Below are 55,922 nucleotides of genomic sequence, written 5' to 3' on the forward strand. Positions count from 1 at the left end.
GCTCCTCAACTCATTGGTCCAGGGATCGGCCGCCGACATCAACAAACTCGCGCTCATTCGCATGGGGCACTTGTGCCGGCAAAACAGAGAATGGTTGCGCCTGAGCCTCACAGTGCACGATGAGCTGGTGGTCCACTGTCGAGAGGACAAAACCGAAGAAGGGGCCGCGCTGCTCCAGCAGGCAATGATCGGAACGGAAATTCAGAAGCTGATCAAAGTGCCCCTCACCGCGGACGTCAAGGTGTGCGACCGATGGTCGGAGGCAAAGTGATGACTAACTATCAGGAGACTCAAGATGAGTAATTTCTGGGCACGAGCCGTAGGAGCACCCACACCGCCGGCACAGGCAACCCCATCGAGCGCACCGCAGCCCGCACCTCCCTCAGCGGCTCCGACAAAGGCACAGTCGGCCGCGTCCGTATCCCGCTGTCCCAACTGTGCGAGCGGCAATTACATGGCTCCGCCGACCGCCCCCGCGGCGCTCCGCTGTTACGACTGTGGCTACCCGAAGCTCCACTCCACCTCCGGCATGGTCGCCTCATCCTCCGACGGCGATCCCAAGCCCGCCCGGGGACAGGTGGCAGGAAGCGCTTCCCTTAGCAGCATCGTCGGCCGCGTCGGATAACCAAGGACCCCCACATGACTCTCATAGACAGCAGCGGCGACCTCGCCGACCCCTACCAGGCATACATCGCCAAGAGCCGCTACGCCCGCTGGCGGGACGACGTAGGCCGGCGCGAGACCTGGACCGAGACCGTCGACCGCTACTTCGCCTTCATGACCGACCACCTCAAGACCAAGCACGGCTACATCCCGGACAAAGCGCTCGCCTACTCGCTGCGCCAGGCCGTACTCAACCACGAGGTGCTGCCGTCGATGCGCGCCATGATGACGGCCGGAGGAGCACTCGACCTGTCCGCCATCGCGGGATACAACTGCGCGTACACACCGCTGGACGACCTCCGAGCCTTCTCCGAAGTCCTCTTCATCCTGCTCAATGGCACCGGCGTGGGCTTCTCCGTCGAACGCCGCTACGTCGACCAGCTCCCGCCCGTCGCCCACCCCCAGCTCGACCTCGGCACAGTGCTGTGGGTGGGCGACAGCAAGCTCGGCTGGGCTGAGGCTTTTGCCGCCCTGCTGGACATGGTGTGGATTCAGGGCCGCGTCCCCACGGTCAACTACGACCGCATCCGACCCGCCGGCTCCAGGCTGAAGACGTTCGGCGGCCGTGCGTCAGGGCCGGAGCCGCTGAAGGATCTGTTCGAGTTCACCGTGGAGCTGCTGCGTGTCGCCCAGGGCCGGAAGTTGCGGCCGATCGAAGCTCATGATCTGGCGTGCAAGGTGGCGTCGGTGGTGGTGGTTGGTGGTGTGCGCCGGTCGGCGATGATCAGCCTCTCCGACCTGGACGACCAGGAGATGGCCCAGGCAAAAGCGGGGGAGTGGTGGATCGCCCACCCCTACCGGGCCCTTGCCAACAACTCCGCCGTCTACCACGACACCGTCACTCGGGAGCAGTTCGACGCCGAGTGGCAGACGCTGCGGGAATCGGGCAGCGGTGAGCGCGGGATCTTCCACCGAGACGCGGCCCGCAGGATCGCCGCGCGCTGGGGCCGGCGGGACGCCGACACCGAGTACGGCACCAACCCGTGCAGCGAGATCATCCTGCGCCCTCGGTCCTTCTGCAACCTGTCCACCGTCGTCGTACGCCCGCAGGACGACCTGCTCGACCTGAAGCGCAAGATCAGCCTGGCGGCGATCCTCGGCACCTGGCAGGCAACTCTGACCGACTTCCCCTTCCTGCGTGAGGAATGGTCACGCAACGCGGAAGAGGAGCGCCTCCTGGGCGCCTCTATGACCGGGATTTTCGGAAACCCGCTCCTGGTGGACGGCCACGGTCGCCAGCTGAAGAACGACGTGCTGGAACAACTGCGCCACGAAGCCCGCGTCGCCAACGAGCTGGAGGCGGAGCTGCTTGGCATTCCGGCCTCGGCTGCCATCACCGCGGTCAAGCCTGAGGGCACGACGTCTCAAATGACCGGTGTGTCGTCCGGCCTGCATCCGCCGCACAGCCCCTACTGGGTGCGGACCGTGCGCAGCGATGTGAAGGACCCCATCTCGGACTTCCTCATCGACTCCGGCGTTCCCTACGAGAAGGACGTACTCAACGATACGAATTGGGTCTTCTCGTTCCCCCAGCGGGCCGCTGCCGGCGCTCTGACGCGAGACGACCTGAGCGCTGTTGAGCACCTGGAACTGTGGCTCGACTACCAGCGCCATTACTGCGAGCACAAGCCGTCCGTGACGGTGTCCGTCCGAGAAACGGAGTGGGACGGGGTACGAGAATGGGTGTGGCAGCACATCGACGAGATGTCAGGAGTATCGTTTCTTCCCTTCTCTAACCATACGTATCAGCAGGCGCCTTACCAGGAGTGCCAGGAAGACGCTTACCGTGAGCTGAAGAGCAAGATGCCGCGTTTGTTCTGGTCGGAGCTGGTGCATTACGAGACCTCGGACCAGACCATCGGGTCGCAGGAATTGGCCTGCGCAGCAGACGGATGTGATCTGAAGTAGGAGGAACTTATGGCAAGCGAAGCCGAAGCGGCGGTAGCCGCAGCCCTGAAGAGCGTGTCCTCGGGACTGGAAGACCGGATGGAACACTTCTCTGCTGACTACGACCCGGAAGGCGACGAGGCAAACTACCCCTGGGCGCTGGGCGAGCTGGCAGATGAGCTGCGCCTCGCAGCGGACGACATCACCGCTTAGCAACTCCAGTTGGTAAGTAAGCCCCCGAACCTGGCTCGGGGGCTTCTCCATGCCACAGCTCTTTACCTTTTCGTGACGGAGGGTACCAACATTAGCTTGAGACATTAAGCGGCAGTCGCGCATAGTCTCCTCGCATCGAAATCGCAGGTAAACCCACTTGCCTGGCAATGATGAGGGGAGGACATTCATGGCCCTGACCGATGAAGCGGTCGCTCTCATGGCCAAGATAAACAAGCAGTACGGAGCAGGAAGCCTCGTTGTAGCCAGCTCCCTTAAGAACTCCGGGCAGCTCCCTACAGGAATTCTGTCCCTTGACCTGATCCTCGGCGGCGGGTTCCCTCGCAATCAGTGGAGCGAGGTCATCGGGATGGAAGGCAGTGGAAAGACAACTGTCTGCCACAAGCTCATATCCCACAATCAGGCGGCTAACCCGGACTTCACTGCGCTGTGGATCGCGGCCGAGGCGTACGACAGAGACCAGGCCGCCATGATCGGAGCCAACCCCGACCAGGTCATCGTCCACGCCACCAACCGGATGGAAGAGGCTTTCCAGGTCGCCATCGATGCGGCCGAGGCCCGTGCCGTCGACCTCATCGTCCTGGACTCCTACCCCGCCCTGGTGCCAGACGGCGAAGCCGAAAAGGACATGGACGAGGCATCCATGACGCTCGGCGCCCGGCTCATGGGAAAGTTCTTCCGGAAGGTCGGCAAGGAAACCGGCCGCGCCACAACGGACGACACTCGCCCCGTCACCGGAATCATCATCAATCAGTGGCGCGAGAAGATCGGCGGCTTCTCCCCGCAGGGCACCCCCAAGACCACACCCGGCGGTCTCGCGAAGAACTTCGCCTACTACTCACGCGTCGAAGTCTCACGAGCTGACTGGATAGACGAAGCGCGCCCCGGAAAGGGAAAGGCCCGCATCGGCCAGGTCATGCGCTTCCGCACCATCAAGAACAAACAGATCGCCGGGCAGAAGGTCTCGGAGACCGACTACTACTTCGAAGACGCCAAGACCACCGCGCTCCGCGCCGGCGACTTCGACATCGGCAAAGACCTCTATCTGTGGGCGCTCTTCTACGACATCCTCACCCGCCGCGGCAGCTACTTCGATTTCGGTTCCCACACCTGGAAGGGCAAGGACCCGGTCCTCGCCGCCATCCGAGAAGACCTCGACCTCCAGGAAGAACTCAAACAAGCTGTACTCACGGCCGCAGACCCACGTACCCACCAAGCCCTGGAGGCAGCATGATCCTGACCATCCTGTGGTTTCTCGACGCCCTGCTCGCCATCAACGCCATCGCGTGTTTCGTCTCAGCCTGGATGGCCCGGAGCGACTGCCGGCACATGCAGGAGATTTTCGACGAGCTGGTGAAGCGTCGAGACAGCCCGGAGAAGCCATGACCGTCAGCGGCACCAAGCGCAGCCAGCGCCAGGAGCAGCGACTAGCTACCCGGTACGACGGCCGGTGCAACCCCGGCTCGGGCAACGGCTGGATCTTCAAGAACGACGTTCGCTCCGATCGGTTCTCTTTCGAAGCAAAAACCACGACGAAGAAGTCCTACCCCCTGAAGCTTGACGAGCTGCTGGCCGCGGAGAAGCACGCACTGATCTCCGGTCGGGAGATGGTCTTCGTCACCGAAATCGGCGGACGCAACTGGATGACAGTCAGCCAGGACACTTTCGACTTCCTTGTGGAAGAGAGCGGCGATAGCTAGTGGCTCTCTTCTCCCGCAAGGCAGCGCCTGACTGGAGCGCGGGAGACGATCCAGAAGCAGAAGCGAAGTGCCGGAAGTTCCCTACGCCTCATACCAACAAGAACGATCCGTGGTTCCACGATATGAACCACGCGCGCGACATCTGCAACGGCACTAATGACGGTGTCGTCTGCCCGATGCGTTCCTTGTGCCTGACGCAAGCCATGGTCAACTGCGAACGCAACGGCGTCTGGGGCGGCCTCGGACAGCACGAACTCGGATTCATGCGCAAGAAGTACCGACACCACCCCGAGAAGTGGCAACGCGTCCACAGCCTCCTCCTCGCCATCGCTGATGCAAAGGAGAAAGCCCGTGACTGATGCTCAAGAAGCCTTCTGGTCACGGGTCCACAAGACCGACACCTGCTGGAAATGGACCGGAGGTACTCGCGGTAATGGCTACGGCACCTACTGGGTGGACGGGAAGCGCTACTACGCCCACCGCTACAGTTACTACCTCACCTATGGGGTCATGCCAGCCGGAGTCATTTTGCACCACTGCGACAACCCCATATGCATCCGCCCCGACCATCTCTCCGACGGCACTCAGGCGGACAACGTACTCGACATGTGGGCCAAGGGCCGCGGCAGCGCACCACCACTCCACGTCGGAGAGGCCCATCACCAGACCCGACTGACCGCAGCCGACATCCTCCGCATCCGTACGCGATACACCGCCGGCGCATCCCAGCAAGCTCTGGCCGACCAGTACGGACTCGCGCGCTCCACCGTCGGAAAGATCGTACGAGGTCAGTCCTGGCGGCACGTACATGCACAGACAAAGGCAGCAGCATGAAGGCCCCACGCCCTCGCCGGACGGTCAAGAAGCCTCCCCCTAGCCTCGATGACCTGTTCGCATCTCGCCGCAGCGAAGAATCGTTTCTCGCCGCAGCAAAGACGCACGTCGTCAATAAGAATGCAGCCGACACTAGTCGGCGTCAGGACATCATCCATCCATCCGAGGTCGCCAAGGCCGACTGGTGCCCCCGTGCCACGTATTTGCGAATCTCCACTGGCATCTACCACAAGGAGAAGTTCGGCTTCCAATCGCTCAACATCTTTGACCACGGCCACGAAGTCCACCGCAAGTGGCAGAACCGAGCCTGGGAGATGGACTGGCTCGAAGGTAATTTCAAGTGTCTGAACTGCGGAGAAGTGCGTTGGGCGAAGAGCCCCGACATCTGCGACGTCTGTAGGTCGAGCGCTCTGGAGTACGCCGAAGTCCCGCTCCGCGCCACCACCACCCACCAGATATCCGGCCACGCCGACGGCCTTCTAGCCCCCATCAGCAAGATCCTCGAAGTCAAGACAGTGGGGGAGGGGACCTACCGCTTCGAGCACCCAAAGCTCCTGACGGCGCACAGCCGCAAGGACGCCGACGGTGCCCCCTACGTAGACGTCAAGAAACTGTGGGCCAACACCACGGTCCCGTTCCCCTCACACCTGCGTCAGGTCCAGATCTACATCTGGCTCGCCAATCAGATCCCCGGCGTAGAGGTCGACGGCGCGGAGTTCATCTACGAGTCCAAGATGCACCAGGCCGTCAAAAGCTTCACGGTCAAGACGAACTTCGACCTCGTCGCTGATCGCATACACACCTGCCGCGAAATCAAGCTCCGGCTCGTAAAGAAGGACCGCCCGCCGGCCTGCCCCAAGGGCGGCTGCAAGGACTGCACGGCCTACGAGGAGAGAGATGGCGCAGCCACCCGACGACGCGGCGCCGACGCTGGCACGGCAGACCGCACGGCGCCTGCGTCTGAAAGGTCTGAGACTTCCGCAACGCCCCGGCGAGGAAACCCCGGAGCTGCCGGCGGACCTGACCGACCTGAGCGACGACGAGCTGATGACCCTCTTCGTGCAGATGACGACCTGGGCCGAGTTCGCCGGAACACGGCTCGCTCAGGCGGCAGTCGACGAAAAGCAGGCTGAGACCGACCTCGACCGCCTGCGAGCCATCGCCGCGGTGAAGGCCCGCACCGAGAAGTCCGTCACCGCACAGAAGGCCGCCGCGGCTGCCGACCCCGACGTCCTGGCCGCGGTCGACACCTACAACGCGACCTACGCGAGCCGGAAGTTGCTCGACGCCCTCTATACCGGCCTGACAGCGAAAGCCGCGGTCGTCTCCCGCGAACTGACGCGCCGCGTCGGCCGCCACGACAGAGAGAGCCGGGCCCAACGCTGGAATACCTGAGAGGAAAACATGCGCACCGAACAGATGTGGCTCCACAAGAGCCTCACCAAGCTCGCGGTACTTACCAATGTCCACACCGGTATCTACCAGGCGACCGTTTACAACCTGACGACTGGTCGGCGTACCTCTGTGCACATCCGTCCGGCGAGCCTGCTCAAAAATTACCGACCCATATCGAACTGAGAGGTACACCATGACGATTCGCTTTCGGCTGAGCAGCCACACCAAGGTGCACCATCTCATGGTCGACACACAGCGCACAGGAGAGCTGAAGTCCGGAGGCGTCGGATTTTCTCTCATGCTGGACGCAACCGACCTGGCAGCCCTGCGCAAGGCTGTAGGTCCGGCCGATACCGTCATCGAGCTACAGCGTCAGCTCGACAACGCGCTGGGCGTCAAGGCGGAGCTGACGAAGGAGGTCGAGAGTCTGACCGGTGAGATGGCTAAGCTCAAGCAGAAGCTGGCGGATGAGACTGAAGCGCACAAGGTTTGCGATGCCATGGCGGACCAGGCGAATCGAGATGCGAGCAAAGAACATGTTCGCCAGTCCAAGGAAGTCGCCGAACTCAAGGAAAAGGTCAACAGTCTTCAGCAGGCCAAGAACATTCTCGACGATCGTTGTAAGCGGCTGTCCGAGCAGAACCGGCGCCTGTCCACTCCCGCGCCTATCCCTTTTGGCCTGCTGACCAACCGGACGGCCTCCTGCGGCTCCACGATCCTTCATCGGAAGTATGAGAAGACGCTCGCGGAGTTGAAGATTGCACGTGCTGATGCGGAGAGCAGTAAGACTGCCTATCAGGAGCTGCTGACCAAGTGGCTGGCGGGGAACAAGTGATGACCCAGAGCGCCACCGTCTGCGCCTGCGGCTACGAAATCGGCGAAGACGAAGAGCGTGAATACATCGACGACGAAGTCCTGTGCTCAGTATGCCGAATTGAGCCCTTCGCTGCTTAGGAGACCCGTGAGCAAGCTGACCAAGCAGATGATTGTCCCTGGCCAGGTCTGGGCCGACAAGGACAGGCGCCGGCAGGGACGCACCGTCCTTGTTGACAAGGTCGACGACTACTACGTACACGTCACTACGCTGACCAATAGCCTCCGAACCCAGTCCCAGGTGGACGCAGGCCGCCACCAGTTGGACAAGCGCAACTTGACGTCCAAGGTCTTGCGCAGCCGCTTTGGCTCCGACTGCTACCGCCTGCTGAGCCAGGACAAGGTCGCGGTGCTCCAGTTCCCGTATGCCTGCGCTAACGGCCAGCCGCATAAGTGGCTGCCTGTGCAGACGTTCCTCTCCAGCCTGCCGCACGCTGAGGTCGTCCTGGTCTGCCAGCGGCTCGACTGCCTGGCACATACCATCCGACGCAGCCGCTACGTCACGGACGCGGTCCTCCCCGGCGAGCTGGCCGCATGAGGCAGGTCGACGAGGACGCGGCTGAGGTCTTTCGAGTGGTCCGCATCGTCACGTACAGGAACGGCGGTCGACGCCGATTCTGCTACGGCCCCTACCCCACCATGCCCTCCGCGAAGGGAGCCCGGTCCGTGCTGCAACGAGATCGTCCCCGCTCCTGGGAGGGCGCGGCCTCCTACGACTACGAGATACAGCGTGCGACCACTCAGTGGGAGACCGTGTGACGTATGCGTTCGTCGGGATCGACCAGTCCTACAGCGGTTTCGGCTTCGCGGTCTACTGCCATCCGAGCGAGATATATCAGACCAAGACCGGCAAGTGGGAAGCCGCGAAATTCGCGTCCCAGAGTGATCGGCTCACCAAGATCTTCCGCGACGTTCAGATGATGCTTTCCAGCGTCCATTGCGCTTTCGGAGGAATAGAAGCCGTGGCGATGGAAGGCTACTCCCACGGATCGAAGTTCCAGCGCGAAACCCTCGGAGAACTCGGGGGAGCAGTCAAGCTAGCCATCACCGAGATAGCCGGCGTCTACTCCTGGCGCCACCCCATCATCGTCCCTCCGCCCACCCTCAAGAAGTACGTCACCGGAAAGGGCACGGCCACCAAGCAGGAGATGCTCGACACCGTAGCCCGCCGCTACGGAGCCACCTTCTACGACGACAACTTGGCCGACGCCTACGCTCTGGCCCGCGTCGCCTGCTCCGTGTACACCGGCAAGGGAAGCAAGGATGAGCTAGCCGCCCTGGAGAAACTCAAGAGCCCGACCAGGCTCAAAACAGTGGCATGAACAGAAGGCCCTCGCGCCAGCGGGGGCCTTCGCTATTACCACAATGAGAAAACGCCTACCTACCCTCGATAGCGAATAACAAGCGGCTGCCGAGGGCGCAGGAGGCCACCTTGAGCGAGCACATCATTTCGTCCGGCCAGTTCCCCACCATGGGCAAGTCGATGGCTCTGGCGAGCACCTACGTCCAGCCACAGGGCGGCACGCCCGTCAAGAAGAAGGGCAACGCCAAGGGGGGCAGTGCCTATCCCGAGCACGCCACCGGCATTAAGGCCCGCAAGCTCGACCGCGTCGGCATCGGCGCCATTCGTGCCGACCGCCACGTCTCCAATGTGCCCATCGCTAGCGCTACCGGTCGCAACGTCAAGATCATGCCGACCAAGTTCTGCACGGATGGTAAGTAATGCTCCCCGCCATTCTCGGCGCCGCCCGCGCTGTGCTGCCCACCCTCGCCCGGTCCGCAGCGCCAGCAGCCGCAGGTGCCAACACATCACGCGTGCTGAGCGCTGCCCAATTCGGCGCCGCGGCGGCCAGCTCGTCCTCCGACGAGACGCAGCCCGCGCCGCAGGAGGAATCCAACCCCGTCTACAACCGCTAGGAGCACCCAATGTCGCAGATTGCCTTCGGCTCCGGCGTCCTCAACGGCAGTCAGTTCGGAAAGGTGAGCCGGGAGGTTGCCGGAATGCAGTCCGGCACTCAGCCCATGGAACGCACTTCCGCCGTCGGCAACATCGTCGGCGGCCTGACCGGCGCCGACAGCACCTACGCCTCCGGCGTCCTCGCCCGCATCGCCGACATCCAGACCGAGGCCCGCACCCGCGGCATGACCCCCGAGCAGGTCGTCCAGCGACGCCAGCGCGACCAGACCGGCTCCAACACCGTCACCCGCTACGCCGGGTCCAACCCCGTCCGCAACACACAGGTGGGCTGATGAGCGACATCCTCTACTCCACGCCCTACCAGCTCCCCGGCGCCGGCAGCTCCGTCGTCGGCGGAGGCGGCAGCACCACCATCACTGGCGCCCGCGACATCTCGATTGCCCGCGGCCGACTCTCCGCGCCACGCCTGGGCGAGGCCGAATACCCCGACGGCCTTCTCGGTACCGTCACGTCCCGCCGCTCCGACCGGCTCGCCAACAACAGCACGCGCACCGCCGAACGCAACAATGCCCGCCCCTACACCCGAGGCGTCCACAAAGGCTCTCGTCTCGCCCCTGACGATTACCACTGGCCCTCCGGTTTCGGGCCGATGACCGGCATTGAGCACCAGATGCGCGGACAGCGATGGACCGCCCAGGGAAGCCCGGAAGGCAACCACCTGGCCCACGAAGGCAAGTACTCCGCCACCCCCGACCCTGAGCAGACCGCCGAGCGCCTCCAGGCCCTGCGCGCCCTGCTCCCCACCTGGAGGTAGCCGTGGAGTACGCACCCCGCCCCTGGTCCACCGCCCGCGAGCAACAGGTCGACGACATGCTCGCCGCGATGTGCGAACCCGTTCCCGAAGGCCCCTGGCGAGCCCCGCAGCCCCAATTCGGCATCCACGGTCAGCGCAAGATCAGCCCCACCCTCGACGATGCCCTGGCCGTCGATTCCGTCTACCCACCGCCCCGCAAGGACCCCCATGCCGGATAAGGACGCCCAGAAGCAACCGCTCAGCCTCTTCGACCGCCGGCGCTCCGGCCGAGGCGACAACGTCAAGTTCACCGTCGACAGCGACAGATTGCTCGCCCAGTCGCGGCTCGCCAACGTCTTCAACGACCGCTCGCTGCTGGGCTCGAAGAAACGTCTCACCCCACCGATACCGCGCACCAAGAAGCCGGAGGCCCCCTGATGGCATACGTCCCCCGCGGCCCGCTCACCGATGAACTCGCGTACGGCCTGAGCGACGCCACGGTCCGAAAGGCCAACCCCAACCGCGGCGGCCATGTAGAGCGCCTCACCGAAGACAGCCGCGACCGCACCCTCGAACCCCGGCTTTTCGGAGGCCAGGGACTCAGCGACGCCGGCGCCGCAGCACACCTCACCCCCTACCCGGAGCGCTCCCACCGCTACGCCTGACACCACGAAAGAGAGACCTATGGGCACACGCTGGATACCCGGCGCCGAGCGCCTCGGAGACGGCAGCATCGGCGGAGACATGGACACCCCCGGACTGCCGCCCCGCGTCGTCTGGCACAGCACCGAAAGCGGCTCCGGCGACGACGCCTTCCGTAACGTCGGCGACTACCTCATCAACATCGGTGCCGAGCCTCACATCCTCTACGACCCCGTCACCGATCGCATCGGCCAGTACGGACCACTCGACGAATCCGCGCGAGCCCTACGCAACGACGGCTCCAGTCGCACCAACCGAACCGGGCGCGTCTGTATCCAGATTGAGGTACTGGCCAGGGCAGCCAATCCCTTTACCAGTTACTGGCGACCGGGACCGAACTTCCGCGCCCTCATGGCAGCCATCCGGAGCTGGGGCGTCCCCGACACCTTCCCCATGGGTGCTCCGCCGGCCTACCCCGGAGGCTCCCGACGTACGCGCTCCGTCTGGCTCTACGAAGGCGGCCATTACTGCCACGCAAATGTTCCCGGTAACGATCACGGCGACCCTGGCTGCATTTCTGCGGCCCGACTCTTTGCTGCGGCCGGCGGGGGAGGGAGCAAGCCCACCGGCCGGACGTGGATTGTGCGCGCTGGGCAGACCATGGCAGGCATCGCCGCGGCCGTCGGCATCTCCCTGGCCTCGCTGATCGGCGCCAACCCTCAGGTTCATAACCCCAACGTGATCAAGCCCGGCCAGGAGCTGCACCTGCCAGATGGTGCCAAGCCGCAGCCAGACCCGCCCACCACACCCAGTAAGCCGCCGGGCGGCGGAGGCGGGGGAGGAGGCATCGGCCATTACCGGGTCGTCATCGGCGGGTACAGCTACGGGCCCGGCGCCTACGGCAGCCACGTTACCCGCGTCGGCCAGGCCCTCGTCCGCCGCGGTTTCGGCAGCTATTACTCCGTTGGACCTGGCCCTCGCTGGACCGATGCCGATACCCGCGCGTACGCCGCTTTCCAGCGCTCCCTTGGGCACACCGGTGTCGCTGCCGACGGCATTCCCGGTCCGGCCACGTTGCGCGTCCTCCTTGGCTCCGGCAGCAGCTCCAGCTCGTATCCGGGCCGCGCAGCAGTCCGCTACGGAGCCAGTGGCCCCCAGGTGCTGGCCGTCGACAAGGCTCTGCTCCGCAAGGGCTATGGACGCTACCTCTCTTACGGCCCTTCGAGCTTTTATGGAAAGACAACCCGAGCCGGGGTCAAGGCATTTCAGAAGAACCAGGGATGGTACGGCACCGACGCTGACGGAAACGTCGGGCCGATCACATGGCGGAGGCTAATGCAGTGAACGATTACATCAAGAAGAATCCGATCCTCACCCGAACTCTGGTGGTGGGCCTCCTGACTGCCCTGGTGCACTTTGTGCCGGGCCTGGCAGGCGTAGAGGCGAACGAGGCTGTCATCGGCGGTCTCAATACGCTGCTCGTCCTCATCGTCGGCCTGGAATCCCGCACCAAGGTCACGGCCAACCAGCACGTGGTCGTCGATGCACGCGACAGCCAGCAGTAACACTCACGATTACGGCTACGGAACAATGCAGGCAGCAAGCGTATTGTTCCGTAGCCGGTTCGCGAAGGGAAAAACATGACCCACACTGAGCACAACTTCACCGCACTGGAGATATGCGCCGGAGCCGGAGGGCAGGCACTCGGACTGCACCAGGCAGGCTTCCGCCACCACGCACTGATCGAGATCGACAAGCACGCGTGCGAGGCGCAGCGCTAACGCCTGCCCCTGCGCACGCGTGCTTACCACGCGTGCGAGACACTGAAGCTCAACGTCACGGAGAAGAATGGCTGGGACGACTGCCGGATCATCACAGCTGACCTGACGAAGCTCGACCCAGCAGAGCTGGCCCTGGAACCCGGCACGCTCGACCTGCTGGCCGGTGGAGTGCCGTGCCCGCCCTTCTCAGCCGCGGGCAAGCAGCTGGGCCCGGATGACGAGCGCGATCTCTTCCCCACAATGCTCGACCTGGTGAGCTACCTGAAGCCCAAGGCCGTCATGATCGAGAATGTACGCGGCCTGCTCGAACCGCCGCGGAAGTTCCAGCGCTACCGCGACGATGTGATCAAGACCCGCCTCCTTGCCGAGGGCTACGTCATCTGCGATTGGCGAGTCGTCAAGGCGTGCGATTACGGAGTACCTCAGCTCAGGCCGCGCTCGATCCTCATAGCCATGCAGCCGCAGTTCGCTGCCCATTTCACCTGGCCGACGCCCGAGCGGGGCGAGCAGGTGACGGTGGCGAAGGCGCTCGCGCCAACGATGAGGAAGCGCTTCGGCGACTCATCGGCTGGCAAGAAGGCGTACGCGCGCTGGCACAAAGCCGCCAGCACAGGCATAGCCCCCACCCTCGTGGGCGGGTCCAAGAAGCATGGAGGCGCCGACCTCGGCCCCACCCGGGCACGGGCCGCCTGGCGCAAACTCGGAATCGACGCCCGCAGCGTCGCCGATGACCCCGAGGCCACGAAGAACTCGGCCCGTGACCTCTACAGCACGGACAAGGACGGCCAGCCGATCGGCCCGAGACTGACCGTCGCTCAAGCCGCGATCATCCAAGGCTTCCCCGCCCACTGGCGTTTCGCTGGCCGTAAGACAACGGCCTACCGACAGGTCGGTAACGCCTTCCCGCCGCCGGTCGCCCGAGCTGTCGGCAAGCACATCATCGCTGCTCTGGAGAAGGGGAACTAGTTCCGCTGTACTGAGCGGCTAACAGTGCCCCGGCTAACTCCAGGCCGGGGCACTTCCTTACCCTCAAATTAACTTCGGAGGGAGAGCCGAAGCGCCCTGTCCCCAACGAATGGGAACTGTATGCGCAAGCTCGCCCTCGCCCTGATCCCCGCCGTCCTCGTCACCGCTGCCACCACCGAGCAGGCCGCGGCACGAGGAACCAGCTCCACGCGATACCACATGGTCACGACGACGAAGACCACGCTGGCCGCCCGGACCTACACCATCCGCTCTGGCGACACCCTCAGCAGCATCGCCCAGGACCAGCTCGGTGACGCCTCCAAGTGGCAGGCTCTCTACCGCGACAACCGCGCCACCATCGGCCCCAACCCCAGCCTGATCTATCCAGGTCAGAAGCTGCGGCTCGCCGTCGGCACGGCTCCGAAGCCCAAGCCCACCCCGCACGAACGTGGCAATTCCACCACCACGTGGGACCGCCTCGCCCAGTGCGAATCCGGCGGCAATTGGCACATCAACACCAGCAACGGCTTCTACGGCGGCCTCCAGTTCACCCTCACGACCTGGCGGGCCTTCGGCGGCACGGGAATGCCGCACAACGCCAGCAAGGCCGAGCAGATCCGAATCGCCGAAAAGGCGCTTCACGGTCAGGGACCGGGCGCCTGGCCCGTCTGCTCCTACAAGGCAGGTATGCGTTAGTAGACTCACACCACTGACGGCCGTGGGCTTTCAGCAGAGAAGCCAGGTGACCTGGGGCAGACCGGGAGCCTGGCTTCTCGCATTCACGCTAACAGCCTTCTCGCGGCAGCACTTAATTTGGGGTCACCATAAAGAAAGACACCAGGAGACCCCGTGGCAGAAGAATTCATCCGGCTGCTGATGTGCAAGGACTGCAAGTCCATCGAGGAGCTACCTGACCACGAGGGAACTCCGCACGAGGACCACCTCCTGGGAAACCTGGTACGCCGCCACCGTTTCCCGGACGGCAACCCGCATACGGCCCACCCCCTGGTACGCATAGCCAAGAAGAACTGGGGTAACGCCGAACACCGGCAGGCCATCCTCACCAAGCTCAACGAGGCCGTCGCCAACGGCGGCTCCGACGGCCTGGGAGCCGAGTTCTACGGACTCAAGGACACCTTCCGCGAAGACGCCTTGTCCTGCTGGAAGAAGCACAACCGCACCCTCGACTGCGGGGACTTCCGAAGCAAGCGCGTCATGCTCACCCCCGGCACCGCCACCGAACGCAAGGCCGCCGGCCTCCCCAAGTACCGCTCCGCCAAGGACCGCTACCTCTGCGATTTCTGCCCGGTCATGAACCGCGTCCGTGCTGACCACTACGACAAGACCGCCGCCAAGGAGAGCTGATGCCGAAGCCCAGCATCGGACGCATAGTCCACTACCGGTCTTACGGAACTCCCGGTGGGGAGCACCGACCAGCATGTCGCTTCGCCATCATCACTGAGACCCACGACGACGAACGTGCCAGCCTTGTCGTCTTCAACCCCAACGGTCTCTACTTCGACCGCGGCTGCCCCTACGACGAGGCCGGCCAGCTCGGAGGCACCTGGCACTGGCCCGAGCGCATCAAGGAGAGCTGATGCCCACAGCGAAGAAGACCGCGGCCAAGAAGCCGAGCGCGGGGGAGACCGCAGCCAAGGGCGGTAAGTGGACCGGCGGCACGACCAAAAAGGGCTACGGCTCCGTACGCGATCCCAAGACCGGCAAGGTGACCTACGCCCACCGCCTGGCCGCGGAGAAGAAGCTGGGCCGCAAGCTGCGCTCGGACGAAACCGTTGACCACAAGAACGGCGACTACACCGACAACCGGCCCAGCAACCTGCGTGTCGTATCCCGAGCCGAAAACACCCGCCTCCGCCACCAGCGAGACAAGAAGAAGGGCAATAAGTGAGTGCCGCGGAACACATTTTAGGGTTCTGGGTTGGCATAGCCATCTACGAGACGTACCTGCTCATCAGCCCTCACTTCGGTGACACCTTCACAGAGCGTTGGGCAGCCTGGAAGGAGAGGCATAGCCGCACGGGAGTGATCATCTTCTACGCTGCGTGTCTCGGGCTTCCCACAGCCTTACTACTTCGTGCTTTGACCACTTGATCCCACGGCGCTACTAACAGTTCTTCTCGGGCCACTCATAGCTTCAGTCCTATGAGTGGCCCCAACGCTTTCTACGAACGACTCACTGAGTCCCTCGCCGACATCGCCGACCCGGAGCAGGGTGGCAGCGGGTACTTCTCCGAGCCATCTGACACGCTCGACCCGAACCTTTTTGACGGCACGCACATCAGGGCAGACGTACGCGACTGGATTCTCCGCACCCTGAGCGACTTCTTCATGGTCACCCCAGGATTCAACCAGTGGGCCGAAGTCTGGCTCGCCGGGTCCGGCATCACCTACCAATGGGCAGCCGACCGAGGCAACGGAGACCTTGACGTACTCATCGGTGTCGACTTCCCCCAGTTCGCTCACTACAACGACCAGTACGCCGGACTCACCTCCGAAGAGGTAGCCAAGCTCGTCAACGAGTCACTGCGCAGCGCGCTATGGCCCACCACGGCCACCGTCCAGATCGGGACAGGCACCTACGAGGTCACCTTCTACTGGAACTCGGCGCACGGCGTGAAGGACATCAAGGCCATCAACCCCTACGCGGCGTACTCCCTCACCCGCGACGAGTGGACCATCGAGCCGCCCAAGTTGCCCACCGATCCCCGCTCCAGTTACCCCGACGAGTACGCCGAAGCAGCAACACGCGACGAGCAGCAGGCCAAGCGCCTGCTCGACCGGTACCGCAACCTCTCCAGCAGCCTCTCCGCCCTCGCCAAGGGCAGCCCCGGCTGGATGAACGCCGCGGCCGAACTGCGCCAGGTCATCGCCGAGGCCACCACCCTCTACGACGGCATCCACCTCGGCCGGCGCCAGGCATTCAGCCCCCAAGGCAGCGGCTACGCCGATTTCAACAACTACCGGTGGCAGGCCGCCAAGGAACGAGGCACTGCCCAGACACTGCGCCAGCTCAAGGAAGTCGGGGTCACAGCGCAACAGTCCACCGATGTTGCCCTGTACGGACAGGTCATCGACGACGCCCAGACCGCCCTGCTCAAGGCCGCACTGTGGGGCCGGCGTTGAACATCGCGATCACCATCGACGGAGTCCTGCGCAACCGCGAGACCGGTGGCGCCATCAACGCCGGCAAGGCGCTCTACCAGGCTCTTGCCCTCGACCACGCGCTGTACCTCCTCACCGAGGACCGCGACCCGCCTGCCACTCAGCAGTGGCTCGCCTTCAACGGCTTCACAGCGCACATGCGGATCGTCAGCCCACCGCAGACCTCAAGAGCTGTAAAGCCGGCCGACGTGCGCCTGGAGTGCCTCGGACATCTCACCGGCACCGGCATGAAGGTGGACCTGGTCGTCGAGCCTGACCCTGCCGTCAGCGTCAAGCTGCTGGCCCGCGGCTACCCCGTAGCAACGCTCACGCTGCCGCACTTCGCCAAGCCGGAATGGCGCCCGGACTACCAACAGGGCCTGCGCCCCTGGTCCGAACTGGTCGCAGAGACCGAAGCCCAGGCCCACGCTCACGCCACTGATCCCCGCCGCACCGCCGAGCCTCTCTAGGACAGCCATGCACATCTACCAGGCGGGTACCGAATTCCCCGTCTACCGTCGCCTGCTCACCGCTGAAGGGTGGCTTGACCAGAGCCTGAGCTACTGGGGCCTACGCAAGCGGACCAAGTTCACCAAGCCCTTTCGTATCGACGAGCACTTCGACGCCGGCGCACACGTACTGCTTGACTCCGGCACCTACGCCCTCAACAACAGCCCAGGATCGGGGCCGGAGGACGAGGAACTGCCGGGCATCGCCGACCACTACTACGACCAGGTCGTAGACCCGAACCTGCACCGGATCGACTTCTTCGTGGAGTTCGACGCACTACGCCTCGACCCCACCTACCAGATGAAGCGCCTGCCCTGGCTTGAAGAACGGCGCCACAAAGCCGTCATCGTCTGGCACCCCGGACAGGATCTGGACGCCATCTGCGAAGCCTGGCCCAACGTCGCCGTCCCCAAGGACGCCATCGACGACCACCTCACGCAGCGCCTGGTGCGCCTTGCCAAGGCCGGCGTCCGACTCTTCGGCCTCGGTATCACCAAGCCCGAGCTGATGCAGAAGGTCCCCTTCCACGCCGTCACCAGTACGAGCTGGCTCTCCCCGTCCCAGTTCGGGGACACCATCTGGTACTCCGGCGGACAGCTACGCCGGTACCCGAAGAAGATGAAGGACCGTGCGCGGGCACGACATCGGCAGGAGTTCATCGACGCTGGGTACGACATCGCCCTCGTCGACCAGGACGACAGCACCGAGGTTCTCCGGCTGTCCCTCCACGCCTGGCGCGCCTTCATGCAGCAGCTCAACGGCAGGGGAGTAACTACTACCCCCGAAACGGCAACTGAGGAAAACCCGGATCGGGCCCCAGAGCCAGTTGATACCCGTGCTGTTGAGGAGCGGCACGACGGAGTTACTACGCTCGCCGCTTGGTACCAGCCGGCGCCTCCGGTCATCCGAACCAAAGAGCAGCTCGCCGACGCCGAAGCAACGGTTCTGGAGCTGCAACTCGGCCGCGTCTTCAAACGAGCCCGCGCTGAAGAGTCTTACGGCGACACCGAGCTGGACCCTGTCCTGTCTGAGGAAATCGACAGGTGGAGCAAGCTCGCGGCCAGCAAGCGCAAGACCGACGAGGCATCCGTCAGCATCTCCATCAAGGCCAGCCAGAAGGGCGCCGCGGAGACCGGACTCATCTCACGGCTCTTCGGAAGCAATGACGCCCAACCCCAGCGTGCTCTTCCCGCGCCCGCTGCCGAAGCCACTGACCAGACCATCGTCGACGCTGACGTAATTGAGGACTGAAATGACTACTAACTACTCAGGTGCTGGCGACCACTGGAACCACGGTCACGACGACGAGCTGATAGAGAAGCCCTGCCCGAGATGCCGCGGACGCTGGCCCCAGGTTGATGCCTGCGTCGAGTGTGAAGGCGACGGCACCGTCCTGGTATGAGAAATGAGGGGAGAGCCCAGAGGGCGGACTGGGCTCTCCCAGGGGCTACCGACGCTTCCGGTGCTTCCCTTCACCGAGGAACCGTTCGGCGAGCCAGACGGCTCCGAGGCCGACAATCGCCGTGGCGGCGCACACGAGTGCAACCCACACCTGAGACATGCTTCCTCCTGTTTTCGGGCATGAAAAAACCCGTCCCAGACTGGGACGGGTGGCCGGCCTTCTGCCGACGACCTACTTCGGGCACCCTTCGTGTTCCGCGGTGCAGGCGTGTACCCCGAGCGCGGTGACCCCTCCCGGCGTCCTGGCCAATACAGCCATGCCAGCGGCCAGCGCCGAAAGTACTCCTGTCGCGCGGGTCTTTCCCTTCGTCGGATACTGGAAAGCGTCGGCCTTGTACGCGATCACATACGCGGCCCTCTCCGCCATGGGAGCCAGCTCCGCGTCCGACTTTCCTTGCTGCTCGGTTATGAAAAGCGGGATCAGACCGAGCAACCCCAGCGCGACGTTCTCCCAGAAGTAGTCGCGTTCTACGTCCTCGTCGTAGACGCTCGTGGTGTAACCCACCGGCCCGTGATCTTTCGCCGCTGCTTCGGACACTGTCTCTCCTCCTGTTTTCGGGCGTGAAAAAGGGCCCCGCATCGGGGGCCCTAACTGTTTCTTTGTGCGCTCCATAGGCTCGCCTCAGATTCCGAAATCCGGGGCCGAGGAGGGCGAATGGAAGACCAGGGTATGCCAGAGGTAGTGTCGCTGTCTGCGGTGCGCGAGGGCATCTCGCCAGAAGAGCAAGAGTGCTGGGACGGGTTTTGGTCGGTGCTGGGCCGGGCGGCCTACCGCGTCTGGCAAGAAGCAGGCAACCCGGCCGTTGGAAATCAGGAGACTAGTTCGAACGGGTCCGCTTGAGCCTGCGCGTCCCACTTCGCGATTATCTCGATTCGGGCTCGATCGCCTCGGCCCGTCGCCTTATACACCTTGATGTGATCGATGACCGTCTTGAGTGCATTGCGCTTCTCGTGATTGGTTAGTTTGGGCCATAGGTCCCTCAGGTCGAGGAGAGCCGCGCTGTTCGGTATGCGGTTGCTGGAAATAGACTCGCGGAGAAGGTCGGCCCGGGACTCTAGGGTGTCTCTGTCGGCTTCGAACTCTTCTTTCTTGTCGGAGTAGGTTTCCGCGTCGATCAAACCTTCCAGCCAGCCGTCGGCGAGCTTACTCAGCTTCGTTTTTATCTTCGTAAGGTCCGTCTCTATAAGTGTCAGTTTCGATTCCGCGCTGTCTGCTGCTGTCATGCGTTGCAATGCCAATTCACCCATGTCGCTAGCCTTCACTCTCTCGTCTAACCACTCGTAAACGAGGCGCTCGACCCTGTCAAGTGAGACCGCGGCGCCTGTGCACGAGCGGTTCGGGACGTGAGGGCAGCGCATAATCTTTCGGTAGCCGCCCTTAGTGCGCATGAGGCTAGCGGCGACCATCTTGGAGTGACACGCGGTGTTGTCTATGCGTGTTCCCTGACAGCGAAGGAGTCCAGAAACTGCGTACTTAGGGGCGCGATCATGCCCGCCTTTAGCTTTGCGACGCTTCCTCTTATACGCCTCCCATACCTCTTCTTCGATGATGGCTTTGTGCTTACCCTTGATCCAGATGTCGAATGACTCTGGTTTGTTGTTCTTGGGCTTGGATTCTCGAAGTTCTTCGCTGCGGGCCCGGATGTACCCGGCGGCGAAACCGGTATCCATGACCTGAAGCAGCGTGGTTGCCGTGAGGTAGTTCCCTTCGGTGGAACGAATGCCTAGCTTCACGCTGTCTTTAACTATGGACGCGACAGACTCCTCGGAGTAGTGAAGGTTTAGTTTCTTGTCCTTCAATCCTAGGTAGCGGTAGTACGCCGCTCGGTAGAAAGGCTCGATGACTGAGTTGGGCTGAAGAATACCTTCGCACGTCTTGCATCGAACAAACGCTCTCGGGTTGTCCTCGCTTCGACGGCAATCAGGGCAGCGGTCGTATCCGAACCGCTCACGTCCGTTGTGTGGTCTACCACTCTTGCGACGGCGTTCGTGAGTCTCCTTCCAGCTATCCCCGATGAGGTTTGTTTGTAGCTCGGAGATGAGAAGCATTTGGTCGCGGCCGAATTTTCCGGTCGTCGTCTTGGTGTCGAAGTGTTCAGTGGCTGCGAGGAGTTCGCCACCAACTTCTTCGAGAATCCTGATGTGGCGTTTAGATAGCTCGATGTTGCGGCCAAAGCGAGACCACTTCCAAACGAGCACACACTCAGCTTCTCCAGCTTCTACTCGCTGGATGATGCGCATGATTTTGCGCTTGGCGAAGTCGCGGCCGGTCTTATCCAAGTCGTATACGACGTCAACGATGTCGATACCTTGTTGTGTAGCGAATGGCAGGCAAGAGGCTAGTTGCTGCTGTGGGCTGTAGCCTTCCTCCTTCTCCTGCGAGACGCGGATGTAGACGATCGCGCGCCGCCGGAGGCGGGGCAGTGACTTTCGGGACATGCGCTCTCCAATTCCTTCTGCTTTTCACGCTATGGCGAAAGCGGAGGATGTTGTTAAGGCATGTTCGTAGACACCGGGATGTGCAACGTCTGGGCGGCGCGCTACATCAGCCCCAACGGCCGCCGCCGCGTGATCGGTTCCTTCACCCACGGGTCGATGGCCAACGCCCTGCCGCAGGCGATCGGCGCGCAGTTCACCGACCGCCGCCGCCAGGTCGTCTCGATGTCCGGCGACGGCGGATTCACCATGCTGATGGGCGACTTCCTCACCCTCGTCCAGTACGACCTGCCGGTGAAGGTGGTCCTCTTCAACAACTCCTCGCTGGGCATGGTCGAGCTGGAGATGATGGTCGCCGGCCTGCCCGCGTACGGGACCGGCAACCACAACCCGGACTTCGCCGCCATCGCGCGGGCGGCCGGGGCGCACGGCGTACGCGTGGAGAAGCCCAAGGAACTGCGCGGCGCGCTGCGCGACGCCTTCAAGCACCAGGGCCCGGCCCTGGTCGACGTGGTCACCGACCCCAACGCGCTGTCCATGCCGCCGAAGATCAGCCGGGACATGGTCCAGGGCTTCGCGCTCTCCGCCGGAAAGATCGTGCTGGAGGGCGGGGTCGGCCGCATGGTCCAGATGGCCCGCTCCAACCTCCGTAACATCCCCCGCCCCTGACCGGGCATTACGGGCGCCGAGCCGCAGGCACATGCCTGCGGCCTGGCGTTCCGCCGTCTCGTGGGCCGAAGCATGGCACCGGGACCGGTGGGCATGCATGACCGTGAAGCTGTTCGAGGGAGAGGGACCTGAAGCGTACGGGGCGGGGAGGATGAAGCGTCAGTCAGTGCGGCGCGAGGACAGAGCCGGACCGGTGGCCGGACGCGTGGGCGTCCGCAACGGCACCCGGCTGCCGGGGAAGATGGAACGCACACTGCGGCATGCGGACCTGACGGCGGTGGCCGGGGTCCGTGCCGAGCTGCGCCAGTTGTTACGCCAGTGGGGAGAAGCCGCGGACAGCGACATAGCCGAACTGCTCATCAGCGAGCTGGTCACCAACGCCCTCGTCCACACGAACGGGGGCGCCGTCGTGACCGCGACGGTCACCGACCGGCTGCGCGTGGAAGTACGGGACTTCGTCGGGCGGCGGCCCAGGCTGCGCCCGCCGACGACGGACGGCACCTCGGGAAGGGGGCTGATGCTGGTGCACTCCCTCGCGGACGCGTGGGGAGTACGCGCCCACGGAGTGGGCAAATGCGTGTGGTTCGAACTGGGCGGCGGACCGGCCTGACGAAAGGCCGGGGGTGCGGGCTCGGTCCGCCGCGGGTCAGCCGAACTGCTTCTCGATCTGCGCCAGCTTCTGCTCCAGGGAGTCCAGCCGGGGCAGTGCCTGGGTGTCGTCCTCGGCGGTCAGGTCCACCGTCCGCGGATACGCGTCCGAGGCCTCGGTGCCGTGCACGGCCTTCAGCGCCGGACGGGAGCCGGCCGGGGAGACGGGATCGGCCCCCGCGGGCAGTGCCCCGGACGGCAGGGCCTCCGGGTCGCCGGCTATCGCAGGTTCCGCGCCGGCGGCCTGCTGCGCGGCGGCGGGGGAGCCGTGTGCCGTCGGCGCGCCCGCCGTCAGCGGCACCTGCCGGCCGCCGCGCCCGCGGTTCCAGTTCCGGTGCTGGCGGTTGATCGCCTTGATGCGGGCCCGGTCCAGCTTGTCCTGCTCGCGCCTGCGGTGACGGTTGCGTTCGTTCTGACGGCGGTCCTCGCGTACCTCCTCGACGGCCTCGTCCAGGGTCCGTACGCCCTCCAGCAGCATCAGCGACCAGGCGCCGAACGTCTCCCGGGGGGCCCGCAGCCACCGTACGACCCGGATCTGCGGCAACGGGCGCGGCACCAGGCCCTGTTCGCGCAGCGCGGCCCGCCGGGTCTGCTTCAGCGCCCGGTCGAAGAGGACCGCCGCCGACAGCGACATCCCGGCGAAGAACTGCGGCGCGCCGTCGTGGCCGAACCCGCGCGGCGCGTGCACCCAGTTGAACCAGGCGGCGGCGCCCGCGAACAGCCAGACCAGCAGGCGCGAACCGAGCGCCGCGTCACCGTGGCTGGCCTCGCGCACCGCGAGCACGGAGCAGAACATCGCCGCGCCGTCGAGCCCGAACGGCACCAGGTACTCCCAGCCTCCGGAGAGGTTGAGGTTCGAGACGCCGAAGCCGACCAGCCCGTGGAAGGAGAGCGCCGCCGCGACCGCGGCGCAGCAGAACAGCAGCACGTACGAGGCGGTGCCGTACACGGCCTCCTTCCGGCGCCGCCGTTCCTGGCTGCGCTCCCAGGAGTCCTCGCCCGGCGCCGCGTCGGCCGCGCGCCTGCCGCGCAGGACCACGACCACGGTCGCGGCGACCCCGACGAGCAGCAGGACCCCCGGAGCCAGCCAATCAAGCGATATATCGATCATTCTCATCCTGGGGCCCCTTGCCTCGGCGTACGCGCTTTCGCGCGACATCCTGACGGAATCCGTCCGTCCCGCCGGGGCTTTCGGGAAACGAGGACGCCAAGGGGGTGCAGGGGCGCGCGGAAGAGCGCGTTCGGATCGAACTGCCGCTGCCGCGGGCAGAGTTGCGTTCGATTCCGGCGACCCGATCGGGTGGTGTGGGGGTCAGGTGGTTGCGGTGAGGCGCTTGATGCGATCCGCGTCGCACGTACGGGGGCAGGTCACACAGGTGTCCTCGGGGCGCAGCGTGTAGAACATGCAGCAGCTCGCCCGGTCCCGGGTGGGCAGCGCCGCGCCGTCCGGGCCGGTCAGCTCGCGGAAGGCGGCGCCGCCGGGGTACGGGGCCGTGCCGCCCGGCAGCAGCCGCGCCGCCTCGGCCACCGCGCGCGGCTCCTCGCCCAGCAGGTGCCCCAGGTACCACAGGCCCTCGACGATCTCGTCCGAGGCCATGCCCCACAGGGCGCGCGGTCCGCGCCGCAGCCGGGGCCGGAAGCCGTCCAGGACGGGCCCGAGGTGCTCGGCGACCGCCTCCCGCACCTCGGCGCGCAGCGCCTCCTCGTCCGGCACGACCCGCGCGCCGGGCAGCTCCCCCACCGGGTCGCCGGGCAGACAGGCGAACGAGCGGACCCGTACGGCCATCCGGCCCTCCTCGCGGTGGTACGCCACGTCCTCGACGGGCAGCCGCGGCACCCGGCGGTGCAGGAACCAGGGGATGGTGATCAGCAGACAGGCGGGCCAGGCGTAGCGGTGCAGGGCGAACGCGGCGACGACGTCGGGGCGGGCCCGTTGCCCGTAGTCCCGTACGACCTGCGCGTCGTCCCAGGCCAGGAAGGCGTCCAGGGCCGCGGGGTCGGTGGCCAGCGCGGCGGCGTCCACCCAGCCCGCACCCTGCGGCGGCGCCGTCTCCCACTCGGTGACCCGCAGTCCGGGGAACACCTCGGTGAGCCGGGCATACGCCCCGGCCAGGGGCTCGATGCGCGGTCGGGCGGCGAGCAGAGGGCGCATGCGGGACACCACCGATATCACGTTCGTTGGCAGGTAAGCCTTACCTTACCCGATCTTCTGTGGTTTTGAGCCGGGTTTGAACTGTCACAGGGGGCGCCTATGGTGCTGGAGGACGTGAGGAGGAACCCGCATGGAGCAGGGCAGAGCGGAACCGGCGCCGCGGCTGCGCGCCCAGGTGCCCGCACAGGGCGGCTCGCAGCCCGTGCGGGGCGAGCACACCGGCCACGAAGCGCGCCCGGCCGGGCACGACGCGGCCCCGGACCGGGCCGGGCACGACCCGGCGCCGGACGCCGCGTACGAACACCGCTCGGGCGTCCCGGACCCCGCCACGGCCTACGTACCGGCGCCCGCCGGCCCCGCGCCCGTGCCCGCCCCCCGCAGGCAGCCCCAGCGGCACTCCGTACGGGGCCAGGTGCTGGCCGCGCTCCGCGAAGCCCTGACGGCCGGCGAACTGGTCCCCGGCGAGGTCTACTCGGCCCCCGCGCTCGCCGTCCGCTACGGCGTCTCCGCCACCCCCGTACGGGAAGCCATGCAGCTGCTCGCCTGCGAAGGCGCGGTCGAGGTCGCCCCCAACCGCGGCTTCCGCGTCGCCGAGCGCACCCACCGCGACCTCGCGGAACTGGCCGAAGTGCGCGCGATGCTCGAAATACCGGCGCTGCTGCGGCTGGCGCGGGCGCTGCCGGCCGAGCGCTGGGAGGAGCTGCGCCCGCTGGCCGCCGCGGGCGTATCCGCCGCGGCCCACGGCGACCGCACCGGATACGCCGAAGCGGACCACGCCTTCCACCACGCCCTGCTCGCCCTTACCGGCAACCGCCAGCTCGTCCAGGTCGCCGACGACCTCCACCGCCGCACCCGCACTCCGGTCCCCGGCAGCCCCCCGCCCCGCACGGCCGACCTGCTCGCCGCCGCCTCCGAACACACGGCCCTGCTGGACGCCCTGATGGCCCGCGAGTACGCCATCGTCGAACGCATCGCCCGTGAGCACCTGGCCTCCGCCCACCGCCCGCACTGAACGCGCGGCACCCGGGTGTGCTCAGGGCACCAGCCTCTCCACCCCCACCTCCGCCATCTCCGCCGCCGGCCGGGACAGGTACAGATCCGCGTGGTAGAAACCGTCCGATTCCTTGCCGGTGGTGTCCAGGTCGCGGGTCTGCAGGGCGGTGAAGGCGGCGCGGCGTTCGGCCAGGTCGGCGAAGCGGCGCTGGCGGAAGGTGCGGACGGGGAGGCGTTCGGTCACCAGGCCGGACCGGGTGAGGAGGTCGGCGATCGGCTCGTACGACACGGTCCGCAGGACGAACGCGGCGATCCACGGCGGGTCGGGCGTGCAGGCGAGCAGCCGCCCGAAGGTGGTGGCGGAGATGTACCCCACGCCGCCCGTCACGGTGATCAGGTCGGTGCCCGCCAGGGTGCGCTGCAGGCGCGCGCTCGGCTCCGCGGCCTCCAGGTTCTCGGCGAACCCGGCGTCCAGCAGGCCGACGCGCTCGGCGTAGCCGACCGCGCGCCGCGCCGCGTCGATGCCGATGGTCCGCACGGCCTCCGGGCGGCGCAGCTCGTCGAAGAACGCCCGGTCCTCACCGGCCAGCCGGGCCGCGGTCAGGCCGCCGGTCTCCCGGGCGTCGGTGTACCGGTCGTACAGGTCCGTCAGGCTCAGCTTGTGGTTGAGCAGTGCCGCGTTGACGCCGTAGGAACAGCACAGGTCGACGACCTGGAGCGGCCTGCGGCCGGGCCGGCGCCGTTGCAGGTGCTCGGCCAGGGCGCGGAACACCCCCTGGCCGTGGTGCGGGATCTGGTAGTCGAGCGGGCGCAGCGTCCGGAAGTACGTACGGGGATCCGGGCAGTCGTAGATGGCCTCGAAATCCGCCTTTCCCCAGTCCGAGCCGGCCGATGGGTGCGATGCTCCTGCTGCCAAGGTGTGGCCTCCTGAAAGGCGCTGCCGTAGGTCGGGAGTCGAACCGCACCAGCATCCAGGGACAAGTCCCGCACGGACAGTGCGACTTGAGGCCAAATTCGGGGTGGGTGGGGCCCGCGGAGCCCACATGTGCCCGGGGCGCGGGCTCCGTAACCGGCCGGAGCTGCGGGGCCCTAGTGTCCCGCCCGGTGCCCCGCGGGTGCCGCGGGCGGCTCCACGGCCGCCGGTACGCCCTCCAGGTGCTCGGCGAGCCAGGTCGGTACGCCGCCCATGAGCCGGAAGAGCCGGGCGGCCTCGATGCGCAGGCCCTCCGCCTCCTCGGGCGGCGCCGTGTCGGCGAGGGCGACCAGCGCCGGTGCCGTACCGACCAGGAAGCCCAGTTCCTCGCGGATGCGCAGGGATTCGGCGAAGCCGTGCCGGGCCTCGGCCAGTTCGCCGTCGCGCAGGGCCAGGCCGGCGAGGTGGCGCCAGGTGAAGGAGAGCAGCAGGGTGTCGCCGTGCGCGGTGGCGCCCGCGTGGGCGCGGCGGTAGGCGGCGCGCGCGGAGTCCGGGCTGTTGGCGACGTGTTCGGCCATCAGGCCGCGCCGGTAGTCCAGCAGCGCGCGGCCGGGCGCCGTGGGGTCCAGCAGGGCCGCGGCCCGGCCGAGCGCGGAGCGGGCCTCGTCCGCGCGGTCCCGTACGTTCAGGACCGTGGCGGCGTACGCCAGGTGGCCGCGCTCGCAGGCCGCGGCGCCCCGCTCGTCGTTGTCGCCCGCCACCGCCTCCGCGGCGCGCAGCGCGTCCTCGGCCGCGGCCCATCCGGTGGCGGTGAACATGCAGCGCTCCACGAGGAGCGCGGCGCGGCGGATCGCGTACGGGGGATGCCCCGCCGCGTGTGGTTCCAGCAGGGCCGCCGCGTCGTCCCAGCACCCCCGTGACCGCAGCCGCCACACGGCCCGGTCCAGGGCGTCCGCCCCGGCCGCCGACCTGGCCGCCGGGACCGCGGGCTCCGGTTCCCCGGGCCGCGCGGTTCCCGTGGTTCCTGCGGCTCCTGACATGGCGGTGTCCGCCACATTGCCCTCCCCGAGCGCACCGTTGAGCTGGAACTGAGAAGCAGTGGGCGCATCTCAGCACGAATCCGGCTGCCCGGCCAAGGGGGAAGGTGAATGATTTCACAATCGCTTCGCCGCCTCCCGGAGCCGCCGGAACGGCCCAAAACCGCCAGTACACGGCGCCCCGGGGGGAGGGGCGGGGCGTGTACGGCGGTGGGCGGCGCTGTCGGGATACGTCCGATCGGGTGACGCGTGATCAGGGAAGACCGGCACCGCGGCAGCCGTTGCTGACGGCAGGTCAAGCAAGCGCCCAACCATGGCTGTTGGGCGTAAGGCGAACAAGGGGCGCATACGCGCCATTCATACGTGGCCGAATGTGGGCCGTGCTCCGCGCCGGCCGCACGTCCTTCAGCTCATCCGCAGCGCCAGGAAGAAGTCCAGCTTGTCCTCCAGGCGGGCCAGGTCACGGCCCGTCAGCTGCTCGATGCGGCCGACCCGGTAGCGCAGGGTGTTGACGTGCAGGTGGAGGCGGGTGGCGCAGCGGGTCCAGGAGCCGTCGCAGTCGAGGAACGCCTCCAGGGTGGGTATCAGCTCGGCGCGGTGGCGGCGGTCGTAGTCGCGCAGCGGGTCCAGGAGCCGGGCGGTGAAGGCACGGCGTACGTCGTCGGGGACGAAGGGCAGCAGCAGGACGTGCGAGGCCAGCTCCTCGTGGCCCGCCGCGCAGACCCGGCCGGGGCGGGCCGCGGCGACCCGGCGGGCGTGCCGGGCCTCCTCCAGGGCGCCGCGCAGGCCCTCCGCCGAGTGGACGGAGGCGCTGACGCCCAGGGTCAGCCGGCCGTCGTCGCCCAGGCCGCGGGTCAGCGGCTCCTGGACGGCGGCGAGCAGGGCGTCGGCCTGGAGCCCGGCGGTGGACGCGTGGCCGTCCCGCGTGTCGTCGTCCGGTACGGCGGGCAGCGGCACCAGGGCCACCGCCTCGTCACCGGTGTGCGCGACGGCGATCCGGTCGGACGGGTCGGGCCCGAACGTACCGGGGTCGACCAGCACCTCTTCCAGCAGCGTCTGCGCGACCGGCCCGCCGGGCACGTCCCCGCCCGCCCACTCGACGCGGGCCACGACGACCTGCCAGTGCGGCGCCGTGCCCAGCCCGGGCAGCAGCACGGGCGCGGCCACCCGCAGCCGGGCGGCGATCTCGGCGGGCGCGGCGCCCGTCTGCACCAGCTCCAGGACCTCCTGGGCGAGGCGTCTGCGCACCGTACGGGCCGCGTCGCGGCGGTCGCGTTCGACGGCTATCAGCTGGGTGACGCCGTGCAGCAGGTCCAATCGCTCCTCGGCCCAGTCGCCGGCGTCCGCCTCGACGGCCAGCAGCCAGTCGGACAGGACCGTCTCGCGCAGGTCGCGGCCGTTGCCGCGGATGGGGAAGAGGGAGTACGTGGTGCTGCCGAGCGGGAGCCGGTAGGGGCCGCGGCGGCCGGTGCGGGAGGCGGCCAGGTGCTCGCCCGCCAGCCGGGCGCCGGTCTCGGCGGGCAGCTCGGGCCCCGACCCGGCCAGGGTGGACCCGGCTATCTGCCGGCCGGTGGGGGACAGCACCCAGGCGCGCAGGTCCAGGTCCGAGCCCAGCAGTTCCAGGACGGCTTCGGGGCCGCCGCCCGCCGGGCCCGAGGTCATCAGGCGGCGGTGCCGGTCCACCACGGCGGCCAGGTCGCCCGCGCGCTCGCCGGAGACCTGGCGTACGACGTACTCGGTGATCGAGGCGAAGGAGACGTCCTCCACGACGGAGAACAGCGGCAGCCGGTGCCGGGCGCAGGCCGCCACCAGGTCCTCGGGCACCGCGCCCAGCTCGGCCTCGCCCGCGGCCAGCCCGGCGACCCCGGCCGCGGCCAGGATGCGCACGAACCGCTCGGAGTCCTCCGGCTCGCGGCGCCAGGCCAGGCCGGTGAGCACCAGCTCGCCGCCGGACAGGTAGCGGCTGGGGTCGCGCAGGTCGGTGGTCATGACCCCGCGCACGGTACGGTCCAGTTCCTCCTCGCCGCCCAGCAGCCGCAGGCCGAGAGTGCCGGTGTCCAGGAGTGCGCGGAGCCGCATGGTCTCTCGCCCGCCGTTCTGTTCTGACTGATGTTGCCGGTGGAATGCCGCGAGGTTTCTGCGCCCCGCCTTTCGTTCGAATCTACAAGACATGCGCCGTGGCCAGCCAACCGCTTCATGGTTTCGGTGACTGCACCCGGCGGGTGCGGGGCGCGTTCACTGGGCTCCACCGCGTTAACAGGACATGAACGGCCCCCTTGGATCCAGGGCCGTCGGTCCCCATCGCGAGCAGCGGACGACCCGATTTCGCGCGTGGCGCCGGGGCCCGGCAGGCCCGGCGCCACGACGCGCACCGAAGAGACGTAGAAGAGAGCCACACATGGACTTCCTTCGCCCCGGCAGCTGGGAGGAGGCGCTCGCCGCCAAGGCCGAGCACCCCACGGCTGTGCCGATCGCGGGCGGCACCGATGTCATGGTCGAGATCAACTTCGACCACCGCCGCCCGGAGTACCTGCTCGACCTGAACCGCGTCGACGACCTGCGGGAGTGGGAGGTGGGCGAGGAGACCGTACGGCTCGGCGCGTCCGTGCCGTACACGCAGATCATGGAGAACCTGCGCGCCGAGCTGCCCGGACTGGCGCTCGCCTCGCACACCGTCGCCTCCCCGCAGATACGCAACCGCGGCGGCGTCGGCGGCAACCTGGGCACCGCCTCCCCGGCCGGCGACGCGCATCCGGCGCTGCTCGCCTCCGGCGGCGAGGTCGAGGCCGAGTCGGTACGCGGCCGCCGCATGATCCCGATCGACGCGTTCTACCTGGGCGTCAAGCGCAACGCCCTGGAGCCGGACGAGCTGATTCGCGCCGTGCACCTGCCCAAGGCCGACGGGCCGCAGCAGTTCTCCAAGGTCGGCACGCGCAACGCGATGGTCATCGCGGTGTGCGCCTTCGGCCTCGCGCTGCACCCGCGCACCCGCACGGTACGGACCGGCATCGGCTCGGCCGCGCCCACGCCCGTACGCGCCAAGGCCGCCGAGGAGTTCCTGACGGCGGCCCTGGAGGAGGGCGGTTTCTGGGAGTCGGGGCGGCCGATCCCGCCGTCCGTGGCCAAGCAGTTCGCCGAGCTGGCCACCGGCGCCTGCAACCCGATCGACGACGTGCGCGGCAGCGCGAAGTACCGCCGGCACGCCGTGGGGATCATGGCGCGCCGCACCCTCGGCTGGACCTGGGAGTCCTACCGCGGCAACGAGAGGAGTGACCGGTGCGCGTGAAGTTCACCGTCAACGGCCGCGAGCAGCAGGCCGACGACGTCTGGGAGGGCGAGAGCCTGCTGTACGTGCTGCGCGAGCGGATGGGCCTGCCGGGTTCGAAGAACGCCTGTGAGCAGGGCGAATGCGGCTCCTGCACGGTCCGTCTGGACGGCGTGCCGGTGTGCTCGTGCCTGGTCGCGGCCGGTCAGGTCGAAGGCCGGGAGGTCGTGACCGTCGAAGGCCTGGCGGACTACGCCGAGCAGCGCGCGCAGCACGGCGGCTGCGCCACCGGTGCATGCGGCTCTGCCGGTACGAGCGTGGACGCGGCCCAGCGCTGGCAGGCCAAGCCGGCCGGCGCCGACGGGCAGGTCAGGCTGTCGCCCGTCCAGCAGGCGTTCATCGACGCGGGCGCCGTCCAGTGCGGCTTCTGCACGCCCGGCCTGCTGGTCGCCGCCGACGAACTGCTGGAGCGCAACGCCCAGCCGTCCGACGCGGACATCCGCGAGGCGCTGTCCGGCAACCTGTGCCGCTGCACGGGCTACGAGAAGATCCTCGACGCGGTACGGCTCGCCGCCGCCCGCGGCGACGCGCAGACCACCGGAACGGGGGCCTGACCATGAGCGGAGTCACCCGCACACCCACCCACCTGACCCAGGGCGGCGCCACCGACGCGGGCATCGGCGCCTCCACGCTGCGCCCGGACGGCACCCTCAAGGTGACCGGCGAGTTCGCGTACTCCTCGGACCTGTGGCACGAGGACATGCTGTGGGGCTTCACGCTGCGCTCCACCGTCGCGCACGCCGAGATCGTCTCCATCGACACCTCCGAGGCGCTCGCCCAGTCCGGTGTCTACGCGGTTCTCACCTATGACGACCTGCCCACCGAGGTGAAGAACTACGGCCTGGAGATCCAGGACACGCCCGTCCTGGCGCACGGCAAGGTCCGCCACCACGGCGAGCCGGTCGCGCTGGTCGCCGCCGACCACCCGGAGACCGCCCGCCGCGCCGCCGCCAAGATCAAGGTCGAGTACGCCGAGCTGCCGGTGGTCACCGACGAGGCGTCCGCGCTGGCCGAGGGCGCCCCGCTGGTCCACGAGAACCGCGACGATCACCACATCAGCCACGTACCGCACCCGAACATCGTGCACCGCCAGCCGATCGTGCGCGGCGACGCGGAGGCGGCGGCCCGCCGCGCCGACGTGATCGTCACCGGCGAGTACGTCTTCGGCATGCAGGACCAGGCGTTCCTCGGCCCGGAATCCGGCCTCGCGGTGCCCGCCGAGGACGGCGGCGTCGACCTGTACGTGGCCACCCAGTGGCTGCACTCCGACCTGCGCCAGATAGCCCCGGTCCTGGGCCTGCCCGAGGACAAGGTCCGGATGACGCTCTCCGGCGTCGGCGGCGCGTTCGGCGGGCGCGAGGACCTGTCGATGCAGATCCACGGCTGTCTGCTGGCGCTGCGCACCGGCAAGCCCGTCAAGATCGTCTACAACCGGTTCGAGTCGTTCTTCGGCCACGTCCACCGGCACCCCGCCAAGCTCTGGTACGAGCACGGCGCCACCAAGGACGGCAAGCTGACCCACCTGAAGTGCCGGATCGTGCTGGACGGCGGTGCCTACGCGTCCGCCTCCCCGGCCGTCGTCGGCAACGCCTCCTCCCTGTCCGTCGGTCCGTACGTGGTCGAGGACGTGGACATCGAGGCCATCGCCCTCTACTCGAACAACCCGCCCTGCGGCGCCATGCGCGGCTTCGGCGCGGTCCAGGCGTGCTTCGCGTACGAGGCGCAGATGGACAAGCTCGCCGCGAAGCTGGGCATGGACCCGGTGGAATTCCGGCAGCTGAACGCCATGGAGCAGGGCACCCTGCTGCCGACGGGCCAGGTCGTGGACTCCCCGGCGCCGGTCGCCGAGCTGCTGCGCCGCGTCAAGGCGATGCCGCTGCCGCCGGAGAATCAGTGGGAGACCACCGAGGGCGCCGACGTCCGCGCGCTGCCCGGCGGGCTGTCCAACACCACCCACGGCGAGGACGTCGTCCGCGGCATCGGCTACGCGGTCGGCATCAAGAACGTCGGCTTCTCCGAGGGCTTCGACGACTACTCGACCGCCCGCGTGCGCATGGAGGTCGTCGGCGGGGTGCCGGTGGCGACCGTGCACACGGCCATGGCGGAGGTCGGCCAGGGCGGCGTCACCGTCCACGCGCAGATCGCCCGTACGGAACTGGGCGTCGAGCAGGTCACCATCCATCCGGCGGACACCCGGGTCGGCTCGGCCGGCTCCACCTCCGCCTCCCGGCAGACCTATGTCACCGGCGGCGCGGTGAAGAACACCTGCGAGCACGTGCGCGAACAGGTCCTGGAGCTGGGGCGGCGCAAGTTCGGCACGTACCACCCGGCGTGGGCCACCGCCGAACTCCTGCTGGAGGGCGGCAAGGTCGTCACCGACGGCGGCGAGGTGCTCGCCGACGTGGCGGACGTCCTGGAGGACGAGGCCATCGACCTCGAACTCGAATGGCGGCACCGCCCCACCGAGCCGTTCGACCTGCGCACCGGCCAGGGCAACGGCCACGTCCAGTACTCCTTCGCGGCGCACCGCGCGGTCGTCGAGGTGGACACCGCGCTCGGCCTGGTCAAGGTCGTCGAGCTGGCCTGCGCCCAGGACGTCGGCAAGGCCCTGAACCCGCTGTCCGTCGTCGGGCAGATCCAGGGCGGTACGACGCAGGGCCTCGGCGTCGCGGTGATGGAAGAGATCATCGTGGACCCGAAGACCGCGAAGGTGCGCAACCCCTCCTTCACGGACTACCTGATCCCCACCATTCTCGACACGCCGACCATCCCGGTCGACGTGCTCGAACTCGCCGACGAGCACGCCCCGTACGGGCTGCGCGGCATCGGCGAGGCCCCCACCCTGTCGTCCACCCCGGCCGTCCTCGCGGCGATCCGGAACGCGACCGGGCTGGAACTGAACCGGACCCCGGTCCGGCCGGAGCACCTCACCGGCACATAGCCGCGCGGGTGGGGCAGCCGTACGCGGTGCCGGTCACCGCCGTACGGCCGCCCCGCCGCAGGCACCTGGGCCGTCCCCCGGGTCGTGCAGCCGATGTTCCATCCCAAATCTCGCGCCGCGGTGCGTGCGTGACGCGAGGGCCCCTTTGAACCTTGGGAGTAAGGCACCATGACCCAGCAGTTCCTGGAGCCGAAGACCACGGCGGACGACGCGGGCGCGGGCTCGCGCCAGCCCGCCGGCCGGTCCTGGCTCGACCGGTACTTCCACATCTCCGACAGAGGATCGACGGTCGCGCGCGAGGTGCGCGGCGGCATCACCACCTTCATGGCGATGTGCTACATCCTCCTGCTCAACCCCCTCATCCTGGCCACACCGGACGCCGAGAAGCACACCCTGGCGAGCGCCGGGGTGGTGACGGCCACGGCGCTCGGCGCCGCGGTCTGCACGCTGCTCATGGGGTTCGTCGGCAAGGTGCCGCTGGCCCTGGCCGCCGGACTGAACGTTTCGGCGGCCCTGACCTCGCAGGTCGTCCCGTACATGACCTGGCCGCAGGCGATGGGCATGTGCGTGCTGTACGGCGTGGTGATCATGCTCCTGGTGGTCACCGGGCTGCGCGAGATGATCATGAACGCCATCCCGCTGGCCCTCAAGCACGCCATCACCATGGGCATCGGCATGTTCGTCGCGCTGCTCGGCCTGGTGAAGGCGGGCTTCGTCGGCAAGGGCGCCGGCGGCCCCGTCCAGCTCGGCCTGACCGGCGAACTGTCCGGCTGGCCGGTCCTCTTCTTCGCCGTCACCCTGGTGCTGATCTTCATGCTCCAGGCCCGCAACGTGCCCGGCGCCATCCTCATCGGCATCGTCGTCGGCACCCTCCTGTCCGTGCTCGCCACCAGCATCGGAGGCCTCACCGACAAGGACTGGGGCGGCACCTCGCCGAAGCTGCACGGCAGCGCCGTCGCCGCCCCCGACTTCGGGCTCTTCGGACACGTCGAGTTCGGCGGCTGGGGGCAGATCGGGGCCCTGACCGTCGGCATGATCGTCTTCACGCTGGTGCTGGCCGGGTTCTTCGACGCGATGGCGACCATCATCGGCGTCGGTACGGAGGCGAAGCTCGCCGACGACAAGGGGCGGATGCCCGGCCTGTCCAAGGCGCTGTTCATCGACGGGGCGGGCGGCGCGATCGGCGGGGTGGCCGGCGCGTCCGGCCAGACCGTGTTCATCGAGTCGGCCAGCGGCGTCGGCGAAGGCGCCCGCACCGGCCTGTCCTCGGTCGTCACCGGTCTGTTCTTCGCCGCCTGCCTGTTCTTCACCCCGCTCACCCAGCTCGTGCCCGCCCAGGTCGCCGCGGCCGCCCTCGTCGTCATCGGCTCGATGATGATGAGTGCCGCCAAGCACGTGGACTGGAGCGACCGATCGGTGTCCGTCCCGGTGTTCCTCACCGTGGCGCTGATGCCCTTCACGTACAACATCACCGCGGGCGTCGGCGCGGGCGTCATCGCCTATACCGCCATCAAGACCGCGCAGGGCAAGTGGCGGGAGGTCGGCGCCTTCATGTGGGTACTCGCTCTGATCTTCCTCGGCTACTTCTCGCTGCACCCCATCGAGAACTGGCTGGGCGTCAAGTAACGCCCGCCCTCGCATTCACCGTAAGGAGACCGACATGCTGGACATCGCCGACGAGCTGCACCGGTGGGCCCGGCAGGGACGCCCCTTCGCGGTGGCCACGGTCGTGGCCACCAGCGGCAGCGCGCCCCGCCAACCGGGCGCCGCACTGGCCGTCGACAGCGACGGCACGGCGGTCGGGTCGGTCTCCGGCGGCTGCGTGGAGGGCGCGGTCTACGAGCTGTGCCAGGAGGCGCTGCGCACCGGCGAAACGGTTCTGGAGCGCTTCGGCTACAGCGACGAGGACGCCTTCGCGGTCGGCCTGACCTGCGGAGGCGTCATCGACATCCTGGTCACTCCGGTACGCCCGTACGGTACGGACGGGCCGGACGACGACCCCCGCGCGCCCGACGTCGCCGCGACCGTCACCACCGCCCTGGCCGCCGCGGCGTCGGGGGAAGCCGCGGCGGTGGCCCGGGTCGTCCGCGGCCCCGCGCGCCTCCTGGGCCACGCCCTGCTCGTACGCCCCGACGGCAGCGTCACCGGCACCCTCGGCGGCCACCCGGAACTGGACCGCACCGCCGCCGAGGAATCCCGCGCCCTCCTGGACGCGGGCCGCACCGCCACCGTGGAGATCGGCGCCGACGGCTCCCGCTGCGGCGAGCCCGTCCTCGTCCTCGTCGAATCCTCCGTCCCCGCCCCCCGCATGATCGTCTTCGGTGCCATCGACTTCGCCGCCGCCCTGGTACGCGCCGGAAAGTTCCTCGACCACCACGTCACCGTCTGCGACGCCCGCCCCGTCTTCGCCACCCGCGCCCGCTTCCCCGACGCGGACGAGATCGTCGTCGACTGGCCGCACCGCTACCTCGAAACCCAGGACCTCGACGCCCGCACGGTGCTGTGCGTCCTGACCCACGACGCCAAGTTCGACATCCCCCTCCTGGAACGCGCCCTGCGCCTCCCCGTCGCCTACGTCGGCGCCATGGGCTCCCGCCGCACCCACCTGGACCGCCTGGACCGCCTCCGCGCCGCGGGCCTGACCGAACACGAACTCACCCGCCTGCGCTCACCGATCGGCCTCGACCTCGGCGCCCGCACCCCCGAGGAAACGGCCCTCTCCATCGCCGCCGAAATCATCGCCGCCCGCCGCGGCGGCACGGGGACGCCGCTGACGGGTGCGCACACGCCCATCCACCACGACGCGCCCGCGGCGCTGGAGCGGGTCGGGACGGTTTCGGTGGCGTGAGGGGACGCGCTCCCGCGGGCTGATGAATACGGCCAGTACGGCGGACAGCAGGGGCACCAGGAGCGCGGTCCGGTAGGCGGTGAGTGGGTCGGTGCTGCCCAGGGTCATGGCGGCTGTGGTAGCCGACAGGCCGAGGGCCGCGCCGAACTGGTAGGACGTGTTGAGGAGGCCGCCGGCCAGGCCCTGTTCGTGGTGGTCGATGCCTTCTGTGGCGACGATGGTGAGGGGCCCGTAGACCAGCGCGAAGGCCGTGCCCACCAGCAGGATGCTGGGGAACATCGCCGCGTACGTGCGGTCCGTGCCGAGCGGCAGGAACGCGGCGTAGGCGACGACCGCCAGCAGCAGGCCGCCGAGGATCACCCGCGCGTTGCCGAAACGCCGGACGAGCCGGGGCGTCAGGACGGGCGCGAGCACCGCGTCGGCGCCCATCGCCAGCATCGCGAAGCTCGTCTCCAGCGTGGACCAGCCGCGCACCTCGCGCAGATAGAGCACCACGATGAACTGGAACCCGAAGAACCCGCCGGTGAACAGCAGTCCGGTGAGGTTGGCGCGGATCAGCGAGTGCGTACGGAAGATGCCGGGCCGCACCAGCGGGGCGGGGGAGCGCCGTTCGATCCGTACGAACGCGAGCAGCAGGACGAGGGAAGCGGCGAGGGCGGCGAGAGTCTGCACCGGCGGGGCGTGGGTGGCGCGCTCGACGGCCAGGACGAACAGGAGGATCGCGCCGGTCACGGTGAGCGCGCCGGGCAGGTCCAGGTGCGCACGGGGCCGGCGGAAAGCCCCTGGCCGTGCCCCGGCCGGTCCCGCCGGGCCGGTCCTCGCCGTACGGGCTCCCTCCGTACGCGGGATCAGCGGCAGTCCCGCGGCGAGGATCAGGGCCGCCGTCACGACGGGGGCGAAGAACACCCACCGCCAGTCGGCCGCCGCCAGCAGGCCGCCGACGACCAGGCCGACCGAGAAGCCGCCGCCCCCGGTGCCCGAGTAGACCAGCAGCGCCTTGCTGCGGGACGGCCCGGCGGGGAAGCCGGTGGTGATGATCGACAGCCCGGCGGGCGTCATGAACGCGGCGCACGCGCCCGTCACGAACCGGGCGAGGACCAGCGTCCAGCCGTCGCCCGCGAGACCGCCCAGGCCGGAGAAGGCGAGGAAGACGGCGAGCGGCAGCAGGAACATCCGCCGCCGCCCGAACAGGTCCGCGGCGCGCCCGCCGAGCAGCATGAAGCCGCCGTAGCCGAGCACGTACGCGCTCATCACCCACTGCAACTCGCCGGTGGTCAGGCCGAGATCGGCGCGGATCGACGGCAGGGCCACGTTCAGCATGGCGATGTCGGCCCCCTCCAGGAAGACCGCGCCGCACAGGACGAGCAGCATCCCCCTGGTGCGGCCGCTCATGCGCGCGCCGTCCGCGGGTGGCCGGGCCGGGCTGGTGGGCGTCATGGCTCGGTTCCTCCTGTGCTGGTCGGTTACCTCTTGTTACCGACCGCATCTTCCGGCACCGTGTACGGCCATGGAAGAAGGCACTTCGAAGTCACCCGGGCACCCCGGAGTAACCCACCCGGCCGAGGCGTGCGGCGACGGCACGCACGCTCCCGGCAACGAGCCCGGCAGCGCGCCCGGCGACGAGTGCGACTACGACGCCCGGCAGTGGGACGTACGGGAGGGCTGCGAGGTCCGGCAGATCCTCGACCGGGTCGCCGACAAGTGGTCGCTGCTCGTCATCGCGCTCCTGGACCGCCGCACGCTGCGCTTCACCGAACTGCGCCGCGAGGTGGACGGCATCAGCCAGCGGATGCTGACGGTCACCCTGCGCCAGCTCGAACGCGACGGCCTGGTCCGCCGTACGGTGCACCCCGTCGTGCCGCCCCGGGTGGACTACGAGCTGACGCCGCTGGGCGCGACCCTGCACGACACCATCCAGGCGCTGGTCACCTGGACCGAGGAGCACCAGAACGAGATCGCCGAGTCGCGCGCCGCATACGACCGCCGCGAGCGGGAGGAGAGTGCGGGGTGAGGGGCGGACCTCAGCGTCCCGCGTACAGGTCCAAGTCGACGACCAGCGCCCGGTGATCCGTGTCCGGCAGGTCGAGGAAGTGCGCCGCCCGTGGGCGCAGTGCGTCGCTGACCAGGACGTGGTCGATCTGGACGCCCAGCACGGGGGTCGTCCAGGCGGGCCAGGACGGAGTGCGGGGGAGGCCTGCCAGGCGGGCGCCGTCGCGGAGGCCGGTGTCCAGGACGGCGCGGAAGGCGGCGTGATCCTGGGAGGAGTTGAAGTCGCCCGCGACGATCAGGGGTTCGTGGCCGCGGGAGGCGGCCAGGGCGCGGAGGCGCCCGAGTTCGGTGCGCCAGGTGCCCAGGGAGGCGGGCAGCGGCGGCATCGGGTGGGCGACCTGGAAGCGCAGGCGCTGCCCGGCGACGGCGACGGCCGCGCGGGGCATGGCCATGTCGCCCGCGACCGCGCCGTCCCGGGTGAGCGGGAACCGGCTCAGTACGGCCGAGCCCTCGGACGCGCCGTACCCCGCGAGCAGGCGGTACGGGTAGGCGGCGCGGACGGGCGCGGAGTCCAGGGCGGCGGCGCAGCGGTCCGGGTCGCACTCCTGGACCGCGACCAGGTCGGGCCGCTCCCGGCGCAGCGTGGCGAGCAGCCCGTCCGTCGCCCGGCCGAATTCGAGGTTCGCGGTCAGTACGCGGAGGTGGGCGAGGACCGGGCCCCGCGGCGCGGGGGCCCCGTCACCGTACGGCCGGACGAACGCGGCCGTGACGAGCAGCGCGGCGGCGGCCCAGAACAGGCCGGGCCGCCAGCGGGCCGCGAGCGACAGCACCAGGCCGAACCCGGCGGGCACCAGCAACCAGGGCAGGAACGCGAGGAGTTGAGGGACGGGTGTCACGCCGTCCGAGCCGACGGCGCGGAACACCAAGGGCACGGTGACGATGAACAGGAGGACGGCCGCACCGGCTCGGGCCGCCCGTCGCTTCCGCGGTGCCGTTCCCGTCCCCGTGCCCGTACCGGTGCGCGCGGCCGTGGCATTTTCCGTCGCCATGGGGACGATGGTGCCGTACCGGCCGGCGGGTGCGAGCCGGATCACACAGGTGCTTGGCGAATTCTTGGCCGAAAGGGGGAGGGGGCGGCGGAAGCCGTATGGCATTATTCGGTGGTGTGGGTGCCGGAACGCACGGCACCCGGTTTGTGTCCGCGCGAGCGAGGAGGTGATCGGGATGAGTCCCGAAGGAAGTCCTTGCCGCAGCGTTGCAGTGGTCGGCTGATCCGGACATCGCCGACCGGCTGACTGCTGGATTCGCCGTGGGGTGACCGGCGGGCCGACGGGCCTGATGGCCGTCGTCATCGCGTCCGGCCCGGCCCGGACGGTGCGCCCCGCGTTTCTCTCTTTTCCGTGCGGAATACCCGTGCGTCGTACGCCTGTCGCCGTGCGCGCGAAATGCGCGCTGCCGCGCCATGGCCATTCCGGCGTGCGCGCATTTCCGTGCCCCGGTAATTCCGTGACTCCGTAATTCACGATCGCCGTATTCCCCGTCCCGGTGCCGCGCGTCACCGGGCCACGCCGTCATGCCGATATGCCGCCGTGCCCCGGCGCCGCCGCGCGCCCCTACGGAGACCCGTACGAAGAAAGGCTCCGCCATGACCAACCTGCTCACCCCCGAAAAGCTCGCGCCGCCGGGCCGCCGCCGGGCGCGCCGGGCCGCCGAACTCGAAGCCCGTACCCGTGCCGTCGGCGCGCACCTGGCCGGGATCAGCGCGCGCCCGGCCTCCCGCGTCCTCCAGGACCTGCGCACCGGCCGCGACGGGCTGCTGCACGACAACGCCGTGGCGCGCCTGGAGCGCGACGGGCACAACGTCGTCGCGCACGAGCGTGCCCCGCGCTGGTACGTCCAGCTGGCCAAGGCCTTCTGGAACCCGTTCATCCTCGTCCTCGCCGCCCTGGCCACCGTCATGTACGCGCAGTGGCTCCAGGTCGCGGACACCGAGCCCTTCGACCCGAAGATCCCGATCCTCGGCGCGATGGTGCTGATCAGCGGGCTGCTGCGGTTCTGGCAGGAGTACCGCTCGAACAGCTCGGCCGCCGCGCTGCGCGCCCTGGTCACCACGACCACCGCCGTACAGCGCCGGGCCGGACGGACACAGGCGCCGGCCACCGTCGAGATCCCGGTGGCGGACGTGGTGCGCGGCGACATCGTCAAACTGGCCGCCGGCGACCTCGTACCGGCCGACCTGCGGCTGCTGACCGCCAAGGACCTCATGGTCGCGCAGGGCGCGCTGACCGGCGAGTCGCTGCCCGTCGCCAAGGCCGACACCCCGGCGCGGGAGCACGGCGGGGGCGCCGACCCGGTGGAGGCGGACAACCTGGTGCTGGCCGGCACGTCGGTCACCTCCGGCACCGCGACCGGCGTGGCCGTGGCGACGGGCCCGGACACCTACTTCGGTTCGATGGCCGGCTCGCTGACGGGCGAGCGCCCGGAGACCGGCTTCGACGCCGGGGTGAAGAAGGTCAGCTTCCTGCTGATCCGCTTCATGCTGGTGATGGTGCCGCTGGTCTTCGCCGTCAACGGTCTCACCAAGGGCGACTGGGCGCAGGCGGTCACCTTCGCGGTGGCCGTCGCGGTCGGCCTGACCCCCGAGATGCTGCCGATGGTGGTCACCACCAACCTGGCGCGCGGCGCGGTCGCCATGGCCCGGCGCAAGGTCGTCGTCAAGCGCCTGAACGCCATCCAGAACCTCGGCGCGATGGACGTGCTGTGCACCGACAAGACCGGCACGCTGACCGAGGACCGCGTGGTCCTGCACCGCTGCCTCGACGCGTACGGGAGGGACGCGGACGGCGACGACGGGGGAGAGGTCCTGGAGTACGCCTGCCTCAACAGCCACTTCCAGACCGGTCTGCGCAACCCCATGGACCAGGCCGTCGTCGCCCGGATGCACGAGGCCGAGGAGGTCATCGTCGACGCGCGGTTCACGCTCGTCGACGAGGTCCCCTTCGACTTCGCGCGGCGCCGGATGTCGGTGGTGCTGCGGCGCGACGGCCTCGACGGACCGGCCGACGAGCACCTCCTCGTCACCAAGGGCGCGGTCGAGGAGGTTCTCGCGCTGTGCACCCGCCTCGCCGACGGCGGACGCCACGTGGAACTGACCGACGCACTGCGCCGTCAGGTCGCCGGGGCCGCCGAGGACCACAACCGCCAGGGCCTGCGGGTGCTGGCGGTGGCGACCCGTACGCTGCCCGCCACCCGTGACACGTACGGCGTCGAGGACGAGGCGGAGCTGACCCTGCGCGGCTTCCTGGCCTTCCTCGACCCGCCGAAGCCGGACGCCGCCGAGGCGCTGCGGGCCCTGGCCGACAGCGGCATCGCCGTCAAGGTCGTCACCGGCGACAGCGAGGCGGTCGCGGCGCGCGTCTGCGCCGAGGTCGGCATCGCGCCGGGCACCGTCGTCACGGGTCCGTACCTGGACCTGCTCGACGAGTCGCAGCTGGCCGGACTGGTCCGTACGACCACCGTGTTCGCCAAGGTCAACCCCGTACAGAAGGCCCGGATCGTGCGCGCCCTCCAAGGGGCGGGGCACACGGTCGGCTTCCTCGGCGACGGCATCAACGACGCCGCGGCGCTGCGCGAGGCGGACGTCGGCGTCTCCGTCGACACGGCCGTGGACATCGCCAAGGAGTCCGCCGACATCATCCTGCTGGAGAAGGACCTGACCGTCCTCGGACAGGGCGTCCTCCAGGGCCGCCGGACCTTCGGCAACACCGTCAAGTACATCAAGATGACGGCTTCCTCGAACTTCGGGAACGTCTTCTCGGTGCTGGCCGCCTCCGCGTTCATCCCCTTCCAGCCCATGCTGGCGACCCAGCTGCTCGTCCAGAACCTCTGCTACGACATCTCGCAGCTCGCCACGCCCTGGGACCGGATGGACGAGGAGTACCTGCGCAAGCCGCGCGCCTGGGACGCGCGGGGCATCGGACGCTTCATGCTCGTCCTGGGGCCGACCAGCTCGGTCTTCGACATCACCACGTTCCTGCTGATGTGGCACGTCTTCGGGGCGGACAGCGAGGCGCACCAGGCGCTGTTCCAGTCCGGCTGGTTCGTCGAGGGGCTGCTGACGCAGACGCTCGTGGTGCACATGCTGCGCACCCGCCGCATCCCGTTCGTGCGGTCCCGCGCCACCTGGCCGGTACTGCTGATGACCGCCCTGGTCATGGCGTTCGGCATCGCCCTGCCGTTCTCACCGCTGGCCTCCGCGCTCGGGATGCAGGCGCTGCCGCTCGGCTACTTCCCGTGGCTGGCCGGGACGCTGCTGGCGTACTGCCTGCTCACCCAGGGCGTGAAGACCTGGTACATCCGCCGGTTCAACAGCTGGCTGTGACCGGTCGATATCAGGAAGGGGGCCGCCTCCGGGCGGCCCCGCGCGAGCGCACGGAGGAGGAGCGCGGATCATGGTGAACGAGTGGCAGCTGGCCGGCAACATCGCGGCCGGCCTGGGATTCGGGGCGGTCATCGGCCTGGAGCGGCAATGGCGCGCCCGGATGGCGGGCCTGCGCACGAACGCGCTGGTCGCCGCCGGTGCCGCGCTCTTCGTCCTGCTCTCGCAGTACGGCTTCGCGGCGGCGACCAGCACCACGGGCTACGACGGTTCGCGGGTCGCCGCGCAGATCGTCTCCGGCATCGGCTTCCTCGGCGCCGGCGTCATCATGCGCGACGGGCTGAACGTACGCGGCCTGAACACCGCGGCCACGCTGTGGTGCTCGGCCGCGGTCGGCGCCCTGGCGGGGACCGGGCTGTACGTGGTCGCGGCGCTCGGCACGGCCGGGGTGGTCGGCGCGAACCTGGTACTGCGCCCGCTGGGCCGCCGGCTGGACCGGGAGCCCGGCGGTGGCGCCGAGGTCGCCACCGACTACTACTTCGAGGCGGTGTGCGCCGAGTCGGAGGAAGCGCACATCCGGGCGCTGGTCGTGCAGGCCGTCAGCCGTCCGGGCTTCCGGCTGCGGGCGGTGCACAGCCGGGACGACGGAGCGTCGCGGCAGGACCACGGGTCGACCCCGAGGGTCACCGTGGCCGCCGAGGTGACCACCGAGCGGCGTGACGACAGCCTGCTCGAAGAGGCCGTCAGCAGGCTCTCGTTGGAGCCCGCGGTGTCGGCGGTCAGCTGGACCGTCCTCAACCACCCGGACGGCGGCGAGGAGGACTACGCCAGGGATTACGGGGACGGCTACCGGGACCGGCCGCCCCGGAAAACCGGGTGACGCCGCACGGGGTGCGGGATAGCGTCGCCGGGTGACCACGGACATACGGGATGTTTCCGAAGCACATGTCGACCGGGCTCTCGAACTCGCCGACCTGGCCTTCCACTCGAAGGTCGGCGACGCCACCCGCAAGCGTCAGCGGGAGATGCTGCTGGACTGCGACCGGGTGGGCGCGTACGACGGCGAGGAGATCATCGGCTTCACCGCGGCGCACCGCCTGGGCCTGTCCATACCGGGCGGTCAACTGCCGTCGGCCGCGCTGGACCTCGTCTCGGTGGCGCCCACCCACCGGCGGCGCGGCGTGCTCACCGCCATGATGGGCGAGCTGTGGCGCCGCTGCGCCGCCGGCCGGCGCCCGCTGGCCTGCCTGTGGGCCTCGGAGGACGCGATCTACGGCCGGTTCGGCTTCGGCCCGGCCACCGAGGGGTACAGCGTCGAGATCGACTCCAGCCGGCCCCTGGACCTGCGCATCACGCCCGACCGGCGCCTACTGCGGCTGCTCGGCCCGGAGGACGCGGTGCCGGTGCTCGCGCCGCTGTACGAGGCGGGCCGGGCGCGTCGCGCCGGACGGCTCGCCCGCGACGAGGCGTGGTGGCGGCGCTCGGTGCTCGCCCAGGACGATGACGACGATGACGACGGCCCGGCGCGCATCGTCGTCCTGGGCGACAAGGGCGCGCCCGCGGCCGGATACGTCATCTACCGGGTGGACAAGGAAACCGTCACCGTCCAGGAGCTGGAGGCGGCCGACGCGCCCGCCGCCGCGGCGCTGTGGACGTACCTCGCCTCCATCGACCTGACGCGCAAGGTGCGCGCCTGGACGACGGCCGACGACCCGCTGCTGCTCTTCGCCGCCGACCGCGACCGGGTGCGCGTCACCGGCCAGTGGCCCGCGCTGTGGCTGCGCCTGGTGGACGTGGCCGAGGCGCTGACCGCCCGCTCGTGGGCCGCGCCGGTCGACCTGGTGCTGGAGGTGCGCGACGCCGCGCTGCCCGCCAACGCCGGCCGCTTCCGGCTGACCGCGGACCCGTCCGGCGCCGCGTACGAGCCCGCCGACGCCCCGGCCGACCTGGCCCTGGACGTACGGGAACTGGCCGCCTGCTACCTGGGCGGCACTCCGGTGCGGCGGCTGGTGCGGGCCGGGCTGGTGGAGGAGCGTACGCCCGGCGCGGCCCGGCTGCTGGATGCCGCGCTGGAGACGGAATACCTGCCGTTCACGGCCGAGGACTACTGAGGGGCGGCCGGTCCCGGCGTCGGCGCTCCGCGACAATGACCCCGTACGGACGGACACCCGTACGGACGGACGGGGGAGGGCGGCGTGGAGCTGCGGCAGGTGCGGTATTTCGTCGCGGTCGCGCAGGAACTGCACTTCGGGCGGGCCGCCGAGCGGCTGCACATCGTGCAGTCGGCGGTCAGCCAGCAGGTGCGGCGGCTGGAGCGGGAGGTGGGTGCGGACCTGTTCGACCGGTCGGCCCGGCAGGTACGGCTCACCGCCGCCGGAGAACGGTTCCTGCCCGAGGCGCGGGCCCTGCTCGCGGCCGAGGAACGCGCGCTCGCCGTCGTCGCCGACCTGGTCGGCACGCGGCGCAGCACCCTGCGGCTCGGGACGAGCGCGGGCCTGGGGGACCACCTGGACCGCGTCCTGGACGCCCTGTCCCGTCTCGCCCCCGGCCTCCGCGTCCAGCTGGTCTCCGCGCCGACGCGCGAACGCCTGGACCGGGTGGCCAAAGGCGAACTGGACGCCGCGTTCGTACGTGACACAGACATTGGCGGTACGGACGGCAGCGATACCGACGGCGCGCTCCGCCACACACCCCTGTGGCCGGACCCGCTCGTCGCCGTCCTGCCCGCCGCGCACCCCCTCGCGGGCGCCGGGCCGGAGGAGGCCGCGGGCGTGGACCTGGCCGCGCTGGCCGACGTACCGCTGCGGCTGACCGCCCGCCGCACCAACCCGGCTCTCGTCGACCGGGTCCTGACCGCCTGCCACGACGCGGGCTTCGAGCCCGTACCCGTACCGGGCCCGCCGGCCGGTTCGCTCCAGGACAACCTCGCCGCGATCGGTGCCGCCGGGCCCGCCGACCCGTCCTGGACCGTGGTGTACGCCGCGCACGCCCGCCAACTGCGCACCCCGCGCGTCGCCTTCCGCCCCTTCCGTACGCCCCTCACGCTGACCACCTCGCTGGCGGTGCACCGCACCGCACCGCCCGCGTGCGTCGATGATCTGCTCGCGGCGTGCGAGGCCGCGGCCCGCCATCTCGATCCGTGATCGCAGCGAGCGCGGACTGCTTCTTGGTCGCGCGGCCCGCTCCGGATGGACTGGGGGCATGCGGACGAGGAGCCCGGAACGGCCGGGCGACCGCCGCCGTGAGGGGAGTTCCGCCATGCCCGTCGTCACCGTTCAGCAGGGTCCGCGCAGCACCGAGCTCAAGCGCGAGCTGGTCCGGCAGATCACCGACGCGTTCGTGGACGCGCTGCACGTACCGGCCGAGAGCGTGCAGGTCTGGATCCACGAGGTGCCCACCGACAGCTGGGGCTCGGCCGGGAAGCTGACCGCCGACAAGTAGGCGGGACGGCCCGGGCGGGCGGCGCGGCGCGGTGGCCGGAAGTCGTGACACCGCGCCGCGCCGCCGTTTGGGCGCCGTGCCCCCGGGCACCCGGCGCCGTGTTGCGCCTCCCGATCGTGCGAAGGAGCTTTCCATGAGCGACATCTGGGGCTACCCAGCGACCGCCGGGCACACGGCGGGCACGGACCTCGTCGGGTACAAGGTCGAGGCCACGGACGGCAGTATCGGCAAGGTCGACAAGCACTCCGACGACGTGGGCTCCGCCTGGATCGTGGTGGACACCGGCGTATGGATCTTCGGCAAGAGCGTCCTGCTGCCGGCCGGTGTCATCGCGTCGGTGGACAACGCCGAACGCAAGATCTTCGTGTCCCGCACCAAGGAAGAGATCAAGGACTCCCCGGAGTTCGACAAGGAGAAGCACCTCAACAACCCCGACTACCACGAGCAGCTCGGGCGGTATTACCACCCGCATCACAAGTGACACCACGCACCACGCGCGGGTCCGGCCGGGCTACCCGGCCGGACCCGCCGTCACGTGCGACGGCCTACGGCAGCACCCCCGCCCGCCGCGCCGCCACCACCGCCTGGAGGCGGGAATGCACACCCAGCTTGCGCATGGCGGAGCGCAGATAGCTCTTGACCGTCTCCGGGCGCAGGCCCAGCCGCTCCGCCGCCGCCGCGTTGGTCGCGCCGGTGGCCACGCACGCCAGGACGTCCACCTCGCGCGGCGCCAGCGGGACCGTGTCCTGCATGCCGTGTCCGGGGGAGGACGCCGCCGCCAGCCGCCCGCAGGCCGTCAGCAGTTCCCGGCGCAGGGCCGGGTCCGCGATGCGCTGGGCCAGTGCCCGCAGCTCGCCGTGTGTCTCCCGTACCTCCTCCCACACCGCCGGGTCAGCGGCGGCCGGCTGCCGGGCGGCCGACAGCAGCCGCTGCGCCTCGTCCTGGAGCAGCAGGGCCTGTTCCAGTTCGCGGGCGGCCGCCATCGCGGCGGACAGCGGGCGGTCGCCGAGCTGTACGGGGTGCCGCAGCGCCCCGTACAGGACGCCGCGCACCCGGCGGCGCACCACGACCGGCACCGCGAGCACGGAGCACAGTCCCTCGGCGGCCACGGCCGCGTCGTACTCGTGGCTGATCACGGGGGAGGAGCGGTAGTCGGTCACCGCGAAGGGCCGGGTGAGCACCGCCGCCTTGCCGCCGAGGCCGTTGCCGTGCCGGATGGCCAGCCCGTGCAACTCCGCGGATCTGGTGCCGGCCAGTTCGCTGATGCGGTAGCGGCCGGTGCCGAACCGCAGCCCGCCGAACGCCACCGGCAGCCCGCTCGCCCGCCGCAGCCGCGACAGCGCCGCCCGTACGTCCACGGACCCGCCGGACTCTGACTCGACCCGCACGCCGAAACCTCCGCTTCCCCCCGTTCGGGGGTGGTGAGACCTGCGTCACTGATTACACGATGGCGGTAGGCGGTGCGGCAATGAGGAGGACACATGGCGGACACCGAAGAGACAGGTGTGACGAGTGGTGCGGGTGATAAGGGCGGGGTTGTGCCTGTTGCGGAGGTGACGGGAGCGGCGGACACCCCGGAGGCTCCGGACACCCGGGACGCCCCGGGCGCCGGAGCGGGTGCCGACGGCACCGGCCCGACGGCCGAATTCCGCGCGGCCCGGGACTTCCTCCTGCGCCACCGCGAGGACTACGACGGCGCGCGCGAGGGCTTCACCTGGCCCCGCCCCGCGTACTTCAACTGGGCGCTGGACTGGTTCGACCGCATCGCCGACGGCAACGGCCGCACCGCCCTGCACATCGTCGAGGAGGACGGCACCCACACCCGCCGCACCTTCGACGAGCTGCGCCGCCGCTCGAACCAGGCCGCCAACTGGCTGGCCGCGCAGGGTGTCCGCGCGGACGACCGGATCGTGGTCATGCTCGGCAACCAGGCCGAGCTGTGGGAGACCGCCCTCGCCGCGATGAAGCTGCGCGCCGTGGTCATCCCGGCCACCCCGCTGCTCGGCCCGCTCGACCTCGCCGACCGCGTCGCGCGCGGCCGGGCCCGGCACGTGCTCGTACGGGGCACGGACACCGGCAAGTTCGCGGACGTACCCGGCGACTACACCCGGATCGCGGTCGGCGGCGGCGCGGAGGCCGCCGCGGCGGGCTGGCTGTCCTACGAGGACGCGTACGCCGCCGCCGAGACGTACGAGCCCACGGGGCCCACCCACGCCGACGACACCCTGATGCTCTACTTCACCTCCGGCACCACGGCCCGCCCCAAGCTGGTCGAGCACACCCACACCACGTACCCCGTCGGCCACTTGGCGACGATGTACTGGATCGGTCTGAAACCCGGCGACGTCCACCTGAACATCTCCTCGCCGGGCTGGGCCAAGCACGCCTGGTCCAACCTCTTCGCCCCCTGGAACGCCGAGGCCACCGTCTTCATCCACAACTACACCCGCTTCGACGCGGCCCGGCTGATGGCCGAGATGGACCGGGCGGGCGTCACCAGCTTCTGCGCGCCGCCCACCGTCTGGCGGATGCTCATCCAGGCCGATCTGACGGCGCTGAAGAACCCGCCGCGGGAGATCGTCGCGGCCGGCGAGCCGCTCAACCCGGAGATCATCGAGCGGGTGCGGGAGGCGTGGGGCGTCACCATCCGGGACGGCTTCGGGCAGACCGAGACCGCCGTCCAGGTCGCCAACACCCCCGGTCAGCCCCTCAAACCGGGCTCCATGGGCCGCCCCCTGCCCGGCTTCGAGGTCGTGCTGCTGGACCCGGTCACCGGCGAGCCCGCCGACGAGGGCGAGATCGCCCTTGACCTGTCTGCCCGCCCGGTCGGCCTGACCACCGGCTACCACGGCGACCCGGACCGCACCGCCGAGGCGATGGCGGGGGGTTATTACCGCACCGGCGACATCGGCTCCCGCGACGCCGACGGATACCTCACGTACGTGGGACGCGCCGACGACGTGTTCAAGGCATCTGATTACAAGATTTCACCCTTCGAGCTGGAGAGCGCACTCCTGGAGCACGAAGCGGTGGCCGAGGCCGCCGTGGTGCCCGCGCCCGACCCCCTCCGGCTGGCCGTACCCAAGGCGTACGTGGTGCTGGCGGCCGGCTGGGAACCTGGACCCGAGACCGCGGCGGTGCTCTTCGCCCACTCCCGGGCGGTGCTCGCCCCGTACAAGCGCGTACGGCGGCTGGAGTTCGCGGACCTGCCCAAGACGGTCTCGGGCAAGATCCGTCGCGTGGAGCTGCGCGAGCGCACCGCCGAGGAGGGCGGGGGCGCCGCCGAGTACCGAGAGGAAGACCACCGATGACCGACATGAGCAGGCCGCCGGGCCACCCGCCGGGGCCCCAGGAGAGCGCCGCGGCAGGTCACCACCTGGCGTACGCCCGGGGCGAGACCGGCCGGCCGCTGCTCGACCGCACCATCGGCGCCGACCTGGAGCGCGCGATCAGCCGCTTCGGCGACCGCGAGGCGCTGGTGGACGTGGCGGGCGGCCGCCGCTGGACGTACGCGGAGCTGGGGCGGGCGGTGGACGAGGTGGCGCTCGGCCTGCTGGCCAAGGGCGTGCGCAAGGGCGACCGGGTCGGCATCTGGGCGCCCAACTGCCCGGAGTGGGTGCTGGTGCAGTACGCCACCGCCCGCATCGGCGCCATCATGGTCAACATCAATCCGGCCTACCGTGTGCACGAATTGGCGTATGTGCTCAAGCAGGCCGGGATGAGCGTGCTGGTCTCCGCCGTCGCCCACCGGTCCAGCGACTACCGTCGGATGATCGAGCAGGTGCGGGCCGAGAGCCGGGCGCTGCGCGACGTGGTCTACATCGACGACCCGACCTGGGACGGACTGCTGGCGGCGGGCGCCGGGGTGCCGAAGGAGCGGCTGGCGGCCTGCGCGAAGGAGCTGTCGCCGCACGACCCGGTCAACATCCAGTACACCTCCGGCACCACCGGATTCCCCAAGGGCGCCACCCTCTCCCACCACAACATCCTCAACAACGGCTTCTGGGTGGGCGAGACGGTCGGCTACACCGAACACGACCGGGTCTGTCTGCCGGTGCCCTTCTACCACTGCTTCGGCATGGTGATGGGCAACCTCGGCGCCACCTCGCACGGCGCCTGCATCGTCATCCCGGCACCCGCCTTCGACGCGGCGGCCACCCTGCGCGCCGTCCAGCAGGAGCGCTGCACGTCCCTGTACGGCGTACCGACCATGTTCATCGCCGAACTGGGCCACCCGGACTTCGCCGCCTTCGACCTGTCCTCGCTGCGCACCGGGATCATGGCGGGCTCGCCGTGCCCGGAGGAGGTGATGCGGCGGGTCGTCTCCGAGATGCACATGGCCGAGGTCTCCATCTGCTACGGCATGACCGAGACCTCGCCGGTCTCCACCCAGACCCGGCGCGACGACGACCTGGCGCACCGCACCGGCACGGTGGGCCGGGTGCTGCCGCACATCGAGGTCAAGGTGGTGGACCCGGCGACCGGCGCGACCGTGCCGCGCGGCGAGCCGGGCGAGCTGTGCACCCGCGGCTACAGCGTGATGCTGGGCTACTGGGAGGAGCCGGAGCGCACCGACGAGGCGATCGACGCGGAGCGCTGGATGCACACCGGCGACCTCGCGGTGATGAACGACGACGGCTATCTGCGGATCGTCGGCCGCATCAAGGACATGATCATCCGGGGTGGGGAGAACGTCTACCCGCGCGAGATCGAGGAGTTCCTCTACACCCACCCGAAGATCGCGGACGTGCAGGTGGTCGGCGTGCCGGACGCCAAGTACGGCGAGGAGATCGCCGCCTGCGTCATCCTGCGCGACCCCGCGGCCGGGCTCACCCGCGACGAACTGGCCCGCTTCTGCCGCTCGCGCCTGGCGCACTACAAGGTCCCGCGGTACGTGCACGTCCTCGACGCCTTCCCGATGACCGTCAGCGGCAAGGTCCGCAAGATCGAGCTGCGGGAGCGGCTGGCGGCGCAGCTCGCGGCGGAGCCGGAGACGGAGCCGGTACGGCCGACGGGCGCGGGCGCCGCGGGGCCGGTCGAGGCGGCTCAGGCGTAACAGGCCGTCAGCAGCGGCAGAAGCCGTCACGAGCAGGACGGCCGGGCCGCGCGCCGTGGGATCAGGCGCGGCCCGGCCAGTCCAGCGCCAGCTGCTGGGCGCGCGGCAGCCGCGCCACGATCAGATCGTACGAATCCTCGATCATGTCCAGAACCAGCCGGTCGTCCAGCGCCCCCGCCAGCGAGACGGTGTTCCAGTGCCGCTTGTTGAGGTGGTAGCCCGGCACGATCTCCGGGTGGGCGGCGCGCAGCCGCTCGGCCAGCTCCGGGTCGCACTTCAGGCTCACGCTCAGCGGCACGGCGTCCACCGTGGTCAGCGCGAAGATCTTCCCGCCGACCTTGAACGTACACACCTCCGAGTGCCGGGGGAACGGGAACTCCTCGGTCGCTCCGTTGAAGTCCAGACAGACGGCCCGCAGCCGCTCGGCATCGAACATGCAGGCATTATGGCGTGCCGCCGGGCCCGGGCCCCGGGCCGGTACGCCGTACCGGGGGCTCCGTCCCGCACCGCCCGGCACCACCCGGAACCGCTCAGACCGGTGCGGGCGGCAGCGGTACGGCGGTCAGAACGGCGGAAACCAGCACCACCGCCGCCAGCGCCACCAGCTCCGCACGGGCCGGCCGGGTGGCCGCGCCCGGCACGGCCGCCTCCCGCCGCAGCCGCCCGCGCGCGGCCAGCGCCAGCCCGCTCACGACCAGGACGATCACCAGTTTGGCCAGCAGCACCCGCCCGTACCCCGAGGTGAACGCCTCCGCGAGCGGCAGCCGGCGCAGCGTGCTGCACACACCGGTCACGGTGATCGCGGCGAACAGCAGCGCCGCCGGCCGCGCGTACCGCGTCAGCAACTCCCGCCCGGCCGCCGCGTCGTGCCGCCACCGCCACCGCGTCCGCAGCACGTGCAGCAGCCCGCCGGTCCACAGCGCGGTCGCCGTCAGATGGACGAGGGTGAGAGCCGTACCGATCTCCGGGGTGTACGGCTCGGGGTGGGCCCGCAGCGCCTCGCCGCACACGATGGCCGCGAGCGGGACGGCCGCCCACCCCGGGCGTCCGGAGGCGGCGCACAGGGCGGCCAGCAGGAAGGCGTTGGCCTCCAGGAGCGCGAGCAGGCCGGGCCGGGTGCCGTACGCCTCGACCAGGGCGGGCCCGGACAGCCCCGCCACCGGCGAACCGCTCCCCGCCACCAGCAGCAACTGCCCCACGGCCGCCGCCACCCCCGCCCACGCGGCCCGCACCGCCCACGACCGCGGCAGCCCTGCGGAAGCCCCGGCCACCCGCCGTGCCAGCCGTGTCCCCGCCAACTCCCCGATGTGCACGCACAGCGCGGCGAGCAGCACGGCCCGCAGTAGCGCGGTGGCCCCGTCGCCGGGTAATCGGATCTCGTACGACTCGTCGACGACGAGCCCCGTACCGGCCAGCGGCACGAGGACGACGACGGCGACGGACGCGGCCACGGCGAGGGCCCGCCGGGCGGGGGAGAGGCGGGCCGTCGGCGCGTCCGCCGCGGACGCCGCGCCGGGGTCCCCGAGGACGGGGCCGGACGGGGGCCGGGAGGCCGGTTGCGGTGGATTCATCCCGCGATGGTCCCCGGCGCCCGTAACCCCGGCAAGCCGGGTGCCCGCGCAGGTCACCCAACCAGGCCACCGGCCGTACGCCGTTCTCGTCGGTGGCCTCAGCCGTCCCGGCGCATGCACACCCGCTTCCACCGGTCCAGGCCCAGCTCGCCTTCCCGGCGGCGGATCTTCCGCAAGCCCGGGGTCAGTTCGCTCTCGGCGAGGACACGGAAGCCAATGCGGGCGTAGTACGGGGCGTTCCACGGCACGTCCGCGAACGTGGTCAGGGTCAGCGCCGGAAGCCCGCTGTCCCGCCACGCCCGCTCGATCAGCGCCCGGCCGAGGCCGCGGCGGGCACCGTCCGGATGGACCGACACCTGCTCGATGTGCGCGCAGCCGTCGACCGGTTCCCAGAGCAGGTACGCGATCGGCACGTCCCCCCGCCCCGCGCCATCGCACGCGACCAACGCCCGCCCCGCCTGCTGGTACCCGGCCAGCTCCGCGAGCGACGCCGGCTCGTCGTCCGCGATCCGCGCCATGTCCCGACCACGGAACAGCTCCCCGGCAGCGCGCTCGATGTCGCGCAGCACGGAGAGCTCACCGGGCCGGGCCGGACGGACGACAGGGGCGGCGGGACGGGACTCCACGACATTCATGGAGACACCGTCGCAGCCGCCCCGAGGCACGTCAGCCGAATTTCCGGCGCCCGCACCCACCGCGGACCCGCCGCCGTCCGTCAGGCGGCTACTTCGGGCAGACGTCCTGGGTCACCTTGCCGCCCGAGGCGGAGGCGGTGGCCCGGTCCATCGACAGGCACAGTCCCGTCCAGTTGTTGATGAACTTGTAGCCCGTCTTGACCCCGCCCGGGGTTTCGACCTTGGTCGGGACGACGTTCCACAGCTGGCTGCCGGAGAACCAGCGGGTCTCGCAGTCCCACCAGAACAATTGGGTTCCGGCCGACGGCGGGGTGCCGTTGTTGTAGGGGACGGTCAGGCACTTGCCGTTGTTCGCCGTGACCCAGAAGTAGTCCTTGCCTTCCTTGTACGAAGGCTTCCGGGATTCCCACTGGTGGCTGCCGGGCGCCGGCGACTGGCACGCGCGCTGGGTGACCACACCACCGGACTTCGAGCTGTCGAACTCGGGCCCCCGCACCATGCACCGGTTCCGGTATTCGGTGTTGCTGTAGGTCTTGTTCGAGTTGACCGTCCAGATCGCCCGGTCGCCGCCCTTGACGAGGTAGGGGTCGTTACGGGAGATGATGTTGTCCCGCAGGGCCCAGCCGGGGAAGTCCATCATGACGATGCCGAGGCGGCCGTTTCCGCCGCCGTTGTTCAGGTACTTCATCAACCGGTGGTTGACGCCCTGGACCTCGGTGGTGACACCGCCCTGGACCTGCCGGTACCCGCCGGCGTACTCGAACGGGAGCCGGAGAATGGTCTTGGACGCGGACGTGTACGTCACGAACATCTCGTTCGCGGTGCTGCCGGCCGCCCGGTCGATGTTCTCCTTGACGTAGTCCCACTTCTGCTGAACGGTGGACGGACTGAAGTGGTCCTCCTCGTTCTTGTAGAAGGTGTTGATCCCGTACTTGTCGCTGCCGAAGCCGTCGAAGCCGCCCAGGACGAGTTTGCCGCGGACCTTTTCGAGGGTGGGGGCCGCGATGCTGCCCTGGCCGCTCGCCGAAGGGCCGTAGAAGAGGTCGCGGTAGTTGCCCACGTATTCGGAGAAGATCTTCCGGGCCTTTTCCTGGTCCACCGACTTCGGATCGTTGGCGCATTCGGCGGCGCCGGGATTCGAGAAGGGGCACTCGGCCCTCAGGCGCATCACGACCGTCTCGCTCGGATGCTTGCCGAGGAAGGACTGTGCCTCGCTCAGGACATCGTCGAAGTTGGCCTTCTGGTAGACGACTCCGTGGTGGATCGTGAACTTCTCGCCGCCGGAGACGCGGACCCGGATGTCGATGGCGCGGATGCCCCGCTCCAACTGCGCCTTCAGGGTCTTCGCGCTGTCGCCGAAGTCCTCCTGCGTCTGCGCGGCGGCGCCGCCGTGGATGGCCAGCGTGTCATGGGTGCCGGGCAGGGACATCGCCGCCAGCGACGTGTCGTCCGCGATGTTCGCCATCCAGTCCAGCCGGGTCACCGACCCCAGGTCCCGGTAGGCGTCCTCGTTGCGTGAACCGGCCGCCCCGGCGTCGGCGGGCGTGAGCAGCGTCGCGCCCAAGGCGGCACAGAGCGTCATCAGACGTGCCAGAGGACGGGATCTCCGGCGCGTTCCGACGCCGGGACCGTGGCAGGTGGAGCGGGACATGGGACTCCTGTCCGAGGGTGCGCAGGACGGCCGCGGGTGTCACGGCCGTTGATCATCCTGTCCCGGGGACCTAACGCTTTTCTAACCCCGGACCCGGCGGCCGCGCCCGGACAACGGCCTCCACGAGCGGAACCCGACGCGGCAGGAGCGGCGGGCGGGCAGCGCGGGGTGTCCGGGCGCGGGCTCAGTGCCGTACGAGCCCGTTCGCCGAGCGGGCCGCGAAGAACAGCAGCCCGGCCGTGAGCAGCAGCGCCATGACGGCCGTATTGGGCACCGACCGCGCGTCCGGCCCGTGCGCGAGGGCCGGGTTCAGGACGAGGGTGAGGCCGGTGACCGAGACCAGGGGGCCGGCGGCGTACCAGGCGGCGAACAGGAACGGGCCCGGGCCGCCCATCGGCGTGGCACCTCCGGCGAACAGCAGGT

General features: G+C 69.3%; 57 protein-coding genes and 4 pseudogenes (2 of these 61 running past the window's edge). 46 read left to right on the forward strand and 15 right to left on the reverse strand.

Features of this window, described 5'->3' with window-relative positions; translation table 11 throughout:
* The 29 genes and pseudogenes from IH45_RS01000000143075 to IH45_RS0103590 all read left to right on the forward strand — a co-directional run.
* A protein-coding gene (locus IH45_RS01000000143075) for a DNA polymerase (RefSeq protein WP_032916705.1) crosses the window boundary here: on the forward strand, positions 1–271 show its end. It extends 1,721 nt beyond the left edge of the window; 271 of the gene's 1,992 nt are visible here — the last part of the coding sequence; its start codon lies off the left edge, out of view; the stop codon is at positions 269–271.
* A 368-nt stretch (positions 272–639) separates the two neighbouring features.
* Entirely contained in the window at positions 640–2,571 is a 1,932-nt protein-coding gene (locus IH45_RS0103445) for a glycyl radical enzyme family protein (protein ID WP_050514495.1), read from the forward strand.
* Positions 2,572–2,580: 9 nt separating this feature from the next.
* Complete coding sequence (locus IH45_RS0103450; protein WP_030661042.1) at positions 2,581–2,763, forward strand: hypothetical protein; 183 nt, start codon at positions 2,581–2,583, stop codon at positions 2,761–2,763.
* A 187-nt stretch (positions 2,764–2,950) separates the two neighbouring features.
* Positions 2,951–4,015, forward strand: coding sequence for an ATPase domain-containing protein (locus tag IH45_RS01000000143080; RefSeq protein ID WP_032916707.1), 1,065 nt, complete (start codon positions 2,951–2,953; stop codon positions 4,013–4,015).
* Positions 4,012–4,167, forward strand: a complete 156-nt coding sequence (locus IH45_RS1000000148555) for a hypothetical protein (RefSeq protein ID WP_158812906.1) — start codon at positions 4,012–4,014, stop codon at positions 4,165–4,167. Before IH45_RS01000000143080 ends, IH45_RS1000000148555 begins: the two co-directional genes overlap by 4 nt.
* Positions 4,164–4,481, forward strand: coding sequence for a hypothetical protein (locus tag IH45_RS0103465; protein ID WP_030661046.1), 318 nt, complete (start codon positions 4,164–4,166; stop codon positions 4,479–4,481). Before IH45_RS1000000148555 ends, IH45_RS0103465 begins: the two co-directional genes overlap by 4 nt.
* Positions 4,481–4,840 carry a WhiB family transcriptional regulator gene (locus IH45_RS1000000146160; RefSeq protein ID WP_078897183.1) on the forward strand — a complete coding sequence of 120 codons (360 nt, stop codon included), beginning with the start codon at positions 4,481–4,483 and terminating at the stop codon, positions 4,838–4,840. Before IH45_RS0103465 ends, IH45_RS1000000146160 begins: the two co-directional genes overlap by 1 nt.
* Positions 4,833–5,315 carry an HNH endonuclease gene (locus tag IH45_RS1000000147685; RefSeq protein WP_032916710.1) on the forward strand — a complete coding sequence of 161 codons (483 nt, stop codon included), beginning with the start codon at positions 4,833–4,835 and terminating at the stop codon, positions 5,313–5,315. The genes IH45_RS1000000146160 and IH45_RS1000000147685 overlap by 8 nt, the downstream gene beginning before the upstream one ends.
* Positions 5,312–6,448 (forward strand): hypothetical protein, encoded by a 1,137-nt coding sequence (locus IH45_RS1000000148560; RefSeq protein ID WP_158812908.1) that lies wholly within the window; start codon positions 5,312–5,314, stop codon positions 6,446–6,448. Before IH45_RS1000000147685 ends, IH45_RS1000000148560 begins: the two co-directional genes overlap by 4 nt.
* On the forward strand, positions 6,363–6,710 hold the full coding sequence (locus IH45_RS0103480; RefSeq protein WP_158812910.1) for a hypothetical protein: 348 nt from the start codon (positions 6,363–6,365) through the stop codon (positions 6,708–6,710). Before IH45_RS1000000148560 ends, IH45_RS0103480 begins: the two co-directional genes overlap by 86 nt.
* A 241-nt stretch (positions 6,711–6,951) precedes the next feature.
* Positions 6,952–7,545 (forward strand): hypothetical protein, encoded by a 594-nt coding sequence (locus IH45_RS0103485; protein ID WP_158812912.1) that lies wholly within the window; start codon positions 6,952–6,954, stop codon positions 7,543–7,545.
* Between the two features lie 126 nt (positions 7,546–7,671).
* Entirely contained in the window at positions 7,672–8,121 is a 450-nt protein-coding gene (locus IH45_RS0103495) for a hypothetical protein (RefSeq protein WP_030661059.1), read from the forward strand.
* 217 nt (positions 8,122–8,338) lie between these two features.
* A complete protein-coding gene (locus IH45_RS1000000144990) occupies positions 8,339–8,905 on the forward strand; it encodes a RuvC family protein (RefSeq protein ID WP_050514497.1) in 567 nt (188 codons plus the stop codon).
* Between the two features lie 110 nt (positions 8,906–9,015).
* Complete coding sequence (locus tag IH45_RS0103510) at positions 9,016–9,306, forward strand: hypothetical protein (protein WP_030661081.1); 291 nt, start codon at positions 9,016–9,018, stop codon at positions 9,304–9,306.
* Positions 9,307–9,509: 203 nt separating this feature from the next.
* Complete coding sequence (locus IH45_RS0103520; protein WP_030661085.1) at positions 9,510–9,833, forward strand: hypothetical protein; 324 nt, start codon at positions 9,510–9,512, stop codon at positions 9,831–9,833.
* On the forward strand, positions 9,833–10,315 hold the full coding sequence (locus tag IH45_RS0103525; protein ID WP_030661088.1) for a hypothetical protein: 483 nt from the start codon (positions 9,833–9,835) through the stop codon (positions 10,313–10,315). The genes IH45_RS0103520 and IH45_RS0103525 overlap by 1 nt, the downstream gene beginning before the upstream one ends.
* A 2-nt stretch (positions 10,316–10,317) precedes the next feature.
* Complete coding sequence (locus tag IH45_RS0103530) at positions 10,318–10,533, forward strand: hypothetical protein (RefSeq protein ID WP_030661091.1); 216 nt, start codon at positions 10,318–10,320, stop codon at positions 10,531–10,533.
* Positions 10,523–10,732, forward strand: a complete 210-nt coding sequence (locus IH45_RS0103535; protein WP_030661094.1) for a hypothetical protein — start codon at positions 10,523–10,525, stop codon at positions 10,730–10,732. The genes IH45_RS0103530 and IH45_RS0103535 overlap by 11 nt, the downstream gene beginning before the upstream one ends.
* Positions 10,732–10,959: a hypothetical protein gene (locus IH45_RS0103540; RefSeq protein WP_030661097.1), complete on the forward strand. Its 228-nt coding sequence runs from the start codon at positions 10,732–10,734 to the stop codon at positions 10,957–10,959. Before IH45_RS0103535 ends, IH45_RS0103540 begins: the two co-directional genes overlap by 1 nt.
* Positions 10,960–10,978: 19 nt before the next feature.
* Positions 10,979–12,280, forward strand: coding sequence for a peptidoglycan-binding protein (locus tag IH45_RS1000000146165; RefSeq protein WP_158812914.1), 1,302 nt, complete (start codon positions 10,979–10,981; stop codon positions 12,278–12,280).
* Positions 12,277–12,501 carry a hypothetical protein gene (locus IH45_RS0103550; protein ID WP_030661104.1) on the forward strand — a complete coding sequence of 75 codons (225 nt, stop codon included), beginning with the start codon at positions 12,277–12,279 and terminating at the stop codon, positions 12,499–12,501. The genes IH45_RS1000000146165 and IH45_RS0103550 overlap by 4 nt, the downstream gene beginning before the upstream one ends.
* A 75-nt stretch (positions 12,502–12,576) precedes the next feature.
* A pseudogene (locus tag IH45_RS01000000143100) lies at positions 12,577–13,683 on the forward strand (DNA cytosine methyltransferase).
* A gap of 396 nt (positions 13,684–14,079) precedes the next feature.
* Positions 14,080–14,373: pseudogene (locus IH45_RS1000000151165) on the forward strand (transglycosylase family protein); the annotation flags it as partial.
* Between the two features lie 159 nt (positions 14,374–14,532).
* Entirely contained in the window at positions 14,533–15,048 is a 516-nt protein-coding gene (locus IH45_RS0103565; protein ID WP_030661110.1) for a hypothetical protein, read from the forward strand.
* Positions 15,048–15,281 (forward strand): hypothetical protein, encoded by a 234-nt coding sequence (locus IH45_RS0103570; RefSeq protein WP_030661113.1) that lies wholly within the window; start codon positions 15,048–15,050, stop codon positions 15,279–15,281. The genes IH45_RS0103565 and IH45_RS0103570 overlap by 1 nt, the downstream gene beginning before the upstream one ends.
* Complete coding sequence (locus IH45_RS0103575) at positions 15,281–15,592, forward strand: HNH endonuclease signature motif containing protein (protein WP_030661116.1); 312 nt, start codon at positions 15,281–15,283, stop codon at positions 15,590–15,592. Before IH45_RS0103570 ends, IH45_RS0103575 begins: the two co-directional genes overlap by 1 nt.
* Before the next feature lie 254 nt (positions 15,593–15,846).
* The gene (locus tag IH45_RS0103580; RefSeq protein ID WP_030661119.1) at positions 15,847–16,827 is read left to right on the forward strand and encodes a hypothetical protein; all 981 of its coding nucleotides are present in this window, start codon (positions 15,847–15,849) and stop codon (positions 16,825–16,827) included.
* Positions 16,824–17,315: a hypothetical protein gene (locus IH45_RS0103585; protein WP_158812916.1), complete on the forward strand. Its 492-nt coding sequence runs from the start codon at positions 16,824–16,826 to the stop codon at positions 17,313–17,315. Before IH45_RS0103580 ends, IH45_RS0103585 begins: the two co-directional genes overlap by 4 nt.
* A gap of 7 nt (positions 17,316–17,322) precedes the next feature.
* On the forward strand, positions 17,323–18,606 hold the full coding sequence (locus tag IH45_RS0103590) for a hypothetical protein (RefSeq protein WP_030661125.1): 1,284 nt from the start codon (positions 17,323–17,325) through the stop codon (positions 18,604–18,606).
* A gap of 382 nt (positions 18,607–18,988) precedes the next feature.
* Here IH45_RS0103590 and IH45_RS0103595 read toward each other — a convergent pair whose 3' ends face one another.
* The gene (locus IH45_RS0103595) at positions 18,989–19,354 is read right to left on the reverse strand and encodes a hypothetical protein (RefSeq protein ID WP_050514498.1); all 366 of its coding nucleotides are present in this window, start codon (positions 19,352–19,354) and stop codon (positions 18,989–18,991) included.
* A gap of 272 nt (positions 19,355–19,626) precedes the next feature.
* Entirely contained in the window at positions 19,627–21,255 is a 1,629-nt protein-coding gene (locus IH45_RS1000000146175) for a recombinase family protein (protein WP_078897185.1), read from the reverse strand.
* A 66-nt stretch (positions 21,256–21,321) separates the two neighbouring features.
* Here IH45_RS1000000146175 and IH45_RS0103605 point away from each other — a divergent pair.
* Together IH45_RS0103605 and IH45_RS0103610 are read left to right on the forward strand one after the other, a co-directional pair.
* Positions 21,322–21,921: pseudogene (locus IH45_RS0103605) on the forward strand (thiamine pyrophosphate-dependent enzyme); the annotation flags it as partial.
* Positions 21,922–22,072: 151 nt separating this feature from the next.
* The gene (locus IH45_RS0103610) at positions 22,073–22,531 is read left to right on the forward strand and encodes an ATP-binding protein (protein ID WP_394298656.1); all 459 of its coding nucleotides are present in this window, start codon (positions 22,073–22,075) and stop codon (positions 22,529–22,531) included.
* A gap of 36 nt (positions 22,532–22,567) precedes the next feature.
* On the opposite strand, the gene IH45_RS0103615 is transcribed toward IH45_RS0103610, so the two are convergent.
* Positions 22,568–23,686 carry a DUF2637 domain-containing protein gene (locus tag IH45_RS0103615; RefSeq protein ID WP_030661140.1) on the reverse strand — a complete coding sequence of 373 codons (1,119 nt, stop codon included), beginning with the start codon at positions 23,684–23,686 and terminating at the stop codon, positions 22,568–22,570.
* 195 nt (positions 23,687–23,881) lie between these two features.
* Positions 23,882–24,721, reverse strand: coding sequence for a (2Fe-2S)-binding protein (locus IH45_RS0103620; RefSeq protein WP_030661144.1), 840 nt, complete (start codon positions 24,719–24,721; stop codon positions 23,882–23,884).
* 130 nt (positions 24,722–24,851) lie between these two features.
* Here IH45_RS0103620 and IH45_RS0103625 point away from each other — a divergent pair, with 130 nt between their 5' ends.
* Positions 24,852–25,733, forward strand: coding sequence for a GntR family transcriptional regulator (locus IH45_RS0103625; protein WP_030661147.1), 882 nt, complete (start codon positions 24,852–24,854; stop codon positions 25,731–25,733).
* Positions 25,734–25,754: 21 nt separating this feature from the next.
* Here IH45_RS0103625 and IH45_RS0103630 read toward each other — a convergent pair whose 3' ends face one another.
* The 3 genes from IH45_RS0103630 to IH45_RS0103640 all read right to left on the reverse strand — a co-directional run bounded on the left by IH45_RS0103630 (position 25,755) and on the right by IH45_RS0103640 (position 29,743).
* Positions 25,755–26,630, reverse strand: coding sequence for a hypothetical protein (locus tag IH45_RS0103630; protein WP_030661150.1), 876 nt, complete (start codon positions 26,628–26,630; stop codon positions 25,755–25,757).
* A gap of 173 nt (positions 26,631–26,803) precedes the next feature.
* Positions 26,804–27,667, reverse strand: a complete 864-nt coding sequence (locus tag IH45_RS0103635; RefSeq protein WP_199810611.1) for a hypothetical protein — start codon at positions 27,665–27,667, stop codon at positions 26,804–26,806.
* 402 nt (positions 27,668–28,069) lie between these two features.
* On the reverse strand, positions 28,070–29,743 hold the full coding sequence (locus tag IH45_RS0103640) for a PucR family transcriptional regulator (protein WP_030661157.1): 1,674 nt from the start codon (positions 29,741–29,743) through the stop codon (positions 28,070–28,072).
* A 319-nt stretch (positions 29,744–30,062) separates the two neighbouring features.
* On the opposite strand from IH45_RS0103640, the gene IH45_RS0103645 reads away from it, so the two are divergent.
* From IH45_RS0103645 to IH45_RS0103665, 5 genes are all read left to right on the forward strand, one after another.
* The gene (locus tag IH45_RS0103645) at positions 30,063–30,950 is read left to right on the forward strand and encodes an FAD binding domain-containing protein (RefSeq protein ID WP_030661159.1); all 888 of its coding nucleotides are present in this window, start codon (positions 30,063–30,065) and stop codon (positions 30,948–30,950) included.
* Entirely contained in the window at positions 30,941–31,543 is a 603-nt protein-coding gene (locus IH45_RS0103650; protein ID WP_030661161.1) for a (2Fe-2S)-binding protein, read from the forward strand. The genes IH45_RS0103645 and IH45_RS0103650 overlap by 10 nt, the downstream gene beginning before the upstream one ends.
* A gap of 2 nt (positions 31,544–31,545) precedes the next feature.
* Positions 31,546–33,930, forward strand: coding sequence for a xanthine dehydrogenase family protein molybdopterin-binding subunit (locus IH45_RS0103655; protein ID WP_030661163.1), 2,385 nt, complete (start codon positions 31,546–31,548; stop codon positions 33,928–33,930).
* A gap of 168 nt (positions 33,931–34,098) precedes the next feature.
* Positions 34,099–35,556 (forward strand): NCS2 family permease, encoded by a 1,458-nt coding sequence (locus IH45_RS0103660; protein WP_030661165.1) that lies wholly within the window; start codon positions 34,099–34,101, stop codon positions 35,554–35,556.
* A 34-nt stretch (positions 35,557–35,590) separates the two neighbouring features.
* Complete coding sequence (locus tag IH45_RS0103665; RefSeq protein WP_030661168.1) at positions 35,591–36,778, forward strand: XdhC family protein; 1,188 nt, start codon at positions 35,591–35,593, stop codon at positions 36,776–36,778.
* A gap of 18 nt (positions 36,779–36,796) precedes the next feature.
* Here the strand turns inward: IH45_RS0103665 and IH45_RS0103670 are convergent.
* Positions 36,797–38,170: pseudogene (locus IH45_RS0103670) on the reverse strand (MFS transporter); the annotation flags it as partial.
* Positions 38,171–38,285: 115 nt separating this feature from the next.
* On the opposite strand from IH45_RS0103670, the gene IH45_RS0103675 reads away from it, so the two are divergent.
* On the forward strand, positions 38,286–38,789 hold the full coding sequence (locus IH45_RS0103675; protein ID WP_030661173.1) for a winged helix-turn-helix transcriptional regulator: 504 nt from the start codon (positions 38,286–38,288) through the stop codon (positions 38,787–38,789).
* A gap of 10 nt (positions 38,790–38,799) precedes the next feature.
* Here IH45_RS0103675 and IH45_RS0103680 read toward each other — a convergent pair whose 3' ends face one another.
* Positions 38,800–39,816 carry an endonuclease/exonuclease/phosphatase family protein gene (locus IH45_RS0103680; protein WP_030661176.1) on the reverse strand — a complete coding sequence of 339 codons (1,017 nt, stop codon included), beginning with the start codon at positions 39,814–39,816 and terminating at the stop codon, positions 38,800–38,802.
* Between the two features lie 596 nt (positions 39,817–40,412).
* On the opposite strand from IH45_RS0103680, the gene mgtA reads away from it, so the two are divergent.
* From mgtA to IH45_RS0103710, 6 genes are all read left to right on the forward strand, one after another.
* Positions 40,413–43,148, forward strand: coding sequence for a magnesium-translocating P-type ATPase (gene mgtA / locus IH45_RS0103685; RefSeq protein WP_030661179.1), 2,736 nt, complete (start codon positions 40,413–40,415; stop codon positions 43,146–43,148).
* Between the two features lie 70 nt (positions 43,149–43,218).
* Entirely contained in the window at positions 43,219–44,025 is an 807-nt protein-coding gene (locus tag IH45_RS0103690; protein WP_030661182.1) for an MgtC/SapB family protein, read from the forward strand.
* A gap of 31 nt (positions 44,026–44,056) precedes the next feature.
* Positions 44,057–45,256 (forward strand): GNAT family N-acetyltransferase, encoded by a 1,200-nt coding sequence (locus IH45_RS0103695; protein WP_030661184.1) that lies wholly within the window; start codon positions 44,057–44,059, stop codon positions 45,254–45,256.
* An 84-nt stretch (positions 45,257–45,340) separates the two neighbouring features.
* Positions 45,341–46,288: a LysR family transcriptional regulator gene (locus IH45_RS0103700; protein WP_030661186.1), complete on the forward strand. Its 948-nt coding sequence runs from the start codon at positions 45,341–45,343 to the stop codon at positions 46,286–46,288.
* 115 nt (positions 46,289–46,403) lie between these two features.
* A complete protein-coding gene (gene dmpI / locus IH45_RS0103705) occupies positions 46,404–46,586 on the forward strand; it encodes a 4-oxalocrotonate tautomerase DmpI (protein ID WP_003984274.1) in 183 nt (60 codons plus the stop codon).
* 133 nt (positions 46,587–46,719) lie between these two features.
* Entirely contained in the window at positions 46,720–47,067 is a 348-nt protein-coding gene (locus IH45_RS0103710) for a PRC-barrel domain-containing protein (protein ID WP_030661189.1), read from the forward strand.
* A 64-nt stretch (positions 47,068–47,131) separates the two neighbouring features.
* On the opposite strand, the gene IH45_RS0103715 is transcribed toward IH45_RS0103710, so the two are convergent.
* Positions 47,132–47,974 carry a helix-turn-helix domain-containing protein gene (locus IH45_RS0103715; RefSeq protein WP_030661191.1) on the reverse strand — a complete coding sequence of 281 codons (843 nt, stop codon included), beginning with the start codon at positions 47,972–47,974 and terminating at the stop codon, positions 47,132–47,134.
* A 93-nt stretch (positions 47,975–48,067) separates the two neighbouring features.
* Here IH45_RS0103715 and IH45_RS0103720 point away from each other — a divergent pair, with 93 nt between their 5' ends.
* Positions 48,068–49,897, forward strand: a complete 1,830-nt coding sequence (locus IH45_RS0103720; RefSeq protein WP_234440410.1) for an AMP-binding protein — start codon at positions 48,068–48,070, stop codon at positions 49,895–49,897.
* A 5-nt stretch (positions 49,898–49,902) separates the two neighbouring features.
* Positions 49,903–51,642: an AMP-binding protein gene (locus IH45_RS0103725; protein ID WP_050514504.1), complete on the forward strand. Its 1,740-nt coding sequence runs from the start codon at positions 49,903–49,905 to the stop codon at positions 51,640–51,642.
* Positions 51,643–51,703: 61 nt separating this feature from the next.
* Here the strand turns inward: IH45_RS0103725 and IH45_RS0103730 are convergent, their stop codons facing one another.
* The 5 genes from IH45_RS0103730 to IH45_RS0103750 form a co-directional block, all read right to left on the reverse strand.
* Positions 51,704–52,078 (reverse strand): MmcQ/YjbR family DNA-binding protein, encoded by a 375-nt coding sequence (locus IH45_RS0103730; RefSeq protein WP_030661202.1) that lies wholly within the window; start codon positions 52,076–52,078, stop codon positions 51,704–51,706.
* A 94-nt stretch (positions 52,079–52,172) separates the two neighbouring features.
* Entirely contained in the window at positions 52,173–53,213 is a 1,041-nt protein-coding gene (locus IH45_RS0103735; protein WP_030661205.1) for a CopD family protein, read from the reverse strand.
* A gap of 98 nt (positions 53,214–53,311) precedes the next feature.
* The gene (locus IH45_RS0103740) at positions 53,312–53,848 is read right to left on the reverse strand and encodes a GNAT family N-acetyltransferase (RefSeq protein ID WP_030661208.1); all 537 of its coding nucleotides are present in this window, start codon (positions 53,846–53,848) and stop codon (positions 53,312–53,314) included.
* A gap of 88 nt (positions 53,849–53,936) precedes the next feature.
* Positions 53,937–55,430 (reverse strand): phosphatidylinositol-specific phospholipase C domain-containing protein, encoded by a 1,494-nt coding sequence (locus IH45_RS0103745; protein WP_050514499.1) that lies wholly within the window; start codon positions 55,428–55,430, stop codon positions 53,937–53,939.
* 253 nt (positions 55,431–55,683) lie between these two features.
* Positions 55,684–55,922 carry the final stretch of a DUF6297 family protein gene (locus IH45_RS0103750; protein ID WP_032916718.1) on the reverse strand. The gene runs 1,462 nt beyond the window's last position, so only the last 239 of its 1,701 coding nucleotides appear in the window; its start codon lies off the right edge, out of view; the stop codon is at positions 55,684–55,686.

This window comes from Streptomyces rimosus subsp. rimosus (genome assembly GCF_000720725.1).
GTDB classification, from domain to species: domain Bacteria; phylum Actinomycetota; class Actinomycetes; order Streptomycetales; family Streptomycetaceae; genus Streptomyces; species Streptomyces rimosus_A.

What these genes read in the sequence shown, in the direction of transcription:
- IH45_RS0103580 (WP_030661119.1), top strand. Translation starts at nt 15,847, where the DNA reads ATGAGTGGCCCCAACGCTTTCTACGAACGACTCACTGAGTCCCTCGCC.
- IH45_RS0103535 (WP_030661094.1), top strand. Translation starts at nt 10,523, where the DNA reads ATGCCGGATAAGGACGCCCAGAAGCAACCGCTCAGCCTCTTCGACCGC.
- IH45_RS0103680 (WP_030661176.1), bottom strand. Translation starts at nt 39,816, where the DNA reads ATGGCGACGGAAAATGCCACGGCCGCGCGCACCGGTACGGGCACGGGG.
- IH45_RS0103645 (WP_030661159.1), top strand. Translation starts at nt 30,063, where the DNA reads ATGGACTTCCTTCGCCCCGGCAGCTGGGAGGAGGCGCTCGCCGCCAAG.
- IH45_RS0103590 (WP_030661125.1), top strand. Translation starts at nt 17,323, where the DNA reads ATGCACATCTACCAGGCGGGTACCGAATTCCCCGTCTACCGTCGCCTG.
- IH45_RS0103665 (WP_030661168.1), top strand. Translation starts at nt 35,591, where the DNA reads ATGCTGGACATCGCCGACGAGCTGCACCGGTGGGCCCGGCAGGGACGC.
- IH45_RS0103570 (WP_030661113.1), top strand. Translation starts at nt 15,048, where the DNA reads ATGCCGAAGCCCAGCATCGGACGCATAGTCCACTACCGGTCTTACGGA.
- IH45_RS0103655 (WP_030661163.1), top strand. Translation starts at nt 31,546, where the DNA reads ATGAGCGGAGTCACCCGCACACCCACCCACCTGACCCAGGGCGGCGCC.
- mgtA (WP_030661179.1), top strand. Translation starts at nt 40,413, where the DNA reads ATGACCAACCTGCTCACCCCCGAAAAGCTCGCGCCGCCGGGCCGCCGC.
- IH45_RS0103730 (WP_030661202.1), bottom strand. Translation starts at nt 52,078, where the DNA reads ATGTTCGATGCCGAGCGGCTGCGGGCCGTCTGTCTGGACTTCAACGGA.
- IH45_RS0103710 (WP_030661189.1), top strand. Translation starts at nt 46,720, where the DNA reads ATGAGCGACATCTGGGGCTACCCAGCGACCGCCGGGCACACGGCGGGC.
- IH45_RS0103675 (WP_030661173.1), top strand. Translation starts at nt 38,286, where the DNA reads ATGGAAGAAGGCACTTCGAAGTCACCCGGGCACCCCGGAGTAACCCAC.
- IH45_RS0103635 (WP_199810611.1), bottom strand. Translation starts at nt 27,667, where the DNA reads ATGTCAGGAGCCGCAGGAACCACGGGAACCGCGCGGCCCGGGGAACCG.
- IH45_RS01000000143080 (WP_032916707.1), top strand. Translation starts at nt 2,951, where the DNA reads ATGGCCCTGACCGATGAAGCGGTCGCTCTCATGGCCAAGATAAACAAG.
- IH45_RS0103745 (WP_050514499.1), bottom strand. Translation starts at nt 55,430, where the DNA reads ATGACGCTCTGTGCCGCCTTGGGCGCGACGCTGCTCACGCCCGCCGAC.
- IH45_RS0103485 (WP_158812912.1), top strand. Translation starts at nt 6,952, where the DNA reads ATGGTCGACACACAGCGCACAGGAGAGCTGAAGTCCGGAGGCGTCGGA.
- IH45_RS1000000148555 (WP_158812906.1), top strand. Translation starts at nt 4,012, where the DNA reads ATGATCCTGACCATCCTGTGGTTTCTCGACGCCCTGCTCGCCATCAAC.
- IH45_RS0103620 (WP_030661144.1), bottom strand. Translation starts at nt 24,721, where the DNA reads ATGCGCCCTCTGCTCGCCGCCCGACCGCGCATCGAGCCCCTGGCCGGG.
- IH45_RS0103625 (WP_030661147.1), top strand. Translation starts at nt 24,852, where the DNA reads ATGGAGCAGGGCAGAGCGGAACCGGCGCCGCGGCTGCGCGCCCAGGTG.
- IH45_RS0103480 (WP_158812910.1), top strand. Translation starts at nt 6,363, where the DNA reads ATGACCCTCTTCGTGCAGATGACGACCTGGGCCGAGTTCGCCGGAACA.
- IH45_RS0103735 (WP_030661205.1), bottom strand. Translation starts at nt 53,213, where the DNA reads ATGAATCCACCGCAACCGGCCTCCCGGCCCCCGTCCGGCCCCGTCCTC.
- IH45_RS0103615 (WP_030661140.1), bottom strand. Translation starts at nt 23,686, where the DNA reads ATGAGAATGATCGATATATCGCTTGATTGGCTGGCTCCGGGGGTCCTG.
- IH45_RS0103725 (WP_050514504.1), top strand. Translation starts at nt 49,903, where the DNA reads ATGAGCAGGCCGCCGGGCCACCCGCCGGGGCCCCAGGAGAGCGCCGCG.
- IH45_RS0103445 (WP_050514495.1), top strand. Translation starts at nt 640, where the DNA reads ATGACTCTCATAGACAGCAGCGGCGACCTCGCCGACCCCTACCAGGCA.
- IH45_RS0103525 (WP_030661088.1), top strand. Translation starts at nt 9,833, where the DNA reads ATGAGCGACATCCTCTACTCCACGCCCTACCAGCTCCCCGGCGCCGGC.
- IH45_RS0103450 (WP_030661042.1), top strand. Translation starts at nt 2,581, where the DNA reads ATGGCAAGCGAAGCCGAAGCGGCGGTAGCCGCAGCCCTGAAGAGCGTG.
- IH45_RS0103720 (WP_234440410.1), top strand. Translation starts at nt 48,068, where the DNA reads ATGGCGGACACCGAAGAGACAGGTGTGACGAGTGGTGCGGGTGATAAG.
- IH45_RS0103520 (WP_030661085.1), top strand. Translation starts at nt 9,510, where the DNA reads ATGTCGCAGATTGCCTTCGGCTCCGGCGTCCTCAACGGCAGTCAGTTC.
- IH45_RS0103660 (WP_030661165.1), top strand. Translation starts at nt 34,099, where the DNA reads ATGACCCAGCAGTTCCTGGAGCCGAAGACCACGGCGGACGACGCGGGC.
- IH45_RS0103690 (WP_030661182.1), top strand. Translation starts at nt 43,219, where the DNA reads ATGGTGAACGAGTGGCAGCTGGCCGGCAACATCGCGGCCGGCCTGGGA.
- IH45_RS1000000148560 (WP_158812908.1), top strand. Translation starts at nt 5,312, where the DNA reads ATGAAGGCCCCACGCCCTCGCCGGACGGTCAAGAAGCCTCCCCCTAGC.
- IH45_RS0103640 (WP_030661157.1), bottom strand. Translation starts at nt 29,743, where the DNA reads ATGCGGCTCCGCGCACTCCTGGACACCGGCACTCTCGGCCTGCGGCTG.
- dmpI (WP_003984274.1), top strand. Translation starts at nt 46,404, where the DNA reads ATGCCCGTCGTCACCGTTCAGCAGGGTCCGCGCAGCACCGAGCTCAAG.
- IH45_RS1000000146165 (WP_158812914.1), top strand. Translation starts at nt 10,979, where the DNA reads ATGGGCACACGCTGGATACCCGGCGCCGAGCGCCTCGGAGACGGCAGC.
- IH45_RS0103465 (WP_030661046.1), top strand. Translation starts at nt 4,164, where the DNA reads ATGACCGTCAGCGGCACCAAGCGCAGCCAGCGCCAGGAGCAGCGACTA.
- IH45_RS0103540 (WP_030661097.1), top strand. Translation starts at nt 10,732, where the DNA reads ATGGCATACGTCCCCCGCGGCCCGCTCACCGATGAACTCGCGTACGGC.
- IH45_RS0103610 (WP_394298656.1), top strand. Translation starts at nt 22,073, where the DNA reads ATGAAGCGTCAGTCAGTGCGGCGCGAGGACAGAGCCGGACCGGTGGCC.
- IH45_RS0103740 (WP_030661208.1), bottom strand. Translation starts at nt 53,848, where the DNA reads ATGAATGTCGTGGAGTCCCGTCCCGCCGCCCCTGTCGTCCGTCCGGCC.
- IH45_RS1000000146175 (WP_078897185.1), bottom strand. Translation starts at nt 21,255, where the DNA reads ATGTCCCGAAAGTCACTGCCCCGCCTCCGGCGGCGCGCGATCGTCTAC.
- IH45_RS0103575 (WP_030661116.1), top strand. Translation starts at nt 15,281, where the DNA reads ATGCCCACAGCGAAGAAGACCGCGGCCAAGAAGCCGAGCGCGGGGGAG.